General features: G+C 47.4%; 45 protein-coding genes and 1 tRNA gene. 26 read left to right on the forward strand and 20 right to left on the reverse strand.

Translation table 11 applies throughout. The annotated features are described in order from the left end of the window. The 6 genes from KDD36_03435 to KDD36_03460 all read left to right on the forward strand — a co-directional run. The coding region (locus KDD36_03435) for a hypothetical protein (protein MCB0395678.1) at positions 1-218 on the forward strand (218 nt) is incomplete at its 5' end. A gap of 86 nt (positions 219-304) precedes the next feature. Beyond that, on the forward strand, positions 305-1,309 hold the full coding sequence (bioB, locus tag KDD36_03440; GenBank protein ID MCB0395679.1) for a biotin synthase BioB: 1,005 nt from the start codon (positions 305-307) through the stop codon (positions 1,307-1,309). Between the two features lie 24 nt (positions 1,310-1,333). Next, positions 1,334-2,470 carry an aminotransferase class I/II-fold pyridoxal phosphate-dependent enzyme gene (locus KDD36_03445; protein ID MCB0395680.1) on the forward strand — a complete coding sequence of 379 codons (1,137 nt, stop codon included), beginning with the start codon at positions 1,334-1,336 and terminating at the stop codon, positions 2,468-2,470. A gap of 30 nt (positions 2,471-2,500) precedes the next feature. Beyond that, positions 2,501-3,139 (forward strand): dethiobiotin synthase, encoded by a 639-nt coding sequence (gene bioD, locus KDD36_03450; protein MCB0395681.1) that lies wholly within the window; start codon positions 2,501-2,503, stop codon positions 3,137-3,139. Next, positions 3,136-4,431, forward strand: coding sequence for an adenosylmethionine--8-amino-7-oxononanoate transaminase (gene bioA / locus KDD36_03455; protein MCB0395682.1), 1,296 nt, complete (start codon positions 3,136-3,138; stop codon positions 4,429-4,431). Before bioD ends, bioA begins: the two co-directional genes overlap by 4 nt. A gap of 40 nt (positions 4,432-4,471) precedes the next feature. Next, the gene (locus KDD36_03460; protein MCB0395683.1) at positions 4,472-5,224 is read left to right on the forward strand and encodes an SDR family oxidoreductase; all 753 of its coding nucleotides are present in this window, start codon (positions 4,472-4,474) and stop codon (positions 5,222-5,224) included. Here KDD36_03460 and KDD36_03465 read toward each other — a convergent pair. After that, entirely contained in the window at positions 5,218-6,678 is a 1,461-nt protein-coding gene (locus KDD36_03465; GenBank protein MCB0395684.1) for a hypothetical protein, read from the reverse strand. The genes KDD36_03460 and KDD36_03465 overlap by 7 nt on opposite strands. Before the next feature lie 545 nt (positions 6,679-7,223). Between KDD36_03465 and KDD36_03470 the strand changes: the two genes are divergently transcribed. Genes KDD36_03470 through KDD36_03480 form a run of 3 tightly spaced genes read left to right on the forward strand, consistent with a single transcriptional unit; the run spans position 7,224 to position 8,949 of the window. After that, positions 7,224-7,808: a sigma-70 family RNA polymerase sigma factor gene (locus KDD36_03470; protein ID MCB0395685.1), complete on the forward strand. Its 585-nt coding sequence runs from the start codon at positions 7,224-7,226 to the stop codon at positions 7,806-7,808. Continuing rightward, positions 7,792-8,076, forward strand: coding sequence for a hypothetical protein (locus KDD36_03475; protein MCB0395686.1), 285 nt, complete (start codon positions 7,792-7,794; stop codon positions 8,074-8,076). The genes KDD36_03470 and KDD36_03475 overlap by 17 nt, the downstream gene beginning before the upstream one ends. A gap of 60 nt (positions 8,077-8,136) precedes the next feature. Continuing rightward, positions 8,137-8,949, forward strand: a complete 813-nt coding sequence (locus KDD36_03480; protein MCB0395687.1) for an SDR family oxidoreductase — start codon at positions 8,137-8,139, stop codon at positions 8,947-8,949. Between the two features lie 83 nt (positions 8,950-9,032). Here KDD36_03480 and KDD36_03485 read toward each other — a convergent pair whose 3' ends face one another. Continuing rightward, the gene (locus KDD36_03485; GenBank protein MCB0395688.1) at positions 9,033-11,615 is read right to left on the reverse strand and encodes an ATP-dependent Clp protease ATP-binding subunit; all 2,583 of its coding nucleotides are present in this window, start codon (positions 11,613-11,615) and stop codon (positions 9,033-9,035) included. A gap of 272 nt (positions 11,616-11,887) precedes the next feature. On the opposite strand from KDD36_03485, the gene gyrA reads away from it, so the two are divergent. Beyond that, a complete protein-coding gene (gene gyrA / locus KDD36_03490) occupies positions 11,888-14,443 on the forward strand; it encodes a DNA gyrase subunit A (protein MCB0395689.1) in 2,556 nt (851 codons plus the stop codon). 55 nt (positions 14,444-14,498) lie between these two features. Then, entirely contained in the window at positions 14,499-15,632 is a 1,134-nt protein-coding gene (locus tag KDD36_03495; GenBank protein MCB0395690.1) for a tetratricopeptide repeat protein, read from the forward strand. A 77-nt stretch (positions 15,633-15,709) separates the two neighbouring features. Here KDD36_03495 and KDD36_03500 read toward each other — a convergent pair whose 3' ends face one another. Next, the gene (locus KDD36_03500) at positions 15,710-16,876 is read right to left on the reverse strand and encodes a hypothetical protein (GenBank protein MCB0395691.1); all 1,167 of its coding nucleotides are present in this window, start codon (positions 16,874-16,876) and stop codon (positions 15,710-15,712) included. A gap of 11 nt (positions 16,877-16,887) precedes the next feature. Further along, the gene (locus KDD36_03505; GenBank protein ID MCB0395692.1) at positions 16,888-19,740 is read right to left on the reverse strand and encodes an insulinase family protein; all 2,853 of its coding nucleotides are present in this window, start codon (positions 19,738-19,740) and stop codon (positions 16,888-16,890) included. A 237-nt stretch (positions 19,741-19,977) separates the two neighbouring features. On the opposite strand from KDD36_03505, the gene KDD36_03510 reads away from it, so the two are divergent. Then, complete coding sequence (locus tag KDD36_03510) at positions 19,978-20,664, forward strand: FKBP-type peptidyl-prolyl cis-trans isomerase (GenBank protein ID MCB0395693.1); 687 nt, start codon at positions 19,978-19,980, stop codon at positions 20,662-20,664. Positions 20,665-21,203: 539 nt separating this feature from the next. Here KDD36_03510 and KDD36_03515 read toward each other — a convergent pair. Continuing rightward, the gene (locus tag KDD36_03515; protein MCB0395694.1) at positions 21,204-22,049 is read right to left on the reverse strand and encodes a hypothetical protein; all 846 of its coding nucleotides are present in this window, start codon (positions 22,047-22,049) and stop codon (positions 21,204-21,206) included. Positions 22,050-22,447: 398 nt separating this feature from the next. On the opposite strand from KDD36_03515, the gene KDD36_03520 reads away from it, so the two are divergent. Then, positions 22,448-22,879, forward strand: coding sequence for a hypothetical protein (locus KDD36_03520; protein MCB0395695.1), 432 nt, complete (start codon positions 22,448-22,450; stop codon positions 22,877-22,879). Between the two features lie 324 nt (positions 22,880-23,203). Beyond that, complete coding sequence (locus tag KDD36_03525; GenBank protein MCB0395696.1) at positions 23,204-24,244, forward strand: DUF2911 domain-containing protein; 1,041 nt, start codon at positions 23,204-23,206, stop codon at positions 24,242-24,244. Positions 24,245-24,317: 73 nt separating this feature from the next. On the opposite strand, the gene KDD36_03530 is transcribed toward KDD36_03525, so the two are convergent. From KDD36_03530 to KDD36_03540, 3 genes are read right to left on the reverse strand one after another with little or no spacing between them, the layout of a single operon-like run. Further along, a complete protein-coding gene (locus KDD36_03530) occupies positions 24,318-25,229 on the reverse strand; it encodes a TIGR01777 family oxidoreductase (protein ID MCB0395697.1) in 912 nt (303 codons plus the stop codon). Beyond that, positions 25,226-25,654, reverse strand: a complete 429-nt coding sequence (locus KDD36_03535; protein MCB0395698.1) for a hypothetical protein — start codon at positions 25,652-25,654, stop codon at positions 25,226-25,228. Before KDD36_03535 ends, KDD36_03530 begins: the two co-directional genes overlap by 4 nt. After that, on the reverse strand, positions 25,651-26,037 hold the full coding sequence (locus KDD36_03540; GenBank protein ID MCB0395699.1) for a hypothetical protein: 387 nt from the start codon (positions 26,035-26,037) through the stop codon (positions 25,651-25,653). Before KDD36_03540 ends, KDD36_03535 begins: the two co-directional genes overlap by 4 nt. 255 nt (positions 26,038-26,292) lie before the next feature. Here KDD36_03540 and KDD36_03545 point away from each other — a divergent pair, with 255 nt between their 5' ends. The 7 genes from KDD36_03545 to KDD36_03575 all read left to right on the forward strand — a co-directional run bounded on the left by KDD36_03545 (position 26,293) and on the right by KDD36_03575 (position 36,218). Continuing rightward, positions 26,293-27,501, forward strand: coding sequence for an MFS transporter (locus KDD36_03545; protein ID MCB0395700.1), 1,209 nt, complete (start codon positions 26,293-26,295; stop codon positions 27,499-27,501). Between the two features lie 143 nt (positions 27,502-27,644). Continuing rightward, a complete protein-coding gene (locus KDD36_03550; protein MCB0395701.1) occupies positions 27,645-29,288 on the forward strand; it encodes a T9SS type A sorting domain-containing protein in 1,644 nt (547 codons plus the stop codon). A 24-nt stretch (positions 29,289-29,312) separates the two neighbouring features. Continuing rightward, positions 29,313-29,882: a pentapeptide repeat-containing protein gene (locus KDD36_03555; GenBank protein MCB0395702.1), complete on the forward strand. Its 570-nt coding sequence runs from the start codon at positions 29,313-29,315 to the stop codon at positions 29,880-29,882. Positions 29,883-30,027: 145 nt separating this feature from the next. Then, the gene (locus KDD36_03560; protein MCB0395703.1) at positions 30,028-30,981 is read left to right on the forward strand and encodes a calcium/sodium antiporter; all 954 of its coding nucleotides are present in this window, start codon (positions 30,028-30,030) and stop codon (positions 30,979-30,981) included. 135 nt (positions 30,982-31,116) lie between these two features. Continuing rightward, the gene (locus tag KDD36_03565) at positions 31,117-32,118 is read left to right on the forward strand and encodes a hypothetical protein (protein ID MCB0395704.1); all 1,002 of its coding nucleotides are present in this window, start codon (positions 31,117-31,119) and stop codon (positions 32,116-32,118) included. Further along, entirely contained in the window at positions 32,119-34,038 is a 1,920-nt protein-coding gene (locus KDD36_03570) for a hypothetical protein (protein MCB0395705.1), read from the forward strand. After that, positions 34,038-36,218 (forward strand): tetratricopeptide repeat protein, encoded by a 2,181-nt coding sequence (locus tag KDD36_03575; protein ID MCB0395706.1) that lies wholly within the window; start codon positions 34,038-34,040, stop codon positions 36,216-36,218. The genes KDD36_03570 and KDD36_03575 overlap by 1 nt, the downstream gene beginning before the upstream one ends. A 70-nt stretch (positions 36,219-36,288) precedes the next feature. Here the strand turns inward: KDD36_03575 and KDD36_03580 are convergent, their stop codons facing one another. Together KDD36_03580 and KDD36_03585 are read right to left on the reverse strand one after the other, a co-directional pair. Next, positions 36,289-38,538 carry a T9SS type A sorting domain-containing protein gene (locus KDD36_03580; protein ID MCB0395707.1) on the reverse strand — a complete coding sequence of 750 codons (2,250 nt, stop codon included), beginning with the start codon at positions 38,536-38,538 and terminating at the stop codon, positions 36,289-36,291. A 96-nt stretch (positions 38,539-38,634) separates the two neighbouring features. Continuing rightward, positions 38,635-39,024, reverse strand: coding sequence for a hypothetical protein (locus tag KDD36_03585; GenBank protein ID MCB0395708.1), 390 nt, complete (start codon positions 39,022-39,024; stop codon positions 38,635-38,637). A gap of 364 nt (positions 39,025-39,388) precedes the next feature. Here KDD36_03585 and KDD36_03590 point away from each other — a divergent pair, with 364 nt between their 5' ends. Further along, positions 39,389-40,528 (forward strand): MFS transporter, encoded by a 1,140-nt coding sequence (locus KDD36_03590; GenBank protein MCB0395709.1) that lies wholly within the window; start codon positions 39,389-39,391, stop codon positions 40,526-40,528. Positions 40,529-40,556: 28 nt separating this feature from the next. On the opposite strand, the gene KDD36_03595 is transcribed toward KDD36_03590, so the two are convergent. From KDD36_03595 to KDD36_03640, 10 genes are all read right to left on the reverse strand, one after another. Beyond that, on the reverse strand, positions 40,557-41,069 hold the full coding sequence (locus KDD36_03595; protein ID MCB0395710.1) for a hypothetical protein: 513 nt from the start codon (positions 41,067-41,069) through the stop codon (positions 40,557-40,559). A gap of 7 nt (positions 41,070-41,076) precedes the next feature. Beyond that, a complete protein-coding gene (locus tag KDD36_03600; GenBank protein ID MCB0395711.1) occupies positions 41,077-42,021 on the reverse strand; it encodes a TIGR01212 family radical SAM protein in 945 nt (314 codons plus the stop codon). Between the two features lie 48 nt (positions 42,022-42,069). Further along, complete coding sequence (locus KDD36_03605) at positions 42,070-42,903, reverse strand: S8 family serine peptidase (GenBank protein ID MCB0395712.1); 834 nt, start codon at positions 42,901-42,903, stop codon at positions 42,070-42,072. A 140-nt stretch (positions 42,904-43,043) separates the two neighbouring features. Beyond that, on the reverse strand, positions 43,044-44,618 hold the full coding sequence (locus KDD36_03610; protein ID MCB0395713.1) for a PDZ domain-containing protein: 1,575 nt from the start codon (positions 44,616-44,618) through the stop codon (positions 43,044-43,046). A 74-nt stretch (positions 44,619-44,692) separates the two neighbouring features. Then, positions 44,693-45,439: a hypothetical protein gene (locus tag KDD36_03615; protein MCB0395714.1), complete on the reverse strand. Its 747-nt coding sequence runs from the start codon at positions 45,437-45,439 to the stop codon at positions 44,693-44,695. 56 nt (positions 45,440-45,495) lie between these two features. Further along, the gene (locus KDD36_03620; GenBank protein ID MCB0395715.1) at positions 45,496-47,940 is read right to left on the reverse strand and encodes a TonB-dependent receptor; all 2,445 of its coding nucleotides are present in this window, start codon (positions 47,938-47,940) and stop codon (positions 45,496-45,498) included. A 257-nt stretch (positions 47,941-48,197) separates the two neighbouring features. Further along, positions 48,198-49,898 carry a T9SS type A sorting domain-containing protein gene (locus tag KDD36_03625; protein MCB0395716.1) on the reverse strand — a complete coding sequence of 567 codons (1,701 nt, stop codon included), beginning with the start codon at positions 49,896-49,898 and terminating at the stop codon, positions 48,198-48,200. Positions 49,899-49,931: 33 nt separating this feature from the next. Continuing rightward, a complete protein-coding gene (locus tag KDD36_03630; GenBank protein ID MCB0395717.1) occupies positions 49,932-50,861 on the reverse strand; it encodes a hypothetical protein in 930 nt (309 codons plus the stop codon). Between the two features lie 300 nt (positions 50,862-51,161). Further along, positions 51,162-51,234, reverse strand: a tRNA-Pro gene (locus tag KDD36_03635). Between the two features lie 84 nt (positions 51,235-51,318). Continuing rightward, positions 51,319-51,651 (reverse strand): helix-turn-helix transcriptional regulator, encoded by a 333-nt coding sequence (locus KDD36_03640; protein MCB0395718.1) that lies wholly within the window; start codon positions 51,649-51,651, stop codon positions 51,319-51,321. Positions 51,652-51,749: 98 nt separating this feature from the next. Here KDD36_03640 and KDD36_03645 point away from each other — a divergent pair, with 98 nt between their 5' ends. The 4 genes from KDD36_03645 to KDD36_03660 all read left to right on the forward strand — a co-directional run. Continuing rightward, positions 51,750-52,616: a sigma-70 family RNA polymerase sigma factor gene (locus tag KDD36_03645; protein ID MCB0395719.1), complete on the forward strand. Its 867-nt coding sequence runs from the start codon at positions 51,750-51,752 to the stop codon at positions 52,614-52,616. 33 nt (positions 52,617-52,649) lie between these two features. Beyond that, positions 52,650-53,114, forward strand: coding sequence for a low molecular weight phosphotyrosine protein phosphatase (locus tag KDD36_03650; protein MCB0395720.1), 465 nt, complete (start codon positions 52,650-52,652; stop codon positions 53,112-53,114). 133 nt (positions 53,115-53,247) lie between these two features. Continuing rightward, a complete protein-coding gene (locus KDD36_03655) occupies positions 53,248-53,814 on the forward strand; it encodes an SAM-dependent methyltransferase (GenBank protein ID MCB0395721.1) in 567 nt (188 codons plus the stop codon). 54 nt (positions 53,815-53,868) lie between these two features. Next, on the forward strand, positions 53,869-55,906 hold a 2,038-nt coding region (locus tag KDD36_03660; GenBank protein MCB0395722.1), incomplete at its 3' end, for a transglycosylase domain-containing protein.

A 55,906-nucleotide genomic window follows, 5' to 3' on the forward strand; every position in this document is an offset into this window, starting at 1 on the left:
CCATGGTGGTGATGAAGCTCAATGACGAATTCCAGGTGCTGGCAGCACTTGGCCTGAGTGCAGAATCCCAGAACCTGATAGGTGGGTCGGTGGATCAGGTCATTCTGGATACTTCCGTGCAGGAATCCAATGCGAATAGAAAAAAGATCAAGGAGCTTTATTTTAATGTGTCGAGGCCGATGACGGAACTGAGGGAGAATCTGCAGAAAAAGGGGTAATCCTGAATGGGTGAAATTTCCTGTCGGTTTACGCCCTTCAGGTTTCGTTGAAATAGCTATCTTTACAGGCGAATCTGAAGCGAGATATGCAAGAAATAAAACATAACTGGAGCCGCGAGGAAATCAAGGCCATCTACGAAAAACCTTTCATGGATCTGATCTATGAAGCGGCATCTGTCCACCGTCAATACCATGATCCTTCCGAGGTACAGGTGAGTTCCCTGTTAAGTGTTAAAACCGGAGGTTGTCCTGAGGATTGTGCTTATTGTCCCCAAGCCGCCCGTTACAATACGGGACTGGAAGCACATAAATTACTCTCTGTAGATAGGGTAGTGGAATTCGCCGGCAATGCGAAATCCAATGGCGCATCACGTGTTTGTCTGGGTGCTGCCTGGCGCGAGGTGAGGGATAACCGGGATTTTGACCATGTTTTGGAAATGGTTCGGCAAATCACCGATATGGAAATGGAAGTGTGCTGTACGATGGGTATGATCACCCAGGAGCAGGCCGACAGACTTGCTGATGCCGGCTTGTACGCATACAACCATAATGTTGATACTTCCGGTGAACACTATGAAAGTATAATCACCACCAGAAAATATGAAGACCGCCTGGAGACCTTGGGCAATGTTAGAAAAGCTAAGCTTTCCGTGTGCTCGGGTGGAATCATCGGCATGGGTGAAAGCATTGATGACAGAGTGGGTATGATCCACACCCTGGCTTGTTTAGACCCTCATCCGGACTCTGTACCTATCAATGCATTGGTTCCTGTTGATGGTACACCCATGGAAGGACGCCCCCTGGTTCCGATTTGGGATATGGTTCGCATGATCGCTACCGCCAGAATTGTGATGCCCGCTTCCGTGGTCAGGTTGTCCGCCGGTCGCACGCAAATGAGTCAGGAAGGTCAGGCGCTCTGTTTCATGGCAGGCGCCAATTCGATCTTTGCCGGAGATAAGTTGTTAACCACACCGAACCCCGCGTTCAATGAGGACATGCAATTGTTCAACGATCTGAACCTGAAGCCCCGTAAAGCTTTTACCCAACCAAAATCACCCGTTACGGCAGACCGGGATGAGGTGTCTGCCTGATCCAACAGGAACTTATAATTTGTTATGTCCGCAGTACCGTCGTCGATCCTGAGAAAATTAAAGGAAAGGGAGGACGTGCATGCATACCGTACATTACGGGCTCCCGTTCCCGGGTGCGCCGACTTCTCATCCAACGATTACCTGGGAATCAATCACCATCACCTTTTGAGAGCATCACCTGATCTGCCTTCCGGGTCTACAGGTTCACGCTTGCTAACCGGCCATTCCAGACTGGCAGAAGGGCTGGAAGAACAGATTGCTGCCTTTCATGGCAATGAGGCTGCGCTTCTGTTCAATGCCGGATACATGGCCAACCTGGCTTTGCTTTCAACCTGTCCGCAACGGAATGATACTGTAATCTATGACGAGAAATGCCATGCTTCGATCAGGGATGGCATCCGGTTGGGTGTTGCAAAGGCTCATGCTTTCAGGCACCAGGATATGGATCACCTGGCCGATCGGTTAAGGAAGGCCACCGGTCAGGCATATGTTGTGGTCGAGTCCATTTATTCCATGGATGGAGATCTGGCGCCGTTGAAGGAATTGGTATCCATATGCGATTCATATCAGGCTTGTCTTATTGTAGATGAGGCGCACGCCTGTGGTCTGAAAGGGGAGAAAGGGGAGGGCAGGGTGCATGCTGAAGGGTTGTCCGGCCAGGTGTTTGCTGTGATATATACTTACGGCAAAGCATTTGGCTGTTCAGGTGCATCCATCGTTACATCAAAAGTGGTTCGTGAGTATCTGATTAACTTTGCCAGGCCCTTTATTTATACTACCGCTATGCCTCCGGTAAATCTGGACCTGATCCGCCAGTCATATGACCATGTGGCAGGCATGCGGGCAGAGCGATCGCATGTGGAAAAGCTGAGCAGAAATCTGTATCAAGCCTTGTCTGATTTGAATGCAGGTATGGTACTGGGTGGAGAAGGGCCACTGGTTTCACTGATTGTGGAGGGAACGTCATTGGTTCGTGCGTTGTCATCGGGATTGATGGACAGGCAAATTGATGCCCGGGCCATGATGCATCCTACGGTTGCGAAGGGAGAGGAACGGATCAGGTTCTGTTTGCATGCATTTAATACAGAAGAGGAGTTAAGCGAATTGGTTTTGGCTGTAAAATCCGTCAGGGAATCGTTATTTTCGGAAACCAAAGCTTAGAACTCTCTTTTCCGATAAAATGAAGTAACAATGAAAAAAGTTTTTTTGACAGGTATCGGTACGGACATCGGAAAGACCCTGGTGTCTGCTGTTTTGGTTGAAGCCTGGCAAGCAGATTACTGGAAGCCTGTCCAAACGGGAGATCTGGCAAATACCGACTCTAAAAAGGTAGGCGCCCTCATCAGTAATAACAGGAGTAAGATTCACCCGGAAGGGATTATGCTCAGGAATGGTATCTCGCCTCATGCTGCTGCACCGATGGATGGTGTGGAGATTAGAATAAAGAATATCAAAATCCCCCGTACGGATAATCTCCTGGTGATTGAAAGCGCCGGGGGTGTTATGGTACCTCTGAACGAGGATGAATTAATGGTGGATCTGATCCAGAAGCTGGATTGTCCTGTGATCCTGGTGTCTATGAATTATCTGGGAAGCATCAATCACACGCTACTGACCGTAGAGTTTCTGAAAAGTAAAAAGATTCCAATTCTGGGCGTCATTTTCAATGATGATACCAACTACCCGGCCTGCGAGGAAATTATCCTGTCCTATACCGGTTTGCCATGTCTTGGACGCATTCCCGGCTTGAAGGTGATTAATCAACAGGCGGTGACCGAACAGGCGGCTCAGTTCACGGGGCTGCGGGATAAATTGTTCGAACACGTATGAGTACAGACAGGGATGTAAAGTACATCTGGCACCCGTACACACAGGCGAAAAATGCCGCGCCGAATGTTCATATTGTAAAGGCGGAAGGCGCCTGGATTGAGGCTGCGGATGGTACCCGCTACCTGGATGCAGGGGCTTCTTGGTGGACCAACATTCACGGCCACAGCCATCCCTATATTGCTTCAAGGTTGGCAAAGCAAGCGGCAACGCTCGAGCATGTGATATTTGCCGGATTTACACATGATGGTGCCATGGAACTTTCCGAGCGCCTGCTCCAACGTTTGCCGGACAATCAGCAAAAGATATTTTTCTCCGATAACGGTTCTACGGCAGTGGAGGTTGCCTTGAAGATGTCTATACAATACTGGCACAATCAGGGAAAGCACAAGAAAAAGTTCATTGCGCTGAGAGGAGCCTACCACGGTGATACCTTCGGTGCCATGGCCGTTAGCGCCAGAGGTGCCTTTACCCGACCCTTTGCAGATCTGTTTTTCGATACCATTTTCATAGATGTGCCACTTCCCGGAAAAGAGGAGGAGGTGCTGCAGAAACTCCGGCATCAGTGTGATATAAATGCGGATGATATCGCTGCATTTATTTTCGAGCCATTGATCATGGGCACCGCAGGTATGGTCATGTATGAATCTGGTGTGTTGGATGAAATGATCGCCATGTGCAGGGAGCATGATATTCTGACTATAGCGGATGAGGTGATGACCGGTTTTGGTCGCACCGGGACTTTCTTCGCCTGCGATCAACTTCTGGAAAAACCGAATATGGTATGCCTTTCCAAAGGCCTTACCGGAGGTGTGATGGCCATGGGCGTAACAAGCGCGACGCAGGAAATTTATGATGTGTTTTATTCGGATGATCGGATGAAGACCTTCTTTCATGGTCACTCGTTTACCGCCAACCCGATGACGTGTGCTGCGGCATTGGCCAGTCTGGATATTTTCGAGAATGAGAAAAGCATGGAGCATGTTGAGCGCATTTCGCTTAACCATGCGACCTTCAGAAGTAAGATACGTCACCATCCCCTGGTGAAAGATTGCAGGCACAAAGGAGTGATCCTGGTCATTGAGGTTGATACCGGTCTTGAATCCGGCTATTTTGATAATATCAGAGACCGGTTGTACGAATACTTTATGGGAGAAGGGATTCTTATGAGACCGCTCGGAAATATCCTGTACATCCTCCCGCCGTATTGTATTTCTGATTTTGAACTCGGTCTGATATATCAATCGGTCGAGGCATGCCTGGACAAGATGTCGGTTCAGATTGCAAATACGTAGACAGTCGTTAGTAGTAAGTAGATAGTAGTTAGAGGTGAATATAGATCTGAGTGGTAAAAATATTCTTCTTACCGGCGCGAGCAGGGGGATAGGGGAGGCCCTTGCCCGGAGCCTGGCCGGTGCCGGTGCACGGGTTTCCGTTCATTATTCAAAAAGTGCGGAGAAGGCGGAAAGACTTGCCGATGAGTTGGGCAATGGTGCCCGGGCATTCTCCGCAGAACTTTCCAATCCCATTGAGACCATCAAGTTGTTTGAAAATGTGGTAAAGGAATTTGGTTCCGTGGATGTCCTGATAAACAATGCCGGTGTTGCTATTCATTCTCCGGTGGACAACTCCGACGAAGATTGGCTCGCCGACTGGCACAGCACCATGAATGTAAATCTCACGGCTATGGCGTTATTGTGCAGAAAAACGCTGGGTCATTTTGAAGAACGTGGTGGTGGCCGGATCATCAATATTGCATCCAGGGCTTCATTTCGGGGAGACACGCCGGAGTACCTGGCATATGCAGCTTCCAAGGGTGGAGTGATTCCCTTTACCCGGTCAATTGCCAGGTATTATGGTAAAAAAGGGGTGAAGGCATTTGTGGTTGCGCCGGGATTTGTCCGGACGGATATGGCGCAGGACTTTATGGATGAATATGGTGAGGATTTCGCTTTGAATGATATCGCACTTCCCAATCTGACAACGCCCTCGGACATTGCTCCGTTGGTCACCTTTCTTGCCAGCGGTCTCGCGGATCATGCGACCGGAGGAACGTTTGATGTGAACGCCGGAAGCTACGTTCACTGATTGCCCGTCTCGGTTTTTGTTTTGATCCATTCCCGGATGCCACTGACTCTGACCATGATCTTATCTGAGCTGTTGCTGTAAGCGATATTCTCAATATCCATTGTGAACTCTGTCAAAAGCCGCTCGGGTATTTCAGGGAAATTCTTCCCTTTGAGCACCTTCTTAAAAAAACGCAACGTCGCTTCCTCCAGTGGATAAAGTTTTCCTTTTTTGCGAAACATGGTCTCAGCAGAAGACAAGGTGGATGTTAATAAGGCGTGATCTCCTGACTCGTAGTGCAGTAATATGGTGAGGTACTTGATGTGAAGTGTTCCGTCAAAGCGGGTTCTCAGTACCTTATCGTTTAGAAAGAAATGGCAATACGCCTGGGCTTCGCGGTACTTTCCCATTGAAAAATATATAGCACTGATGTGTCTGTAGATAAGTGATTGAATGGAAGAAGGCAGGAATTTGCGGGCACCTTCTACCTGGCGCGCCATGCTTTCCACCTCTGCAAGTAATTGTTCATTCTTTTCCCTGAAATTCCAGGACAACCCTGTTAATACCATGATTCTGCCTTGTCTGATCCACTCCATGTTCTCACTTCGTGCTTCAATGGTCTGGATCTTTTCAAGTGTTTCATTGATCGTTTGATAGGCGTCAACCGCTGGAGCAACAAGTCCCATGTGGTATAGCGCCTTGATGTACAAGGCCTGGTTTTCGTAAATCCAGCCCGGGTGGGTATGTTCAAAAAGGGCGACGGTTTTTTGGATGTACGCTCTGGCTTTTGGTATATCAGGGTCTACATAGCCATGGATACCATACCATATGTAGTTGTAATATATAAGTGCTTCGGTAGACAAGGCATTGGACGGATCTGCCAGCAATGGATGTTGGGATACCGCTGTCGTTTCCCGTTCCGTACCTGCAAATATTCCCCAGTGAGATACAACATGGGCCAGTTTGAAATAGAGGCTTTTATACTGACTGAGGTTTTCCAGTACTTCGAAGCTACGAACCTTTAACTTTAACAATTCCTGAATGCGGGCTTCGCTTTCACCTTCCTCCACCTGGATATCAACCAGCGCCTCATCCCACTTGGCGATGGCAATCAGAAATTCGTGTTTCTCATATTGCGACGCGAGCTTTTGGGATTTCTTCAGGATCTTTCCCGCTTCATCATACATGCCTTTCATGGCCAGTACCTCTACCTGGTCCAGCAGGTCCCTTATTTGTAAGCTGGCGGATGATTTCTTGTGAAAAGAGGCCAGGGACCTTAGTAACTGTTCGTACAGAGTGTGCCGTAATGTTGGCAGTTGCCGGAGAAAAACCTGGCTGGAAACATCCCTGGATAGAGGAGTTCTGCGATCTGTTCCACGCTTGTCTATGAGATCGAAAAGGAGAATGTAATTGCCCTTGCCTTTTTGATTGTGTTGTGCATTAAGCTTGAAGTACCGTTTTTCACTTTGTGTCATTGACTGTACCAGCCTTACGAGTGGGGAATGTTGTGACTTTCGGTGGATAGCCATTTCATTTATGTGGTTGATAATTAATATTTTCTTTTGTAAGTTTGTACCGAGCGTAGAGTGTGATTCCTGCTTTGATGTGTGGATTGAGAACTGCAGCGATTGCTCAGGATGTATTCCGCAATGAACCTAAGTGGTATCGCTTTACCCTTGACGCTAAAATATTAATCAGGCACATCTCATTCCGGTTATTTACCTGTTTTAACCGGTTGGGGGACCATAACGGAAATGTTTTTGTTATCGTGGATGTTGATGGCACGCCACCATATGGATTTCTCTGAAGCAACTCTACCACCGCACCTACCTCTTCAGGGCCATATGCCGGCAACCTACACTCTACCCATCACCGATGCACAGGGATGCCAAGCCCTGGCATCGGCCACGGTGACAAAATAATTTGCCCGGAGTATCCCACATCTTTTGATGCCTGTTGTGCACTGTGTTCCTTTTTACCATGTTTGTATTATGATGGAGGAAACTCAGTCTGCACGCCTTTGAATAAGCACCACAAATCCAGGGAAGAAATTCTGAAGGAACACGCCGAGATCCAGGCTGCGCAAAAGGATCCCAAACGGTTCGGTGTGCTGTATGATCGTTACTTCAAGGTGATCTTTGTGTTTGTTTTCAGAAGAATGGCCGATGCTGATGCCAGCGGAGATGTAACAGCCAACGTTTTTATGAAGGCCATGATCGGTTTGAAAAAGTTCAAGGCAACCAGGGTTCCGTTTTCTGCCTGGTTGTTCAGGATTGCCATCAGTGAGATTGCGCAGTACTACCGAAAGAGCAAAAAGGGCCAGCACGTTGTTTTGGATGAGACCATTGCCATGCAGATGCTGAATGAGGTGGATGAGAATGCCGACAATGAAGAAGTCCGGGTGGCCTTGCTAGATGCGTTGTCCCGCCTGGATAGAATGGATTCGGACATTGTTGAGATGCGTTTCTTTGAGGGTTTATCTTTTAAGGAAATCGGTGAAGTATTAGGAGTGAAAGAGGCCGCCGCTAAAATCAGAACTTACCGGATTCTCGAGAAAGTTAAAAAAACCATTACTTTGAAAAGGAATCATGGATCAGCCGGGTAAGAAATATACCATAGGGAAGGACCGGCAGGAAATGTCGGAGCAGGATATGCTGAAGTATAAGGACTTCGGGAAGCTGACGCATAATTACCAACGCTTCCACCGGAACTTTCATCGTAAGCCTTTGTATAAGAATCCACGATACTTTATTCTACTGGTGATCGCCCTTCTTTTGCTATGGATCATGTCGGAATGGTCCGAAAAGACAAAGGAGCAGCCGGTGAAACCCGGGGTTGAAAGTCCGGAGGTGCCTGCAAACGCAAATGAATGACGCCTGTATCCCAGATTCAAATATTTCCATTAGGTTTGTCCTTTCTAAAAATTGACACAAATGGGACATTCATTGTTACAGGGAAAAAGAGGAATTATATTCGGCGCACTGGATGCCAATTCCATCGCCTGGAAGGTGGCGGAGAAGGTTTATGACGAAGGTGGCCGGTTCACATTGACCAATGCGCCCGTTGCATTGCGTATGGGTGCGATCAGCGAGCTGTCGGAGAAATGCGAAGCCAAACTCATTCCCGCCGACGCCACCAATCTTGAAGACCTTGAGAAACTGTATACCGAATCCATGGATGCGTTGGGAGGTAAGATCGATTTTGTGTTGCACTCCATTGGCATGTCACCGAACGTGCGAAAAGGAAAGCCATACACCGATCTTAACTATGACTTCTTTCTGAAGACCCTTGATATTTCGGCTTTGTCATTTCACAAGGTTATGCAGGTGGCTCGCAAGCTGGATGCACTGAACGAAGAGGCATCTGTGCTGGCTTTGTCATACATTGCAGCACAACGGGTATTTCCGGATTACAATGACATGGCCGAAGCCAAAGCCGTGCTGGAGTCTATCGCACGTAGCTTCGGTTATCATTATGGCAAGGAGAAGAAGATCCGGGTGAATACGATTTCACAAAGTCCCACCATGACCACAGCCGGTTCAGGAATATCAGGATTCAATGCATTTTTCAATTATGCACAGAGCATGTCTCCGCTGGGCAATGCGTCAGCGGACGATTGCGCCAACCTTTGTGTAGTGATGTTCTCTGACCTGACCCGTATGGTGACCATGCAGAATATTTATCATGATGGCGGCTTCTCTAATGTGGGAGTGAGCAAGCAGGTCATGGATATTTTTGATAAGTAATATTGGTTGACAATTTCTGACGGCCTAATATCTGACCGTCTATATGTCTATAAAAAAAAGGGAGCGAAATCGCTCCCTTTTTTTTACTTGGTGTTTTCACCTGATTCATTCTCGGCTTCCGGTTCTTCAGACTTGCCTTTTGTTTTCTTCTTGGCAGGTGCTTTTCCTTTCACGGCTTTCACCACGATCTCGTCTTTGTCCTTGTCGTATGAGATCTGGACCTTATCACCCTCTTCCAGTTTTGCCTGGATGATTTCCTCTGCCAACGGATCTTCCAGGTACTTCTGGATGGCACGCTTCAGGGGACGGGCGCCGAACTGAAGATCAAAACCTTTCTCGGCAATGTAATCCTTGGCTTCCGGGGTCAGTTCAATCTGGTATCCGATCTTTTCAATACGGTCGAATACCTTTTGAAGTTCCACGTCAATGATCTTGTGTATATCCTCTCTGCTCAGACTGTTAAAGAGAACTATGTCATCAATCCGGTTCAGGAACTCAGGTGCGAATGTCTTTTTAAGCGCATTCTCAATCACACCTTTTTCGTGTTCGTTGGCACCTTTTTGTTTTGCGTCCGTGCTGAAGCCGACACCTTGTCCGAAATCCTTCAACTGACGTGATCCAATATTGGATGTCATGATGATGATGGTATTCTTAAAATCCACCTTACGTCCGAGGCTATCGGTCAGCTGACCATCATCAAGCACCTGCAGAAGAAGGTTGAATACATCCGGATGGGCTTTCTCGATCTCATCAAGCAGCACAACACTGTAAGGTTTGCGTCTTACCTTTTCAGTAAGCTGTCCGCCTTCTTCATAACCCACATATCCGGGAGGGGCTCCTACGAGTCGGGATACAGCAAACTTCTCCATGTATTCGCTCATGTCAATGCGGATGAGTGCATCATCACTGTCGAACAGGTTCTTGGAAAGTTCTTTGGCCAACTGTGTTTTACCAACACCGGTAGGTCCCAGGAAAATAAAGGTACCGATCGGTTTGTTCGGATCTTTAAGTCCGGCGCGATTACGCTGTATGGCTTTCACCACCTTTTTGATCGGGTCTTCCTGTCCGATGACTTTGCCTTCCAGGTCAGCGCCCAGGCTCAGCAGCTTGGTGCTTTCGTTTTGCGCGATCCGCTGAACGGGAACACCGGTCATCATTGCAACAACCTCAGCTACGTTCTCTTCTGCAACTGTTTCGCGATGAGAGCGCGTTTCCTCTTCCCACTTCTTCTTGGCGGTATCGAGTTGTTCGTGCAGTTGTCTCTCCGTGTCACGCAGCTTGGCTGCTTCCTCGTACTTCTGGCTGCGCACCACGCGGCTCTTTTCTTCCTTGATCTCTTCGATCTTCTTTTCGATCTCGATCACCGCCTTGGGTACGTTGATGTTGGTGATGTGAACACGTGAACCGGCTTCATCAAGTGCATCAATTGCCTTATCCGGCAGGTGACGGTCAGTGATGTAGCGGGCGGTTAGTTCCACACATGCTTTAATGGCATCATCCGTATAGGTCACATTATGATGATCCTCGTATTTTTCCTTGATGTTGTTCAGGATCTCTACGGTCTCTTCCGGAGTGGTGGGATCAACCAGCACCTTTTGGAAGCGACGGTCCAGGGCGCCATCCTTTTCGATATACTGGCGGTACTCATCAAGGGTGGTGGCGCCGATGCACTGGATCTCTCCGCGCGCAAGTGCGGGCTTGAACATATTGGATGCATCCAGGGAGCCTGAAGCACCTCCGGCACCGATGATGGTGTGAATTTCATCAATGAAGAGGATCACATCCGGAGATTTCTCCAGTTCATTCATGACGGCTTTCATGCGCTCCTCGAATTGTCCGCGGTATTTGGTGCCTGCCACAAGGGAGGCGAGATCAAGGGTCACGATCCTTTTATTGAAAAGTACCCGTGACACTTTACGTTGGATAATGCGAAGGGCCAGGCCTTCGGCGATGGCTGATTTACCTACACCGGGTTCACCGATGAGGATCGGGTTGTTCTTTTTGCGACGGCTGAGGATCTGTGAAACACGTTCGATCTCTTTTTCACGACCTACGATCGGGTCCAGACGCCCTTCTTCCGCAGCAGCGGTAAGGTCACGTCCGAAGTTATCCAATACGGGGGTTCGTGATTTCGTGTCTCCTGATTTCTTGCCGCTTGGACCGGCATCGAAATCATTGTCCTGATCGTCATCATCGTCAGTGGGGTTGCCGGGAAACTCGGCGCGTGGGTCAGATAGTAACAATTCTAATTCGTCTTTAACGGTTTCATAATCCACATCAAACTGATGAAGGATCTGTGTGGCGACATTATCTGTATCCTTCAGTATGGAAAGCAGCAGGTGTTCGGTTCCGATCATGCTGCTTTTAAAAAGTTTCGCTTCGAGATAGGTGATCTTCAGGGCCCTTTCCGCCTGTTTGACCAGTGGGATGTTTCCGGAGGGAACCACTTTTTTGCTGCTTCCCTTGATGGTGTTTTCAATGGCCTTTCTTAATTCGATGGGATCTACATCCAGGGAGCGCAGGATCTTCATTGCCATACCCTCACCTTCGCGTATGATACCCAACAAAAGGTGCTCGGCACCGATGTAATCATGCCCTAACCGCAGGGCTTCTTCCCGGCTGTAGGTGATCACATCTTTGACCCTTGGTGAGAATTTGGCTTCCATGACGCTATATTTCGCTATTGGTTACAGTCTTTTTTTCTTTAACGCCCACCCGTAATAAACTGTTACAGGATGTGCGTGACCGATACCGATTCGCTGGTATCCAAAAATAAGGCTGGCAGTGCGTTTTGCCCTGTTTTCCAGGCCTATAATTATCAACAAAAATTTGTTAGTAATTTGTTAGGATTTTTTACCTGCCCAGGCAGCTGCTTTTCCTTATCTTCACGCTAATTACAACAAATTTCGTGCTAAATAACAAATAATGTCAAAATAACATGGAAGGAGACGGAGAAAAAATTGTTCGGATCAATATAGAGGAGGAAATGAAGACCGCCTACATAGATTATTCTATGTCGGTCATTGTGGCACGTGCCCTCCCGGATGTCAGGGATGGATTGAAGCCCGTGCATCGGAGAATTCTTTTCGGAATGCAGGAACTGGGCGTGCTTTCCAATCGCCCTTATAAGAAGTCTGCCAGGATCGTCGGGGAAGTCCTCGGTAAGTATCACCCGCACGGGGATACTGCCGTGTATGACTCGATGGTGCGGATGGCTCAGACCTGGTCGTTGCGTTACCCGCTGGTTGACGGTCAGGGTAACTTCGGTTCCGTCGATGGCGACAGCCCGGCAGCCATGAGGTATACCGAGGCACGTCTTCGCAAGATCGCCGAAGAAATGCTGAGTGACCTGGATAAGAACACGGTTGATTTTCAACTGAACTTTGATGACTCGCTGGAAGAGCCGACCGTACTGCCCACCCGGATACCCAGCTTGCTGGTCAACGGTGCATCCGGTATTGCCGTGGGTATGGCTACGAACATGCCGCCTCACAACCTCACAGAGGTGATCAATGCCACCGTAGCTTATATCGACAATCGTGAGATCACCGTGGAAGGGATGATGGAGCATATCAAGGCGCCTGACTTCCCGACGGGAGGGATCATCTACGGTTATGAAGGAGTGAAAGAAGCATTCGAGACCGGCCGCGGTCGTGTTGTAATGCGTGGAAAGACGGAGTTCGAATCCATGGATAACGGCAAGGAACGCATCATCGTGACAGAGATTCCTTACCAGGTGAATAAAGCGGAGATGATACGCAAGACCGCCGAACTGGTCAACGAGAAGAAAATAGATGGTATTACCGATATAAGAGATGAATCCGACCGCAATGGTATGCGGGTGGTTTATGAACTGCGCAGGGATGTGATCCCCAACGTGGTTCTTAATAAACTCTTTAAGTATACAGCACTTCAAACCTCCTTCGGGGTGAACAATATCGCGCTGGTGAAAGGCCGTCCGGTGATGCTCAATCTGAAAGATATGATCGTGCATTTTGTGGATCACCGCCATGAGGTGGTGATTCGCAGAACACAATATGAACTGGATCAGGCGGAGAAAAGGGCACACATCCTCGAAGGATTGCTGATCGCCATTGATCACCTGGATGAGGTGATCGCGTTGATCCGTGGATCGCATACACCGGAAGAAGCCCGTGAAGGGTTGATGTCCAGGTTCCAGTTGTCAGAAATTCAGGCACGCGCGATCCTGGATATGCGTCTCCAAAAACTGACCGGTCTTGAAAGAGAGAAGGTGAAGGAAGAGCATGCGGAACTGATGAAGATGATCGCACACTATAAGGAAGTGCTGGCCAACGAAGATCTCCGGATGGGTATTATCAAGGAAGAACTGATTGAAGTCAGGGATAAGTATGGCGACAAACGTCGGACACAGATCGAATACGCCGGCGGCGACATGCGCATTGAGGACATGATCGCTGATGAGGCGGTCGTGATCACCATCTCACACCTGGGTTATGTAAAACGTACTCCGCTCACCGAATACCGTGTACAAAACAGGGGAGGTGTCGGGTCGCGTGGAAGTAATACCCGCGATGAAGACTTTTTGGAGCATATGTTTGTGGCAACAAACCACAATTACCTGTTGTTCTTTACCGAACAGGGTAAATGTTACTGGTTGCGTGCCTACGAGATACCTGAAGGCAACAAGGCTTCCAAAGGCCGGGCCATTCAGAATCTCATCAATATTGCACAGGACGATAAGGTGAAGGCATACATTAATGTGAAGGATCTGAAGGATGAAGAGTACATCGCGAATAATTATATCGTGATGTGTACCAAGCAGGGTGTGATCAAGAAAACCACCCTGGAAGCGTATTCCCGTCCGCGTCAGAATGGGATCAATGCCATTACTGTCCGGGATGGAGATCAGTTGCTGGAAGCCAGACTTACCAATGGTACCAGTGAAATTCTGATCGCCGTTCGCAGCGGACGAGCCATTCGTTTCAACGAATCCACCGTTCGTCCTATGGGCAGAAATGCATCCGGTGTGAGAGGTATCAAGCTCGATGGAAAGAAAGACGAAGTGATCGGTATGGTATGTGTCGAAAATCCAACGGATACGATCCTCGTTGTTTCAGAAAAAGGCTATGGAAAACGTTCACCGATAGAAGACTACCGGATCACCAACCGGGGTGGTAAAGGTGTGAAAACCCTTAACATTACGGATAAGACCGGTGACCTTATCGCCATTAAGAACGTGACCGAGGAGCACGACCTAATGGTAATCACCAAAAAAGGTATCGTGATCCGCTCCAGTGTAACTTCACTTCGTGTGATGGGCCGGGCCACCCAGGGCGTGCGTATCATAACCCTTCGGGATGATGAAATCGCAGCCGTAGCCCGTGTTGAAGCGCTTGAAGAAGAGGACATGCTTGAAGATGGTGTTACAGAAACAACGGTGGAAGGGTCTGCGGAAGATCAACAATCTCCAGATGCGCCGGAGCCGGACAATAATGAAGAAGAAAATGAATAGTGACAAAGGGGAGGGGTAGCCCTCCTCTTTGCTTTAATCCCCCAAACTCCAAACTATGAAGTACATTTTGATGTTCACACTGGCTATGGTGGTAACATTGTCAGGTAATGCTCAGATGGGCAAGGTTTATACGGCATACGGCCACTTGCAGGAACAACAACTGGATAAAGCCAAAGCGGCCATCGATGAAGCAACAACCCATGAAAAAAGCAAGGATCATCCGAAGACCTGGCTCTACCGCGGACAAATATATGCCCTGATACAAGCGCATCGCTCAACCGAAGGTCAGTTTAAAGATTTGGATGACCAGGCACTGGAGAAGGCCTATGCATCCTTCTTACGTTGCAAGGAGCTGGACCAAAAAGGCTCCTTTGAAAAAGACATTGCCAAAGGGCTGGATGATTGCAGACGTGGTTATTTCACCGAAGCGGCAGCAGCACTGAATGGCGGTGATTACCCCAAAGCGCATGAGCTTTTCAAGAAAACAGTAGAAGTATCCGATCTGATTGAGTTCAGTGATACCAACTCATATTTTTACGGCGGCCAGTCTGCATATCTGGCAGAAGATTATAAGGGTGCCATTGCACTGCTTACCCGTGCCTGTGATCTGAAGATGAAACAGGGTGAGTGCTGGAACCTGCTGGCTTCAGCTCACTGGTTTAACGGAGATACCCTGGGCTGGAAGAATACGGTGGAAAAGGGAGCGGAGCTTTATCCCGAATATGGTGGACTCATCACTCAGCTGGCCAGTTACTACGTGATCAATCAGAAGTATCCTGAAGCCAAGGAAGTTTTACATAAGGCCATTGAAAAATTCCCTGACAATGAGGAGCTATGCTACAATCTGGGTGTGGTTTACGATAACCTGGAAGAAGTGGATAATGCCAAGACCTACTATGAAAAGGCGATCGCGATGAAACCGGATTACTTCGATGCGATCTATAACCTGGGCGCCATGTATTATAATTATGGTGTACGTATTCAGAATGGCGCCAACGATATCAAGGATGTGAAGGCATACAACAAGGAAAAGGCAAAAGCGGATGAGACTTTCAAGAGTGCGCTGGTGTATTTTGAACAAGCTTATGCACTTGACCCGAACGACCGGAATGTGCTTGTGTCGCTACAGCAAATCTATACCCGGCTTGGGAAGAAAGATAAACTGGCGGAGATTGAACAACGCCTGTGATTTTAACAGGAAGGTCATGAAGCAAAAAAAGACGTGCAGCACTTGCACGTCTTTTTTGTTTTGTAGGAAGTCTGTTGTTATTTGTTCTGTAGTTCTTCCAGTTTTGCTTTGACCGCGTTGTATTTGTCATCCTCTTTGGTGCGGATATAAACCTTCTTCAGCAGGTCAAGTACTTCGGTGTTTTCCGGCTGCATGCCCTGAACCCTTTCAAAGCTACCGGCGGCTTCCTTGAATTTTGCATCGGCCTTGGCTTTGGCAGCTTCATACTTTTTCAAGTCTTTGATTGCATTCGCTGTTTCAATCAATGTGCCGGCTGCGTTATACTGTGCAATACCAAGATCAATCCAGTAGTCGGCGTTGCCGGGATCCAGTTCGGCGGCTTTCTTCAGATCCGCTTCCGCTTCCGCTGCTTTGTCGTCTTTCTTTTCCAGTAACTTTCCTCTCAGGTAAAGCAGATTGGCGGCTTCAGGATCGTTGGCGAGTTCTTCATTGAGCTTGGAAATGAGATCATCGGTCCGGTCCATTTTTACATACAGATGCACCTGTTGTGTAATGAGATTCTTGTCTGACTCGAAAAGCGCACGACCTTTTTCTACGTACTTCAATGCTTCCTCCAGGTTATTTTCCTTGTAGAACAGGTTGCTCATGTCAAGGTAAATGGATGGATCGTTGTAATTCATATCCATCAATTTCTGAAGATACTCCTTGGCCTTGGCGTTGTTATCTGCACGCATGGCGGCGCTATAGCAGTTGACATAAATGTTCTTGTCGGAAAGATTTGATCTGGCCAGCGACTTCTGATTGTCATAAGGAACGATCTTCAGAATGGATAGCCAGAGGGCCTCTGCTTCATCGCTCTTGCCTTCATTCAATTTGTCGATGGCTTTGTTGTTGATCAGGCCGGCGGAGGAGATCAGCATTTGTCTCATTTCCTTGGTGTATAGTTCCTTATCGTCCACATCAATGCAATGCATCGTGGCTTCGGCAGCTTTCTCAATGGCATTTGGATCCAGGTCACTTTTCTTCTGATGGATATCATAATAGACCTTGGCGCGGTAATACCACATCTTGACATGGTTTGATGTGCTTTCATTGGCAGCCGCGTCATCAATGGCCTTCTTCGCCTCGGCATAACGTTCGCTCCGTAGCATATTGTTGGCGGTTTGCACGTTGTTCATCTGTGCAAATCCACTTCCCGTAATAGCCGTGGTTAATACGATTGATAGGAGATTCTTTCTAAGCATTACTTGATAATTTAAAGTTTGATTTCCTTGACCTTTCCGTAGCCCAGCGCTTCCAGGTCCTTCTTGATGCGATTTTTGTTTCCAACAATTACGATGACCATGTGATCAACCGGCAGGTGTTCTTTTGCCAGCTTGTTTATCTCATCTTTGGTCATTCCCTTCAAAATCTGTGCCTGTTGTGATGTGTAGTCCGCCGGAAGTTTGTATTCCAGGATGTTGGAAAGAAACCTGGCTTTCTGGTAAAGCGTCTCGTAGCGTCGTGCATCGCTTTGCAGCAGGGAGTTCTTGGTGAACTCCAGCTCCTCATCCGTGATGCCACTTTCACGGTATTTCTTGAACTCTTTCATGAATTCAACCACGGATTCATCGGTCACATCTGTTTTTACACTTGCACCAGCCATAAATACACCTGGTTCCTTTCCGGCCTGGAAGTTTGAGCGGGCTCCGTAGGTGTACCCTTTGTCTTCGCGGAGATTCAGGTTTACCCTGGAGTTGAATGCGCCGCCCAGTGCAAAGTTCATGATGGTCTTTTTGTAGTGTTCGCCCAGGGCATCGTAAGGGTCGATCGGGTAGCCAATGGAAATCTGTGAGGCAGTGGCGTAATCTTTATGCAACACATATATTTCCGTGCCTTCCGGCAGCTGGGGTTTCTGAACTTGCGGGATCTGCACCTCTTTTCTTTCCCATTTCTTCAGGAATTCCAGTTTGGGGAGTACATCTTTCTGGGGGAGATCGCTAACCACCACAAGACGTGCAACCGATGGCGAGTAGTACAGATTATAGTATTCTCTGACATCGTCCAGGGAAATCTTGTCCACGTCATCATAGGTGCCGGTAAAGAAACGTCCCAGCGGCGAATCATCGCCATACAGCACTTTCATAAATGCTTTTTGGCTCAGGGTTGACATATTCGACTTCTGGTTTCTGATTGATTCCAGGGCCTGTTTTTTGGAGCGTTTGAAGTCATCTTCCTTGAAGCCGGGTTGGAATAACTTTTCATCCAGTAATTTCAGGGTTGCATCCAGGTTTTTGGTTGGTGTTTCCACGAAAATGCTTGTGCCGTCCTCGCTGCTGCTGAAGTTGATGGATGCGCCGAGCTTATCCAGTTCTGCGCTGATCTGCTCTGTGGTATGTACAGCGGTGCCTTCGTTCAGGATACTGGCGGTAAGCATGGCTGTTCCATCGCGGAATTTTTTTCCGTCCTCCAGCAGGTGACCGCCATCCATATTAATAAGGATGGCCGTTTTTGGCATTTCGGTAAACTGTGTGCCGATCACGCGGAGGCCATTGATGAGATCCTCGTTATAAAATGAAGGAACGGTGACCGGTTTGGCCGCGCCAGAGGCCGGACGTTTGCTCCGGTCGAAGTTGTCTTTTGGTGGATTGTAGCTCAGGTCCTTGTATTGGTCTTCTTCCTTGTGTTCAACGTTGGCGTAAGGGTTTACGCTTTTGCTTTTGGTTTCATCCTTTTCAACAGCGGGTGGGGCAGGAGCCACATTCACGAAAGTTGCCTGACGGCCCTTGATGTATTTGTTGAACACGCGGATGAGGTCTTCGCGGGTGACCTTTTCGTAGCGCTCAATCTCTTTATTAAGATTAAAAGGACGGTCGCCGAGCAACATTTGCCATTGGGTCAGGTTTGATGCTTTGGAGGAAACCGATCCCATCACGTCAACCAGTCCGGACACGGTGTTTGCCTTTACACGGGACAGGGCATCGTCTGTGATCTCCGCTTCAAACTCATTGATACATTCGCGGATCAGACTTTCAATTTCGTTGAAGGTCAGGTTGGGGTAGGCCACGACCTGGATGGCAAACTCACTGGCCAGCTCACCGCTGAAGTTACCAACGACAGCCTGAATGGCTTTCTCGCTCTTTACGAATTTACGGTAAACGATAGAGTTGTTGCCGCCTCCCATGATCTGGGAGAGGAGATCCATCGCAGGTTCATCCTTATGATAGTTCTTGGGGCCGGGAAACGCCATGATGGTGAAGGGCAGGTAGACATCGTCCTGGATATTGGCGTATTTGTCCACCGGCAGGATCACCGGATCGGTCTTCATGGGGTAAACGTCCGGACCTTTGGGAATAGGGCCGAAATATTTGGCCACCATGGTCTTGACTTCTTCCGGGTCGACGTCCCCTGCCACGGTGAGGATGGCATTGTTGGGGCCGTACCAGCGCATGAAGAAATTCCTGAGGTCGTTGACATCCGCACGGTCCAGGTCATCCACATAGCCGATGGTAGGCCAGGAGTAAGGGTGTGCGTAAGGGTAGAGGTTCTGACACAATACCTCGTACACCATGCCATAAGGTTGGTTTTCCTGGTTTTGTGATTTTTCGTTTTTAACGGTAGCCCGTTGGTTCTCGAATTTTTTCTGGGTTACGGAATCCAGCAGAAAGCCCATCCGGTCTGCCTCCAGCCATAACATGGTTTCGAGTTGATTGGAAGGTACGGTCTCGAAATAGTTGGTGCGGTCGCGGTTAGTGGTGCCGTTCATGGTGCCGCCGCTTTCGGAAACGATCTTGAAATGTTGCTCATCGCCTACATTTCGGGAACCCTGGAACATCATGTGCTCAAAGAAGTGTGCGAATCCTGATTTACCAAGGCTTTCGCGATTTGAACCGACGTGGTAGGTGACCTCGACGTGCACCAAAGGGTCGGAGTGGTCTTCATGGATGATCAGGGTGAGTCCGTTCGGGTAACGCCATTTCTCATAGCCAATGACGAATGAAGATGGATTGGCTGCGGCCTTTTCGATCAGTTGCGGACCTGAAGCGGCATCCTGCGCTTGTATGTGGATGGGGGCAATGATGGCTGTTAGCAACAGCAGCGCCGGCATCCATTTGTTAGGGTGTAGCATAATAATGAAAGGTGTTGCGGGTGATTATGTTGTGTACATCAACGGTTGAGTACTGCCGGCTGCAAATATAGGAATCCTGTATTATTAAGGAAGATTTTCACAATTATTAACAGCAGTGTGGGCTTGCATGTGGTAGGGATGCGCTCGGAAATTCCATTCAAAACATTAGCTTTGCCGTCTACCTAAAAAAACAAAAGGAGAATGAAAAATCTATTATATGTTGGCGGATTGGCTGTGATGGCGCTGTCGGCATGCAACAATGGCAAAGAAGCGGAAGTTGCGATTGACCTGAACCAGGAAGCGGATAAAGTCAGTTACAGCATTGGTGTAAACATCGGAAAGAGTTTGCAAATGCAGAAAGCTGATGAATTGAAACCTGAGATCATTGCAGCAGCGATGAAGGATGTCTTTGCCGAGGCGGAACTGAAAGTTTCAGAGGATGATGCCAAGCAGGCACTGCAGACTTATTTCGGAGCCAAGGAACAAGCGATGAGGGCTGAGCAGGAAAAGGAAATGCAGGTTGCCGGCCAACCGGCGCTGGAGAAAGGACGTGAGTTCCTTGAAGCAAACAAACAGGAAGAAGGTGTTGTGGTTACCGAAAGCGGACTGCAATATAAGGTCCTGAAAAAAGGCAGTGGTGCAAAGCCAACCGCCAGTGATATGGTAAAGGTGCATTACACCGGCACGTTGCTTAACGGCAATGTGTTCGATAGCTCCGTAGAGCGTGGTGAACCAGCTATCTTTGCGGTAAACCAGGTGATTCCCGGGTGGACTGAGGCGTTGCAACTGATGCCCGTTGGTTCAAAATGGAAGGTGTTCATTCCCGGTGACCTGGCTTATGGTCTGCATTCACCAACCCCTAAGATCGGTCCCAATGAAACACTGATCTTTGAGGTTGAGCTGATCGAGATCATGAGTAAGTAAAAACTGAAATATATAGGTAGACTTGATAACGTCTACCTGAGATTTAAACCAGCGTTCGAAAGGGCGCTGGTTTTGTTTTAACGGTTTACGGTTTACGGTTTTAGGTTTAAAGTTTAAGGTTGACGTACCGTATGGTATTTGTTGTCCTGGGGTTGCAGTTTCTAGTTTCTGGTTTCTAGTTTCTGGTTTCTGGTTGGCGTCACATATCACCAAGTCATACATCACCAAGTCACACATCACCAAGTCACACATCACCAAGTCACACATCACCAAATCGTACATAAAAAACTGTGAATCTGGTTTATATGATTTCTGTAGCAATAAACACTTTAACAACAATCGGGCATTGGAAAGCCGGATTTATGCCCTTGGTCAGTGGGGAAAAGGCGAATGCTTACGAGAAATGGAGGAAGGGAGATGTATTGAGATTATGTGTAGCTACGGAGAATCAGGAGATGACTGTAAACACTGGGGAGTTTGGTTAAAATTAAAACTTAACATAATATTAATTATGGGACATTTATGTAGTGAGGCTAATGCTACCTGCCAAAGTTACCCCAAGATCTGGTGGTCCACTTCTTTCTCTTTCGGCTTTGAACGACATGGCCCTTTTTGTCGTATCGGTTAATGGTAATCATCCTGCAATATTTAATAGGGTAATTCTCCTTTAGTAGCGCAATGTTGTAAATCTTTTCTTTTTTCAATCGATTTTGAGAATCATAGTGCCTCCAAGTTCCGTCTTTCATTACGCTATCACTAAAACTCCAATTCTTTAAAGTATCCTTTCCATTGTTAACAACAACTGTAAAGTCAAAAGCGCTATAGTTGCCAACAGTTTTAAGCCGGCCGTTGCGTTTATAGAATTTCACATCTCCACAGAATCCGGAATAGTAGCCTTTGAAACCCTCATATCTTAAATGTCCTTGCTTGTTATATATCACTAAATAACGGTATTGATGATCCATAATTTGTCTTTCCATACCATTATTTGATCCCCAATAACTATACCCTTTGTTAAATAATATGCGTTTGCATTTCCTCCAGGATATTCTTAATTGGCTGGCTTTAACAATTGTGGTGTCTGGGATTTGCTCTTGACTTCCGCAATACACATTTTTCTCAATTAACTGCGCGCAAGCAGGTTTGGATAAGAGAAGTAATATTGCGATTGGCCTGATCCACATGGTTGTTTTATAACGCATTTTGAAAAATAAGATACAGATATAGTTTGAGGGTTGTGTCTTGTGGCTCCTCCCTGTATAGAACACACTTGTTACTTTTGCAATTTCACAACCCCATCCCCATGATCCTCGAACTCTCCATACTCCAGGTAAAAGACGACCAGGAAGAATAACTGGTTGGTAGTTTGTGGTTTGTAGTTGCATTGCCCGCCATAGCTTTAACGAAGGAGGGGGAGCCTTTCTTGAAATCTTATGAATCTGAAGTTTTCAGGGACAGGGTGGTTTAAGGTTTAAGGTCTAAGGTTGACGTACCGTATGCTGATCGCTAGGACGGAGAACCACAAACAAGAAACTATAAACCACAAACTACAAACTACAAACCCGTTTGACCGTCCGCAAAACTACCTAACCCTTGCCCTTAAACGCTTTGCGGGTTACAATGTGTTAATTTTCATACATTTACGTGTAGATATGCAACCTTTTCGTTATATTGGTCGTCTATATAGTGTAGTTTGCCGATAAAATAAAGCGGTACAGAATACAAACAGGTGCCTCCGATTAACTCTCCAATTGGCAGGAGAGGTCCGTGAAATTACTTACTTATGGCTAAACGTTTGACGGCGGTCCGTGAGGAAACCGCAACACTGATACGTACAGACATCCATCAGATGGAACTCACTGAGGAAGGTATCCTATATATAACCGCCAGCAATCCCGAACTGGACCACATTGATGTGTCCAGACAGCTCGTGGATGAAATGGCTTGGGGGTTCGCGAAGCTTGCCAACGGTATACCACGCCCAATGCTCTTTGATCTGGACTCAAGATATGTGTCTATTAACAAGGATGTAAGGGAGTACATCGCATCCCATCCATTGATCAACAGGGTGAAAAAGGCGGAGGCGATTGTCACCTCTTCACTTGCATCACGACTCATCGTGAATACCTACCTCACCATCAATACCCCACCACGTCCCGCCCGCATGTTCAAGGATGTGGAGTCTGCCAAAAAATGGCTGAGAAAATTCCTTTGATCATTCCCTTCCCGTAGTTTCCCATCTTCATTCTTCATTCTTAATTTTTCTCTGTGTAACTCTGCAAGGTCTCTGCGGTTCTCTGTGATAAGCAAAAAATATTAACACAGAGTATACGCAAAGAAGGCACAAAGAATACAGAGCAATCCACAAAAGAAATTTCTCTGATCATTCCCTTCCCGTAGTTTCCCATCTTCATTCTTAATTCTTCATTCTTAATTTTAATTCTTAAAGATGCATCGAAGATGCAACCCGATCATGCTTCATTCGTCTTTTGCATGATTAACTTTGCATCACTTAATTCACTAACATCAACCCAACCCCATGAAAAACTCAGTAGCTTTATGGCTATGTGGAGCGGCATTGTGTTTCTCATCCGCTTTACATGCCCAACAAAATCTAACCCAGCCGCGCGCCAGTCAGGCAGCATCTGTGAGTCAACGCATAGGTCTGCTGGACGTAACGGTAAACTATAGCAGTCCCGGTGTAAACAAGCGCACCATCTGGGGCAGTCTTGTCCCGTACGATCAGGTATGGCGTTGTGGTGCCAATGAGAACACCACCGTTACTTTCAGTCGTGATGCCATGGTGGAAGGAAAATTCATTGCAGCCGGGACCTACGGCTTGCACATGATCCCCGGCAAGGAACAATGGATGGTGATCTTCTCTACCGACAAAGATGCGTGGGGAAGCTTTGCTTACAACAAGAACAATGATCTGTTCAGGGTATCCGTAACGCCGGTAGAAACCACCTTTCACGAGTGGCTAACCTATGAATTTCCGGATCGCCAGGCGGACCATGCGACCCTTTCATTGAAATGGGAAAAACTGGAAGTGCCCATCCGGATCTCGATCAACCTGAAAGAGCAGGTACTGGAAAACATGAAGACAGAGTTGACCGGGCTTGCCCAGTTCTCATGGCAGGGCTGGAATCAGATTGCCAACTACTGTGCGGCCAACAATATTCATCTCCATGAGGCACTTGGCTGGGTGGATCGTTCGATCAACCAGAACAAAAATTATAATAACCTGATGACAAAGTCATTGGTGTTAAGACAAATGGGCAGAATAGATGAAGCCAAACAGCTGGCCAAGGAAGCCATGCCACTGGGAACCGAGCAGCAGGTGAACACTTACGGTTATCAATTGATGGGATTGGGACAGGTGGATGAGGCGCTTAGCGTTTTTCAGGACAACGTGAAGAAGAACCCAAAGTCATGGAATGTGTATGATAGTCTGGCAGAGGCCTATGGTAACAAGGGCGACAAAGCCAACGCAATCAAGAACTACAAAAAAGCATTGGAGATGGCACCGGAGAATCAGAAGGCGCGGATACAGGGGATTCTGGATGATCTGCAGAAATAGTTAACACTAGTCGTGTTGAGAAAAGGGAATCCATTGGGGTTCCCTTTTTTCTTTTTGTAACGATGCGATGGTATTATTTGAGCAGGTCCCTGCAAGCATTTTGAATATTGGAATACTCGAATTGAAAACCAAGTTCCGTGATCCGCCGGGGAATCACCCATCTGCTTTTTACGATCAGTTCCATCTCGGTTCTGGCCAACCATGTGCCTATGGCCAGCATCCACGTGTAGGCAGGAAGTCCAAATGGGACGCTGCAGACAGCGCGCAGATGCCGCATGAAATCTTCGTTGTTGATGGGTCCGGGAGATGAAGTGTTGAATATCCCCTGGGCTTCCGGATTGTTGTGAAGAAAACGGATTATACGGCAAAGGTCTCGTTCATGGATCCAGCTGCACATTTGGTTACCTTTCCCCATCGTACCTCCGAGTCCGAAACGTGCCAGTTTCACGAAAGCCTGCAGTGCCCCTCCCTGCTTCCCCAGTACAAAGGCAGTGCGTAAAATAATCTTCCGGGTTTGTGGAAGATGGATGTCGGAAAAGGTCTTTTCCCAGGCCTGGCATACGTCCACTGAAAATCCATCACCGATCTCTCCCGATATTTCATCCATTGGTTTGTCTTCCGCATGGCGATATATGGTGGCTGAGGTCATCTGTACCCATACGGCCGGCGGGTGGCTACATGCTGCCACTGCCTCCCCCAGTAGTCGTGTGGGGATCAGGCGGGACTGGAAAATTTCCTTTTTGTTTTTCTCATTATACCGGCAGTCCACAGAACGTCCGCAAAGATTGATGAGCATGTCGGCGCCTTCAAGTGCCTTTTCCCAGTTCCCCCTGGTATGCGCGTTCCATGTTACCCCATTGATGTGTGCTGACGGTGGGGTGCCGCGGCGTGAGAGTATGGTTACCTGTATGCCGTCATTGGCAAATTGTCTGGCCAGGGATTGGCCTATGAAGCCTGATCCTCCGGCAATCACTACCCGTTTCATGATTTTGCTGTTTCAGTGTTTTTGCTTTCTGTCAGGAAGCCCATTTGGGCAGCGCGGATGCGGTTGTCTTTGGCTTTTTTCTTGCCGCGGAAAAACAGGAAGAGATTAAAGAACAACATCAGTCCGAGGTAAATGGAGAACCCGCCGATCTTTGAACTGAGTGCTTCCATGACCTCCTGTTTTGAGATATCAGGGTTGCCGTAATCATAGATTTCCATGATCAGAAGGGCGAAGCCAAGGTTTAATAAATAAAATCCGACTTCCAGCAGGCGGTTGGTCGACTGGGCGATTTCTTCGCGTCCGTTGAATATGTCCATCAGAAATATCTTTCCATTCTTAAAAAGGGTTTTGGATACCACCAATGTGAGCAGCAATACAATGGGCAAGTAGATCATGTAGCCGTAGAAGATGAGTTCGTTTTTCATGACGTTTGATTTTTGGTTTGTGTATGGTTTGAGAAGCCTGATTTCTTATTCCGTCTTGCACTGATCCAGGCAATGACCAGCAGGTTTTGATAATGTAGCAGGGATAATATCATTAGGATGGTGCCGAGTTTGTGCGCGATGACTTCCACCAGGTTTTGCCAGGAGGTCACTTCTTCCCATCCGGTCAGTGTGATTGTTGCATAGCCCAGATTCAAAAGGTAGTAGCCGGTCAGAAGTAGTTTGTTGACGGCCTGTGCGGTACCAGGATCGTCAGGGAACATGTCTGTAATATAGGTCGCTCCGTTCCGGAAGAACAGCCACCCTACCCTTACGGTAATGAGATAGGTAAAGGGTAAATAGATGATATAAGCGATCATATTCATGGATCAAATATATAAAAGTTTCAATAAATATTGAAAAATAAATAAATTTAGTTCTGTTGAAAAGGCATGGATCAATTTCCTACATTTGCACCATGCAATACAATCCGGTACATAACAGGACTGAAATTTCACAGCTATGGGCGACCAAGCAATGTGTGAAGTATGTCCTGAATCCGGGTGAACCATTATGAAACTGATAACTGAATTTCGATCATAGATAAGCCCGGACCATTTGGATCCGGGCTTTTTTTTGTCATGGTAGCAAAAGCTTATCATATGTATATTTCCTCCTTCCGCGGCCTTCGCCGGGAGGTGTGGTTCCTTGCGCTGGTGACCCTTATCAATCGTGCGGGTACCATGGTTGTGCCATTCTTGTCCCTATATCTGACGGAGGACCTGGGTTACTCCCTGGATGCTGCCGGATGGGTGCTGACTGCCTTTGGCTGTGGCTCCACCCTGGGTGCATGGATCGGAGGCAAACTTACAGACCGCTGGGGCTTCTACCCGGTGATCCTGTGGAGCTTTTTGTTGTCGGGGGTATTGTTTATCCTCTTGCAGTTCATGGATAGCATCGCACTGCTTTCCGCAGGCGTGTTTGTGCTCATGAGTGTAGCAGACACCTCCCGCCCTGCCCTCTTCGTGGCATTGAATGCATACAGTAAACCGGAAAACAAAACGCGGAACGTGACGCTGATCCGTTTGGCGATCAACCTGGGTTTTTCTATGGGGCCCGCCATGGGTGGATTGATCATTACAACCATCGGTTATTCCGGACTTTTCTGGATTGACGGATTGACATGTCTTGGCGCCGGCTTGCTCTTTCTTGCCGTTCTGGATAAACGTAAGACAAAATCCGTGAGCCACGTGACGGAGATGACCGAAATTTCACCGTATCGCGACCGGACGTTCCTGTTGTTCATAGGTGCATCGTTCCTGGTCAGCTTTGCCTTCCTTCAGTATTTCTCGACCATCCCGCTGTACTACCGGGAAGCACATCATATGTCTGAAGATAACATCGGTTTGCTGCTTGCCATGAACGGGATAGTAATCTTTCTTCTGGAAATGCCGCTGGTGAAATTTTTCGATAGCCCTGGATTTTCCTCTATTCGGATTCTGGTGGTAAGCACCCTGATGATTGGTGCCAGCTTTTTTGTTCTGAATATGAGCAGCGCATCTCACGTGCTGATCACCGGCATGATGTTGATGACTTTCGGTGAAATGCTCAATTTCCCGTTTATGAACCGCTGGGCTATGGACCGTGCTGCCCGCGGACGTTCCGGGGAATACATGGCCTTGTTCACCATGACCTTCGGTCTGGGGCATATCTTCTGCCATAATGCAGGTATGCATCTGATTGATAGGTACGGATTTGATGTGACATGGTATATCATGACCGGTGCGTTGATCTTCGCTGCCTTTTTGTTTGTGGTTTTGAAATGGAGGCTGAAGAATGAAGAAGAGTGAAGAATGAAGGTCTGACGGGTTATCGGTAAACAGAAGAAAGCCCCGTAGGGGTGACATCTTCGTAGAATGAATGACAGGCAAAGTTTCATGCCTTTAAATCCCCTGCGATTTTATATCTTGTTGTAAACCTCAAACGCCGGTTTATGAATAAGAAATTATTGCTCCCGATCTCCTTCGTTGCCGTTTGTTTTGGATTTTCTTGTGAAGCCCTGGCGACCACTTACCATGTTGGTCCCGGGCAGACCTACACCAATATTTCCGACGTGCCGCTGGAATCGCTGGCGGCAGGGGATTCAGTGCTCATCCACTACCGCGCGCAACCTTATGCCGAGAAATTTGTGATCGGCGCAACAGGAACTTCTGCTAACCCCGTCGTGATCATGGGCATCCCTTCCGGAAATCTGAAACCGGTGATCACAGGTGAAAATGCCACCACGCGCTTACAGCTTGATTACTGGTCGGAAGGGCGCGGGGTGATCAAGGTGGGCGGAACAAGCACGCCTAATGACAACGCGGCTTATGTTGAGATCCGTGACCTGGAGATCAGAACGGCGAGGACCGGCTTTTCCTTTACGGATGATGGAGGAAACAGCGCATCCTATTCAAGCAATGCCGCAGCCGTCTTTATTGAAAACGGTGACCACATCACCATTAGTCATTGCGATGTGCACGACTGCGGCAATGGGATTTTCGCCGCCTGGCAATCTTCTGATGTGTTGATTGAGTATTGCTATATCTACGACAATGGCATTGAGAACAGCATTTATGAACACAATACCTACACGGAATCACAACACATCACCTATCAATTTAACCGTTTCGGAAGATTACGTACCAATTGTCCGGGCAATAATCTGAAGGACCGGTCTGCCGGAACCGTTATCCGATACAACTGGATCGAAGGTGGCAACCGTCAACTCGACCTGGTGGAATCCGATCATGACGATCTGATTAACATGCCGGAATATCATGAGACCTTTGTCTATAACAATGTCCTGCTGGAGTATGACGGTGAGGGCAATAGTCAGATCCTCCATTATGGCGGAGACAACGGAACAACTTCGCAGTACCGCAAGGGCATGCTCTACTTCTATCATAACACAATCGTCTCTACGCGCAATGGAAATACGACCCTGATGCGTTTATCTACCGATGAAGAGAAAGCTGATGTCCGGAACAACGTTATCTATGCCGACAACGGTGGCTCATCCCTGGCAATGGTGGATGATGACGGGTATATGGAGTTACGTAACAACTGGATCAATACGGGATGGAAAGTGAGCCATTCGAACGTATCGGCTTTCGTGACGGATGTTTCAGGAAACCTCACCGGTTCTGATCCGATGTTTGTGAATATGGGGGCGGATGATTACACCCCGGCACCCGGCTCGCCTCTGATAAATAATGCAGGACCTCTTGCGGCAGCCGTTTCTTCCTACCCTCCCCTGTTTGCATTTGAAACGTCGGTCCCCACGTACATCAGTCGCTCAGGTGACCTGACCGAGATCGGGGCCTATCTTTTTGAACCGGCGGTTGGACTGCCTCCTGAGATGACGAACAAATCATTACTCTACCCTAACCCTGCAACTATGGCCATTATGTTGGTTCCGGCATCACCGGGTAGTACGGTCTGGAAACTGTTTGATGTATATGGTCAAGAGGTCAGGGAGATCAGCGTGAATGGTCCCGCCCGGATTGAACGCGGCAACCTGCCTGCCGGTATGTACATGCTCGTTCCGGTCGATTCCCGGAGCTCATCTTTATGTATTGTGTTTGTTGATCCTTAACTTCGGCAGCTCATTCATTTACCCATGGGCTTGACCGAAGATCAGGTATTCGACAGGAAAGATTTTTCCGATGAAGCATTGCCAAAGGGCGATTACGAGTTGTGCAGGTTTGAGCAATGCACGTTCGGGAATGCCGACCTTTCCGATTACCGCTTTATTGAATGCACCTTCACCGACTGTGACCTGAGTGGTGTCATTCTTAAGGGTACTGCATTGCAGGATGTGACCTTTCAGAAGTGTAAGCTGATGGGAGTGCATTTTGAAGACGCCAAGCCTTTTCTCCTGCAACTCTCTTTCTCGGATTGCATACTTGATCTGTCTTCTTTTTTCCGGCTCAAGCTGAAGGGAACGCGGTTTTCTTCATGCAGACTACACGAGGTAGATTTCGTGGAGACCGAACTTTCAGGTGCCGTTTTCGAGGCATGTGACCTGTCGGGAGCCGTATTCGAAAACACTTTACTGGAGAAGGCCGACTTCCGCACAGCCATTAACTATTCCATTGATCCGGAACAGAACTACATCAGTCAGGCTCGTTTCGCATTGCCGGAGGTGGTCGGATTGCTGGGCAGGTATGACATTGATATTACCCAATAACTTTAAGAGGTCATCGCGTTTCAGCAGGGTCTTGCCATGATCAGGTGCGTTGGATGTAAAAGCCAGGAAAAATCTTTTTCCCTTTCGGTTCACGGATCGTTTTTTCTTCTCAATTTTACGGAAGTATCTTATTTCTTGTGTTTCTATGTGGTCAGATATCCTTCTCCTCATTGTAGGGTTGGTTGCCCTGGTTAAAAGTGCCGATATGTTGGTGGCAGGTGCATCGGCCATCGCCAAGAATAATAATGTATCGGATATTACCGTCGGACTGACCATTGTAGCCTTCGGAACGTCTGCACCGGAACTGGTAGTGAATGTACTGGCAGCTTATCAAGATCATCAGGGGATAGTTTTCGGGAATGTCATAGGCAGTAACAACTTCAATCTCTTTGTTATTTTAGGTGTTACGGCGCTTATCGCACCGGTAGCCGTGAAATCAAGAACGGTATGGCTGGAAATACCGATATCATTTGCAGCGACGGTGTTACTGCTAATACTTGTCAACGGTTTCCTTGGGGCAGGTATATTGACATTGAGTAAACTTGACGGTTTTGTGCTAATGACAGGCTTTGCAGGGTTCATGATTTATGTCAGCCGACAGCTTAAGGCTGATACCGTTTCAACGGAAGACTCCCAAAGAAAATCGTCGTCGCTCAAATCCTGGAGATTCGTTGTTCTCGGTTTGTTCGGTCTTGTTCTTGGAGGTAAGCTTCTGGTGGATCATGCAGTGGCAATTGCCCGGGATATGGGGGTAAGTGAGCAAATGATCGGATTGACCATTGTTGCCGCCGGCACCTCTCTTCCTGAGCTTGCTACTTCCGTCATGGCGGCGGTTAGGGGAAAGAATGATATTGCGATTGGGAATGTAATCGGATCAAATATCTTCAATATACTGTTTGTGTTGGCCGTCAGCGCAATCATAAGGTCATTGGATTACAATGCGCAATTGAACCGGGATCTGGTGTTATTATTGATAGGGACAGTCATTTTATTCGCAGCCATGTTCATTGGAAGGAAAATGAGGTTGGATCGTTGGCAAGGGATGATATTGTTAATGATATATTCGGGTTACCTGTATTTCAGTATTAGAAATGCATGAGCTTCAATCCTTGATTCCTTCAATAATCACCATTGTCTTATTATGTCTTAATTGATCCTGTGATTTTTTCGCTGGCTATCCGTGTGTTTATGGCTAAGTTTGTGATGCGTACGGAGCGTGATGAATACTTACAGGATGAATATGCTTAATGCGGCACTGATATGGGTGTCACTGCTGATGGCTTATGTCATTCCATTTCATCTTTTCCTATACGCGTTTGCCATTCTCGGACCGCTTCATTATGTAACGGAGCTGAACTGGTTGGAGCAAAAGCAATTCTTTGTCAAAGGGAACACCTGGAAATGGGCCTTTGGTGCTCTGGCTTTCGGATTTTCTCTGCCATATATGCTGCAGATCCCTCTTTGGAATGATGTTGTGGTGGCGATGGGTTGGCCGGTTCAACAGATGTATGGCTGGATCAACGGATGTGTGTGGATGGCCCTGATCCTTGCTGCGACGCTGGTCTTCCTGAAAGATGCGATTGCACGAATTCTGGTATTGCTTGCAGGTATAAGCAGTGCATTCCTTTTGCGTGATGTGTTCGCCTATAATCTCTGGATAGGTTTATTTCTGCCCACGATCATTCATGTGTATTTGTTTACCTATATATTTATGATCTACGGCCATCTGAAAGAACCCACCTCCACCGGAATTGCATGCCTGGTGAGCATGCTCCTGGTGCCATTGTTCATTGTGGCTTTGCCTGTCTTTCCTGAGATGACCCCCCTGAGTGAATACGTGAAGGCGACCTTCACCGGCAACGATTTTCACGTGCTTAATGTCATGCTGGGCAGGTCCATCGGAAGTTCGGACGGAAAAGGTTTTTACTTCTATGCGCCCAACGATTATAAGATGCAGGTGTTTGTGGCATTCGCCTACATTTACCATTACCTGAACTGGTTCTCAAAGACCACCGTGATCGGCTGGCACAAGAACCTCACCACAAAAAGAACCATTGCGATCATCCTGCTTTGGGTGGTATCCGCCGGATTGTTTATGTATGATTACAGGACGGGAATGCTTTGTGTTCTTTTACTCACCACGCTTCACGTGTTTTTTGAATTCCCGTTGAATCTTATTTCGATCAAGGAGGTGGTCCGGCTTACCCTGATCAAACCAAAACCAAAAGCAGGTTAAATGAATAAGCATCAATGGATGGGATTGGTGGCATGCCTGGTTCTTTATGTCATCGGGATCTTCTTTCCGCAACAGGCCTGGGGAATTCACTTCCTGTCGTTTACCGGCACATTGCCCGTTTTTGTAACCGGCATTTATATCCTCCTGGTTTGGTTGATGCCGGTAAAGACCCTTTCCTGGCGTGAACCTGGGGTTAAATCGTGGGTTGTTCCGGCAACGGTAAGTCTCGTTATGATGGCATTGATCATGGCATTTCCCATTGTGGAGGATTTTTACGGTGATGCATATAAATTCAAGAGCTATGTGGGGGTGCGGATCACGGAGATCCCGGATATGGCCAAAGATGCCATGTTTCGCCTCAATGCTTCACCGTGGGATGGCGAGAAAACCATTTTGTCAGGCACCACCTACCTGGCCTATGCCACCGGGTGGACATACGGTCGGGTATTTCTGATGCTTGATGTCCTGTGTGCCGTGATCTGTGTCCTGATATTTGGCATGTTCGTTTTGCATTTTCTCAAAGGTCATCCTTTGAAATGGCCGGTGTTCATTGCCGTGATGACCCTGCCGATGTGGTGGATATTTTTTGGTCATATGGAGATTTATGCACCGGTGATGCTTGTGCACACCGCCTTCCTGCTTTTGTTGGTTGTGGCATTTACAAAATGCAGCCGCCGGTATTGGGGGGTATCCGTGGTATTTTATGTCCTGGCGGTAAAAATGCATGGCACAGCTCTACTGTATGCTCCGGCCTTGCTGGTCACCGGTCTCTATGTGTTCGGCAAGATCCGTGCGCAGCAATTGTCATGGAAGATGCTGGGGCGCTGGGTGGTGGTTCCGCAAATCCTGGGCGGACTGATCCTGTACTTTTTCGTATTCGGTGATCACCGTGATGAACGCCGGATACAACATGTGTCGGAAGCCTTCGAACGCCTATTCCTGCCATTGTTCTCCCCTCCTCCTCCGCTTGATCACTACAACCTTTTCAGTGGTTATCACATACTGGATTTTATGAATGCTGCATTTCTATGGTCGCCGTTTGCATGGGTGCTGATGGCTTCGCTTTGGAAATGCCGGGTGAGGGTAAGGAATCTTAAAGGCATTGTTCCGCTTATGGCTGTGACATTCCTGGTGACCGCCGGATTTTATTTTATGATCAACCCGTTGCTGTCGATGCCGATGGATGCGGATTTGTTTTCACTCCCGTCCTCAGTTCTGGTCGTGCTGATGATTTGTGTGATTAAAGAATGCCCTGTGCCGGGAAGCGTCGTGTTCTGGAAAAGAGTATCCCTCTCCCTGGTTCCGCTGATGTTCGGGGTGATCTGGGTGAATTCAAACAGGCAAATGCTTTCGGCCAGACTGGAAGTGCTGGCTCGCTATAATTTTGTCAGCTACTATGAATGGACGGCAAAGATACTCGGACATGCCTTTGCACTGGAGCCGGATTACGAACGGAAAAAGGAGCGTTGGGTGAATGCCATTGATTCTTTCCGGCCTCAGGTAGATTCCGGCTACAGCAATGAGTACGCACGACTGCTTACCCTGTATGCACGTTACCTGATCAGGGATAAGAAAATGTATGATGAAGGTATTGCCTACCTGCAGGAGGCGTGGACCCATGACCATGAAGACCTGGATAACCTCATGTATACCATGGAGGCATGGTTTCTGAAAAACCGCTTTGACAAGGCCTATGAATATGCGTTGTTGCTAAAAGAATACGGTCATCCAAACAAACCAAAAAGTTACAAGATCGCATTACACTGCGCGATTGGTGCGGGTATGTATGCCGAGGCACAGGCGCTGAGTAAAGAATACATCGAGCAATGGGATGACAGTGAACAGGTGCGTGAGGTATACCGGCGACTCAAGGAAAATGATTCCCCCGAAACATTGATGGCGCTATTTGCCGGTTCCTGATGGAGGTGAAGTTTGATATCTCGCCATGGAAGTGGCTTGGGGCCGTCCTGGTTATTACCGTTGTTGTTACTTTGCCAACGCTGCTCAACGGATGGGTAAACTGGGATGACCATATTTACATCGAGCACAATGCCATCATCACCGCACTGGACTGGGCACATGTGAAGGCGATGTTCTCAACCCTTCAGGTGAACGGGTCTTATAATCCGCTGGTCATGCTTAGCTGGGCCGCAGACTATGCTTTTTGTGGTCTTGATCCGACAGGATATCATCTCACGAACCTTTTCATTCACCTGATCAATACCGCACTGGTGTTTTTCTTTGCATGCCGGGTGTTGCCTTCGGTGTCAATGGCGGCCCTGGTAGCTCTTCTCTTCGGCATTCATCCGATGAACATGGAGGCGGTGGCCTGGGTTTCCGCCCGCAAAGAATTGCTTTATGCCACTTTCTTTATCGCTTCCTTGATCACTTATAAAAAACACCTGGAAGACAAGTCCACGAAAACCTATCTACTGACTCTGCTGTTTTTCGTGTTGTCCTTGCTTTCAAAAGGAACAGCCATCACCCTCCTTCCTGTTCTGATCATCATGGATTTGGTTTGGGGAAATTCAATGACTGGTAAGGTCTGGTTGAAGAAGCTCCCATTTCTCTTCCTGGCCATAGCGTTTATATACCTTTCGGTGATTGCGCAACAGGAAGCCCGAGCGTTGAAGGGATTGGGGAAATACCCTTATGAACATACTGTGTTTCTCTCGGCCTTCAGTTACTTGATCTACCTTTTCAAAGTGTTGATTCCGGTGCATTTATCCGCCTATCATCCACCCCCCTTCAAGATTGGTTTGGAAACACCTCCCTGGCATGTGTATGCGGCCTTGCCACTTCTAATAGGTTTTTGCTTTGTTGTTTATCACTGGGGTAGAAAAAACAGGTTGTTGCTTTTCGGTGCGATGTTTTTTGCGGTCACATTCTTTCCCGTCTCACAGATCGTCCCCTTCGGCATGAGTTATTTGGCTGAGCGTTTTGCGTACGTACCCTATGTTGGTTTGTTTATTGTGATGGCCGTATTGTTAGCACCGTATCTTTCACTGAAAGCGGTTCGGTTAGGTGTTGGTGTGATACTTCTGGTATTTGCCGTGTGTTCATTTGCCCGAACCACAGTCTGGCATGATGGCGAAACTATGTGGACGGACGTGACAAAGAAGTATCCTGACGATCATTACGGTTTTGGGAATTTGGGTAGCTACCGGTTTGAGAATGGCCAACTGAAACAGGCCATCGATGCATTTACGGAATGTCTGGAAAGAGACTCGCTATTTGTGGAAGCACGGAATAACCGGGGTATGGTGTACCAGGAGTTAAGGGATGTTGATATGGCCATGAGGGATTATGAAGCCTGTATTCGTATGGCCCCTGAATTCTCAAATGCATATACCAACCGGGCCATTTTGTTTATCAAGACCGGCCATCTTCAAAAGGCACTGGATGATCTTACGGCCTCGATCAAACTTGACCCGTTATCTGATATCACGTTTTACAATCGTGCATTGACCTACGAAAAAATGAAGAATGATTCTGCGGCCCTGGCGGACTATTCATCGGCCATAAAGTTGAACCCGGAGCGCCCTGAGTACCTTGAAAAGCGTGGTTTGCTGTATGTAAGGCATGGAAATAACAATGCTGCGCTTGCAGATCTGAGCCACTGTCTCTCGCTGGCACCTGGCCGGCTGGAAGCGTTGTATGGCAGAGGGTCTGTCTATTTTGAGATGAAACAATACGACCTGGCCATTGATGATTACGATGCGATCCTGTTGCGGGATTCTTCTTATGTAAAAGCTTATGTCAATCGCGGACTGGTTTTTCTGAACACCGGTGAGTATTCTTCAGCATTACGGGATTTCGATAAAGCCATTCAGCTGGACTCAATGTTTCATGTCAGTTACTATGACCGGGCGGTTACGTATATCCAGATAGGGAATGATGAGAAGGCCTTGCAGGATCTGACCAAAACACTTGAACTGTACCCTGATTATTTCCCGGCATACCACGACCGGGCGAAGTTGTACATGCGCAAGGGAAGAAGGAAGGATGCACTCTCCGATATTGACAGGGCCCTTCAACTTATGCCGCAGGAAAGTTCCCTTCTGGAAATGCGTGCCACGCTTTCGGGCACTCCCGGATAACCTTACACCGCTAAAAAAAGAAGCCCGCAACAATATGCTGCGGGCTTCTTTTGGAAAGACCTTGATGATGTTACCTGGTAAGTACCATCTTCTTGGTGTCTATTTGTTTTCCATCAATGAACATGGTGTAGTAATATGTTCCCGGTGCGAATGATTTCTCGTCCAGGGTCACGGAACCATGTCCGCGTGAGGTCACTGCAATTCGCTTCACAAGAGAACCGTTGGTGGCATAAATCTCGAGGTAAGCATCCTTGACATCCTGTTTCAGGTAGTAAGTGATCTGAGTGGATTTGGACCATGGGTTTGGCAGATTCTGCATCATGTTTCCGCCGTCGCTATTGATATTCCCGTTGTCGATCGGGTCGATGGCCGTTGGTCCGCAGCAATCGGTAACGCGTGCTTCCAGCGTATCGATCCGGTCTTCAAGATCACTGATCTTTTGGTAAAGATCCGTAAGCAGCGAAGCCAGGTCGACGGAAGCGGATGATCCGCCTTCGATATCAATTTGAAGGGTGGTGCCACTTAATGAAGCTCCCGTTAAATTCTGATCATCGGTGCCTGTGCCATCCTGAAGGGAGGATACGTCAATGGTATTTCCACCTTCAATCGTGAGGCTGGTGCCTGACAAAATAAGGGTCTGGTCGTCCGTTCCCGTTCCATCCTGCAATACCGAAAGATCTACGCTGTTTCCATCTTCAATGGAGAGACTGGTGCCGCTTAGTGAGATGGTCTGGTCGTCTGAACCGGTACCGTCTGCCAGGGTCGAAAGGTCAACGGTGTTACCATTGTCGATGGATAGGTTATTACCGGATAAGGTCAGGTTCTGGTTGTCGGTGTTATCCAGGTAGCCCGAAAGATCAATGGTGTTGCCATCTTCAATGCTCAGCATATTGGACGACAATGTCAGGTTTTGATCATCGGTGCCTGTTCCATCTTGCAGAGAAGAAAGATCAACAGAGTTTCCATCTTCAATAGACAGTGTAGTGCCACTCAAAGAAAGATCCTGGTCGTCAGTGCCGGTTCCATCTTGTAAGCCAGCCAGGTCAACTGAAGCAGACGTGCCACCTTCGATGTCGATCTGGAGCGTTGTTCCGGAGAGTGACGCACCGGTGAGGTTTTGATCATCGGTGCCTGTTCCGTCCTGTAGTGGAGAAAGGTCAACGGAATTCCCATCTTCAATGGAGAGCGTGGTACCGCTCAATGACAGGTCCTGATCGTCGGTACCTGTTCCATCCTGTAATGCAGAGAGGTCTACAGTGTTGCCGTCTTCGATGGATAGGTTTGTTCCGGAAAGCGATAAACTCTGATCATCCGTATTGTCGAGGTAAGGTGTGAGGTCCAGTGAGTCACCGCTGACAGATAATACAAGCGTATCATTGCTAAGGGTCAGATTTTGTTGCCCACCTGCGATCCACTTGCTGCCTTCCCATCCATAGATCGTGTTATCATCTTTGTCATAAACGATCATACCTTGTTCTGTGGAAGAAAGGCCGCTTCCGAACGTGGTACGTTGTGAGGTGGTCATGCGTGAAAGCATGAAACCTTTGTTGGATTCGGCGAGGTCCAGGGATGCATTGAGATTCGGAGAAAGTGTACCGATTCCCACGCTCATTCTTCTTGCGGATGACGTATCTCCAATCACAAAGGAGTTGGACTGTGCAACTACGGCATTGGCGCCGAACGCTGCGGCATAGCTGATCGTATCCGGTATCAGACTACCATCACCAATGGCAATACAGTGCGGAGATCCTACGTCGATGTTATCGCCTATTGCGATGGAGTAATCGCCATTTGGTTTGATGTATCCCGAGTAGCCGATGCCAATGGCATTGGTTCCTCTGACGTCCGTGGTGCTTCCGATGGCGATGCCATAGTTTGCATTTACGTATGTGCTATAGCCAAGCAAAATACAGTCGTTGCCATTGATTTCCGAATAGGCTCCGATGAAAGTGTTACGTGAGCGTGTGTTGTTCAGAAAATCAGCAAAGGCGCCCATACCAACGTTGTCTTCTCCCTCCCTGTTGGCATATCCCGCGTAAAAACCCACGTAGGTATTTCTATTTGCGTTGGAATTGGAATTGGTGCGGTTGTTATCCCACCCGGCGTAGGAACCGATGAATGTATTGTAACTGGCATATTCTGTGGCGGCTCCGGATGCGGCGCCTACCATCGTGTTTCCGATGCCGACACTGTTATCGATGCCGGCGGAGTCACCAATGCATGTGTTGTGGTGACCTGTGGTGTTATCCCAGCCCGCTTCATTTCCGAAGAAAGCATTTCTGTAACCGGTAGTATTGCTGCGACCGGCCTGGTTTCCCACAAAAGTATTGTCATTGGCGGTTGTGTTGTTGTACCCGGCATCTTCTCCGATGAATACATTGTCACCGCCCGAGGTATTATAATAACCTGAGGTTTCTCAGATGAATGTGTTGTCGGCACCGGTTGTGACCCTGTATCCCGCTTCACTCCCTACGAATGTATTATCTGTTCCGGTAGCGGCATATCCCGCGAATTTTCCAATATATACATTGTCTGTGCCTGTTGTGTTGCTGAACCCAGCTCTGTATCCAAGTGTACTGTTGTCAGAACCACTGGTGTTGCTGTATCCGGCCCCGAAGCCCACGTGGGTATTGTAAGAGCCAGATGTGACGGAATATCCGGCGCTATCCCCGATAAAGGTGTCGTAGTCGCCGGATGTAATATTGACGCCGGCGCCGTCACCCAGCTGCGTGTTGCCGGTCTGGGCATGCACCAGGCCAATGGCCAGCATGGCCGGTAGAATTAGTAAGAGTCGTTTTTTTCTCATCGCTTACCGATTTTAGTGAAATGTTATGCCATGGAAGTCCACAGCGTTTGATTCTAAAAAAACCGGAGGATTTTGAAAGAAGTGGAGGTATGGTGATGATGGTTACGACCATAAAGATAATTTCTCAATTGGGTTTACCAAGCAGATATTTGATGATCTTTGTGTGAAAAATTTATCGATAACGCTGAAAGCAGGTTGTAGCATGGATTTGCATGTAAATGGCTGGTGTTGAGGCTGTCGGTGTTTTTACTTAATGTGTTAGTCAGTGCGGAATTCAGATAAGTCCTCAGCCGTATTCTCCAGGTATGAAGTTTTTGTTATAGCTATCCTGGCTTTTCTTCAATTCACCGTTGTGTTGGATTTTATGGTCCTGGCGCCTTTGGGTTATATTCTTCTTGAAGAAATGAATATTACCGCAACCCAGTTTGCCTGGGTTGTGTCTGCATATGCTTTGAGTGCAGGGGTGTCCGGATTCTTATCTGCCGGTTTTGCGGATAAATTTGACAGGAAGAAGATGCTCCTTTTCTTTTATGTGGGATTTATTGTGGGTACACTCTTCTGCGGGATTGCAACATCCTACATTTACCTGTTGCTGGCCAGGATTGTAACCGGCATTTTTGGAGGTGTACTGGCTTCTATTTCTTTCGCGATCATTACGGATTTATTTGAATTGCGGGTGCGTGGCAGGGTCATGGGTTTCGTTCAGATGGCCTTTGCTGCAAGCCAGGTGTTTGGTTTACCCATTGGTCTGGAATTGGCACGAAGGTTTAATTGGCATATGCCGTTTCTGATGATTGCCGGGTTAGCCGTACCGGTGTGGGTTCTGGTGTTTGTTCGGATGAAACCCGTGGATGCACATTTGAAACTCAGGGACAGGAAAACCGGATTGGCGAATATTCTATCCATCATCAAGGTCCGTGCACATCTCAGGGCATTCCTCACCACCACATTGCTTGCAGTGGGAGGATATATGTTGATGCCATTCAGCACCCCTTTCCTTGTAAAAAATGTTCATATTGAGGATAAGGATTTGTTTTGGCTATACACTGTAACGGGTATCGCATCCATGATTGCGGGTCCATTGATTGGCCGGTTGAGTGACCGTGCAGGTAAGTTCAAGGTGTTTGTGGTGGGTTCTGTGCTTACCATGATATTGGTCGGCATTTATACCAACCTACCCGTAACACCATTGCGCTGGGTGATGTTGGTGAATGCTATTCTGTTCATGGGCATCACGGCAAGGATTATTTCAGCTTCAGCTTTGTTAACCGCAGTTCCTGAACCGGCCAGTCGCGGAGGCTTCATGGCGGTGAATTCTTCGGTACAACAAATATCCGGTGGTATTGCTTCGATCATATCCGGAATGATCGTTTATCAGGCGGATGCAGGCCGGATAATGAATTACAATGTTGTAGGGCTGGTTGTGATTGGCACAATGATCATTTGTGTGTTTCTTATGTGGAATATCAACCGGTACGTTTTTTCAAAAAAGGAGAATGCCTAAGCGGTTGAATGATCCTGGTGAGTCAGTCTTACATTTTCTTGTACAATCCATCGAAGACCGTGGTCCAGGTAACTCCACCATCTTCGGTCTTTTGCCAGTGCTGGCGCACGCTGCCATCGGAATTGGGTGTCCAGGTGATGCGGTTGTAGTTTTCTTCATTGCCGGTTGCTTCCTTGTCGTCCAGCGTCATACTTCCGTCTTTCCATTCACCTGACAGGAGCAGATTTCCACCCTGGTTGTCCACCCAGGTTTGGCGCCACCTTTTCGTTTCCGTATCATAAAAATTGTAGCTGGTTCCGGTGAAAGTACCTTTGGCGCTGACCCAATGTTCAACCCTGACACAGCTGTCCTGGACTACCTCTATGCGGTTTGTTCCCACCAGTTGTCCCTGTGGATTGTATACATTCCACTCTCCTACCCAGAAATCGAACTGTGAATGCGCTTCCGTGCAGCAAACGCATGGTGGCGTTGATTGTGCCGCGGAATTAGTCACGATCGTAATAAGAAAAAAGAACATCAGGAATTGTTGCGGTTTGTTCATCGGGCGACTATGAAGTTTGAAGAATGTTTTGATGCAGGCGCCCTTGGCACGTGTCGCGTTCCTCCAGCTTCTTTTCAATGATGGATACCATTTCGTAGTTCCGGACACCTCCCCACTGCGGCGCAATGAGCAGGTCCGGTGGTGCCTGAGCGATAAAACGCTCTACGATGATGTCGGGTCTCAGTCTTTCCAGAAAGGAAACGACCATGTCTGCATAGGACTCAGGCGTGAAGTGAATAATGAAGTCAGGATTGTCCGCAAATTGCTTGGCCATAATGGTTCGCCTGATGATCTGCAGATGATGTAGCTTGACGCTTTGGATGGGGAGTTCATTCAGTCTGTCGGCATGAGCGATAAGATCTTCAATACTTTCTCCAGGCAACCCCAGGATCATATGCGCACCCAGATGTATACCCCGGTTTGCGGCGCGTGCATATGCCTGGCGTGTTTCATCAAAAGTGTGACAGCGGTTGATGATTTCCAACGTTCGGTCCAGCGTGCTTTCTACACCAAATTCAAGGGAGGTGAAACGATGCCTGGCACTTTCCTCAAGAAAATCCAGAACGCGATCTGATACACAGTCAGGACGTGTGCCTACGACCAGGCCCACGATATCAGGGTGGTCGATGGCCTGCTGGTAGTAATTGATCACCGTTTCATCATCGGAATATGAATTGGTATACGCCTGGAAATAGGCCAGGTATTTCATCTTGCTGTACTTCCTTGCAAAAAATGCAATGCCCTCGTGCAGCTGTGTGCTTATCGATTTGTCAGGTCCGCAATAAGATGGATTGAAGGAATCATTGTTGCAATAGGTGCAACCGCCATAGCCCTTGGTTCCATCCCGGTTTGGGCATGTAAATCCGGTATCGAGGGAGACCTTTTGGACTTTGAATGGAAATGTCTTTGCCCAAAAAGCGGAAGGTTGCTGATATCGGATGGTGCGAGCCATGCCGCAAGTTCCGATTATTATTTCAAAGCTGCAATGAAACCGGCGGGATCAGGCACTCACAGCGAAGGAGTCAAGCCGGTCGTGTTTGAAGCAGCTATAAGTAAAACGGTTCAGCGTATACTTTTCACTCTGGCTCTTCAGGTATTGACGGAAGCCTTTGTAATTGCCTTCCGGATACGCGGATTTGTACATGACTGCAAGACCTGCAATCATAGCACTTCCAATTCCAGGACCGGAACGAACCCCTACCCTGCCCTTTTTCTCCGGGAGACAGCCTTTCATTTCTATGGACGGAACACAAATGTCGATGGCGGGACTCAATACTGAATCAGAAGTGATCACATTCTGATCATCAACGGTGCCTACCGCAATCACCTCCGGGTAAAGGGCAGGGAAGCAACCATCCGGATGCCATTCGTCTGTTCTTCCCAGAGATGATACGATGATGACGCCCTTTTGGGCAATTTTTTGGGTAAGAAGCCGGATGTCTTCATCTTCCAGCCGGGAGCCGAAAGGCAGACAAATTACGTCAGAGCGTTCTGCTGCCCAGGACAGAGCTGTTGTCAGTAGTTCGGGGAGAGGCTCAAATGTTGAAAGTTGGGTAATCTTGCCGATATGCACTTTGATTTCCGGAGAAACACCCTTGCATTGCAGGATTCCGCTGCCGGCAATAACACCAGCACAAAAAGTACCATGCCCGTCCAGGTCCTCTGCAGGTTCGCCGGGATCATAGAAATTTTTGATGTCACCAACGGACGCTTCAATGTCGGGGTGGTGGGCATCAATACCTGTATCCAGTAGGGTCACCGATATGGAAGGTGCGGTTGCTTTTTTGGTCCAACGGCTAAGGCCATGGATGTCTATCCATTGTTCAAGTTGCATGATCTGTCGTTTGTGGAAAAGATCCGCAGACTTGCGGTCCTCGCCTCCGTTTTATGAACGCTAAATTACAAAATTCATCAAGGCGGGAAAATAAAAAAGGCAGACCCGGGAGTCTGCCTTTTTTGATGCGGATCTGAGGCTTACTGCTTCACGATCTTTTTGGTAAATGCTTTGCCGTTCTGCTCAATTGACAGGAAATAAAATCCGTTGGGTTCACCACTGATGTCGATGACCTGTGAATAATCTCCTTTGAAGTTATTCAGGGTTTCATCATAAACCCTCCGTCCGTTGGCGTCAAAAACACGAACGGTGGTTGTGCCGGATTTGGCCAATGCGAACCGGAGCTCAAATCTTCCGTTTGCCGGATTTGGGTTCAGGGCAACGGATTCCAGTTTAAGTTCACTTTTCTCACCAAGATCGAGGACACCTTCAAGTTTATCTTCATCTGCCTTTGAAACATCTTCAATTCGGATGGTAATGCGGGTGCCCTGATTTTGATGATGTTCTTTCATTTCATCGGAATCGAAATTCCAACGCATGTTGCCCATTCGTTTTTTAAGGCTTTCCCTTTTTGCCAGGCTCCCCTGGGCACTCTTCTGTTTTCCGTCCCGGTTATAGGTGATGTTTACTTTATCGCCTGCTTTCATGGGCTTGAATAACTCAAGCAGGTCTCCTATATCCTGTATGGTTGTGCCATTTACTTTTGTGATGACATCGCCGGTTTTAAGTCCCATGTTGTCTGCAGGTGACCCTTCCGATACGTGTTGGATTCGCAAGCCTTTCTGACCATCTTCAGGAAACGGGCTTCCGGAAACACCAAGGAAAGGTAGATCTTCATCAAGATGGTATTCCAGGGTTGTTCCCAGTCCTTGCATGTTCTTTTCGAGCATATGACCGAACTCTTCCCAGTCTTTGCCATTGAAGAACGCCTCCATCTGGTGGCCGAAGCTATCCCAGTCCATGGTATTGATCTTTTCTTCCATGTTTTTTTCAAAGGCATCCCAGTCGACAGATTCGAGGTGTTTCCCCATGGCTTCCAGGTGTGGAAAGGAAAAGTTGAATGAATTCTCAGCTTTACCAAGTTGTACGGTCTTCTCAAGTAATTCACCATTTCGTTTCAGCTGTAATTGAACTGAGGTTTCCGGTTTTTTACTTCCGATCATTTCCATGACTTCCGCCGGTGTGTTTACGGGGCCCTTATCAATGGATAACAGAATATCGCCATCTTTCAGGCCTGCTTTATCGGCCGGTGATCCTTCTATAATATGACTTAGCTCAACTCCTTCCTTGCCGCTCTCTCCCTGTAACATGGCGCCCAGATAGGCTCTGGAGGCGGCCAGACTGTCATGGCAACCGATCCAGCGCCCCATTCCTTTGGGGAAGCAAAACTGGAAATCATGGTCTTCGCTCCAGTCGTCTTCGTCCTGGGACCTGATACGTATGTCCATGAAACCTTTGCCATCCTTCATCTTCAGGTCATCAAATATGCCCATTTCTTTGAGGACATCTTCAGCATGCTCCCCTTCTTTCAGGGTGACCTCCTTCACAGTCTCGTGGGTTTTACCGTTTTCTGTAGTGGTGATGGTGATTTTTACTTTTCTGTCACCTCCGTCGTCGGTGGTGATGGATTGTGCTATCGTATACCATCCGGCTACCGATAAAGTCAGAACCACGATGGGCAGCACTACATATTTAATGATTGAATTACGTTGCATAACACTCCTGATTTATTACGAGATAAAATTAGCAAGCGAAAGCGACAGAAAAGTCCAAAAAGTGTTAACAGATGTTAAGGTGCAGACTCCCATTGGTAGGTGATCATAGCGCCGAATTGAAGAAGGAAGGCGTGCACATTCATTTCACGTCGTTCCTGAACAATCGGCTCCGAAGAATATATGTTTGAATGGAATAATGGTGTGAGTGGTGAGGAGAACTCAAAAAGGGGCATCAATTGAACCTGTTCAGAAAGTTGGAACCGAAAACCGGTTGAGAATACAATGTTGATCTGTTGTGAGAATTCATCGGTGGCAACAGAGGAATTGCTGCCAAACGCCCTTTTGATCTCACCGTTTGCAGGATTGGTGATTACCAGATCTGCCTTGTAGGCATAACCGAACGAGGCATCGAGTCCTATCCCGAAATGATAGTATGATCGTTCTACCTGAATTCTGAGTGCTAATCCGGTAAATGTAAGGAGACCATATTCCTGATTTTCCAAAAAGGATGTGGGGCTTATGGTGTCCAGTGTGAAGGCATTGAATCGTGTGTGCCATCTTTGAAAAGAACAACGCAGGATAACTTCCGGACTGAGATATCGCGCCATGCCCAGACCCCATTTCAGGCCGTGTCCTTCTCCGTGACTGGATATGTAATGATGGAGCCCGGCGGGAGATGACAAGGAGGTTTTAACATAGGTGATGGGAAGCTCAGCTCTCCAGGTGCGCGGGAATGTTTCCGCTCCATTTTGCGCATGGGCAGAAAAACAGGTTAGGAATAAAAATGAAACGAGTACAAAAAAAAACTTTCCTCTGAACATGGCGTGCATAGATTCAGAGGAAAGATAATATTTTGATGTTATATGTTAATGTTCGCTTAGTTCATGTCAGGTGCAGAGAAATCATCACTGGCATCCTTGACTCTTGATTTTCTTCTTCCCTTTGCATTCGTCTTTCCGAAATTGTAAGAGAAGGAAAGCCAGGCTTGTCTGGATTCCCAGCGACGATCTACCGAGAAATCATAGTTGGTGAGGTTTTTTGATTCAAAGGCGAACAGTCCTGTTTTGAAAATATCGCTCACCCTGAAGGACAAGGTGCCTTTTTTCTTTAAGATGGATTTGCGAACCGAAAGATCCACCGTGTATCTGGGAAGAAGAATGCCTTGTATAACAACCATACGGCTGCGGTAGTTTCCGTTGACCTGTGCCATCCAGCCTTTTGGCAGGGTCATGTTGGAAGACAATTGTGCACTCCATCCCCTGTTGGTCGTTTCCAGGTTGTCAGTCAAAGCCGGGTCTTCCAACTGGTTCTGCCATCTGTTTAAGGTCAGGGTATTTCTCATCCATTTTTTGGGAGAGTAGGTCAGGATAAGTTCACCGCCATATAGCTGACCATGGGCCAGGTTGTCAAAGCTCACAACGGAGACTCCTTCATCGGATAAGCTTAACACCCGTCGTTTCATGTCGTTGATGAAGCGGTAGTAGGCTGTGGCATTTATGTTGAATTTGTCCCAGAATCTGAGGTAATTGAGTTCGGTCACATGAATAAACTCAGGCTTTAGAAATGGATTTCCAAGCATGGTGGTGTAGGGATCGGACGAACTCGGGAATGGATTGACCTCATGTACCTCAGGCCTGTTGATGCGGCGGCTGTAGCTCAGTGTGAGTTCGTTCATTTCCTTGATCTTGTATGATACATGAGCTGACGGGAACAATGAGGTGTAGTCAAGACTGAAAACATCATCGGTGGTGATGAGATGTGCATCAAGAATGGTCTTTTCTGCGCGAAGTCCCACCTGGTATCCCAACTTCTTTCTTTGAATACCAATAATTCCGTATGCTGCGTAAACCTGCTGCAGGTAGGTAAACTGGTTGTTTAAGCCTGAATCAGCTGTATATTCTGTTGAATTTCCCACGTGGGTCTCGGAGTAGAATGTCTGGTCCACATTTGTTCCTGTGTAGTGTATACCGGTTTCCAGTTTTACAGAATCAGTGAGTGGGTAAACAAAATCATTCCGGATGTAAAGCAGGCTGTTGTTTTTGTAATTGTTCACCCGTTGGTAGAGGTCTTCCAGCGAGCTGTTGACGTCTTCCGGAGTAAATATCTCACGGTTGTACTCTTTGGTTGGGTTGTCACTTTGGCTGAAGTCAATGTCCAGGTCAAACGTTTCTCCTTCTTTCTTAAACTTCTTTTGCCACCCGGTATTGATCTTGTAGTTGTTGCCCATGGTGCTGTTGTCTGCCAACCGGTTTGATGAGAAAGACGGTTGTCCACCTTCATAAAATTGGTTGTTGAAGTCACGATTTCCACTTTGGTCACTGAGTTGTGTATTGGCGGAAATGTAAAGGGTGTTGAAGTCGTTGGCGAAGAAATCTATGCCGCCCTGAACCCAGTGGTTGTTCCAGGCATGGCCGCCCTGATCGTAACTTTCTTGTCTGTAAAGGGTATCTTCCAGAACAAAACTCCTCAGGATATTTCCGCCATACCAGGCCTTGCCCCGCGAGTAGTTGTAGTTTAAGGAGTAGTTGAATTTATCTTTTCGATAGTTGATGCCGAATCCACTACCCACCTTGTATTTTTTACCATATCCTGCATTCAGGCTTACATTTCCATTCATCCCTGATGAACCTTTCTTTTTCAGAATAACATTCAGAATGCCGGACATGCCTTCAGGGTCATACTTGGCGGATGGATTGGTAACAATTTCCACCCGTTCGATGGCATTGGCCGGAAGTTGTTTTAGAAATTGGGAAGCAGGAATGGTGATGGGCCTTCCGTCAACAAGAATTCTTACATTGTTGTCTCCTCGTAAGGAGATGTTTTCATCGGCATCCACATCTACTGATGGAACTTCCTTCATGAGGTCCAGACCGGTACCGCCCTGGCTGGCCATGCTTTGTTCGGCATTGAATACTTTTTTGTCGATTTTGTTTTCAACCAGGGACCTTTGCGCGGATACTTCCACTTCCTGCAGATCCGTGCTGCTGGTTTTTAGTGAGATAACAGGGACGCTCACCTGCCAGGCTCCGGGGCCTGGCTTGATCGATGGTATGTCCTGTTGGTCGTAACCTATAAAGCCAACCCTCAGAAAATAGGATCCTTCGGTTACCTTAGATAAACTATATTCTCCTTTGCTATCGGTTACCGTTCCGGTAACCAATGTTGAATCGGATTTCTGGTGAAGGGACACCGTAGCAAATTCAATCGGTTGATGACTTTGTGCGTCCTCTACTTTTCCTGTGATTGTTCCTTTTCCCGCTTCTTCATAATTGGAGGCCAGCGACATCAGGGGAGAAAAAAATACAGCGAAAATGGCTTTCATGGATGATGGTTTTTATATATCGGCAAAGTTAGATCAGGGTGGTGTGAAATTTTGTTAACCGCTGTTAATGTTTCGTTTTGGTGAATGGGTTGTCTAGGAGACGACAAACAAAATGGATCGTTGCACTGGGATTTGTTAATTAACCGCTTCTTGCTTTATAATAAAAACGCCGGAGTCTCTTCGTGTGAAGATTCTCCGGCGTTTTTGATGTGCCCGGTTATGGCAAATCCCTCCGGATTCACCAGGTATTATTTGTTTCAGTGCAGTACCACCAGTTTTTGGGTGGAGATATACTGATTGTCAAAATCGATCTGTAAAGAATACACGCCCTTGCTCAATTGGCTCAGGTCGATTGAACCTTTTGCGTTATCAATAGAAAACGTTTTGATCAACTGGCCTGTTCCTGTTGAATATACTTTCAGGGTGACGTGTTTGGCGCTTTGATTCTTGTTCTCAAAGTAAAGGACATTGTTTGCAGGATTCGGATAGATCAGGAATTCCCCTTCTCTTACCAGGTTTGTGACGCCAACAGTGTTGCATGTATCTACATCTACTTTGGTCCTTGGGCCGGTACAACCCGGTTCCTGAACTTCCCAATCGTAAAAGAAATAGTAATAACCCTGATCGGTATAGTTGTTTCCGGTCAGAGAGATCAGACCACCTATGTCATATGGGTAGCTTGCACCTGCAGTGTTCCGGTACAGGTCAACCAAAGTGCCGGTTATCTTCATATAGTATCCGGTTCCGGCTGCTACCGGAAAGTCTAATGTTACCCTTTGGGTGCCATTGGTCAGATTGACATCTTTTGTCTGCAGTACATTTCCTCCATCTCCATCCAGTAATTCAAAGGTGCGGGTTCCGGCTCCGTTGGCATCCACATATACCGATTTGATTACAACATCCTTGGTTGCGTCAAAGAAAATACCACGGATGTCATTGTCCGGGAAATAGCCACCGGTACCAACGGCAGCTGGGTTTAATGGTCCGCCGGAGACAACAGCGCCTGCCGATGATTCTTCCACATAATAAGTGGTAGGGCCGGTAATGGTTGGCGAGTATGTGTTTCCGGTATGCAAAAGACTTCCTCCTGTTGCAGCGTCGTACCAGTTAAAGGTTCCCGAGCCACCTGATGCTGTCAGGACGAGGCTTCCTGAGCCACAATCGTCGGCAACCGTTGGTGGGGCCAGAACAGTTACTGTAATGGTCTCAGTTGAAGTATCCGATCCGTTCTGATTGGTCACGGTGAGCTTAACGGTATACTGTCCTGACTGTGTATAGGTATGAATTGCGGTAGCGTTTGTGGAAGTGCCACCATCACCAAATTCCCATAACACATTATCCACCGTATTCTTTACATTCGCTTCAAACGTAACGGTGTTGCAATCCGGTGTGGAGGTTACGGAAAGAATTTCCGGCGGATTGTTGTTGTTTCCAGGAGGGAAAGATCCGGACATTTCATAGTAACCCAGCGAACCATAATCGGAATATCCATTTGTGCTGGGGCTCCCTGCTCCTACGCCATCAATTTCGATGTAATAGGTTCCAGCCTGGACGGAGGTCGATATGCTGGCATTGAGACCACTTGGGTCTGATTTGGTCACTTCCGTGCCGTTCTCATCCAATAGTCTGGCCTGAATGTCAAGGTTGGGAGCACTGTAGTGCACGCCGGTCATTCCACTTTGGAAACTGATGTTGACATTACCACCTGCTGTGGTGAACTCAAAATAGTCTTTATCGGTGGGTTGTTCGATGATGCCGTTGTATTTTGTGGGGTCTATGGTTCCGGTGGCCTCGTCGATAAGTGTTGCACTTGAAGTTGCATTGCCATGGTCATCCGTACGGTATCCGACATCATTCTGACTGTTGGTGACGATGCCCAGGTCATTTTCAAAATTGTTGGCGCCGCTGTATTCACCTTTACTGAAATGAACGATGGCATTGTAGTAACCGTTGCCCATAATAACAGAGTAGCTGCCGTGACCTTCCCAATATTAGCCATCACCGCCGCCGCCATCATGACGCAGGTTAAATGAGTGTCCACATTCGTGTGAACCTACTTCGGCGCCAGACTTTTGTCCGGTAAGGAATGCAAGTGCAGGTGTATTGTTATCACCATCATTGAAGGCATTGTAAAAACATGTGCCGCCACCTCCTGAACCGGCAGGTTGTGTAGATGTCCACACGCACATGATTCGTCTGTAGCGGTTAGCTGCGTCATATACTGCCCTGTCTGTGGTGACATTAATATTGAATGGTCTGTAGTCTTCAGCGATAAGCGTCCAGATTTCTTTGATCTGGGCATCAGATATGCCAAGAGATTGAGCATTCCAGGCCTGCCCGTTGGCGAACTGTCCTCCTGAGCCAATGGATTCACCATCAAAGTCAAGATAGATCACGCCTCTTGCGCCGGGGTTACTGCTATACTTTGGTTGTACGGCAGATACCGGTGAGCCTTTATATTTTATGGCTGCAGCTGCTAATTCCTCAGGAGTCGGCTCGACATAAGGTGCGTCAATGCACATGAAGTCGCGGATGTTAGCCTTCTTTATAAAGACCTCACCTATTTCACTGCTGTATATTTTATATGCTTCCCGTGCATCATAAAAAATGATATGCCCTTCCAGTTTTGCATTGGTACCCGCATAAAAAAATGTTCCTGATTTATTTCCTTCCAGAATCTCTCCTACAACGCGGTATTTGTTTGGTGCGTTGCTGTCGAAGTTAATCTTTAACGTATACGCCTTTTCACCTATCTGAATCGAACTTACAGTATTTTTCTTGCCAGCGGTGGAATAGGTGCTGGTGAATTCCCCTATGCTTCCCATCTTAATTTCTGTTTCCTGCTGTGCATAAGTTGAGTGAAACAGAATACTGAAAAGCAATAAAAGCCCTGCCTGTCTTAATTGTCGAACTGCTACCATCGTCTTTAATTGTTAGGGTGCGTCATTTAATGCCTTGAAATGCCTTATCGGATAGGCGTTTCAGGCAAAATAACATGATGAAAAAATAATACTAAGGATAATTAATGATGATGGCTCGATACTAATATGAGCAATCTATGGGAATGTAGACAAACAAGCTTAACATCTAATTGGGTGAAATATTAACCTTATTAAAATGTTAAATCACTTGTTGTTAGCTGTTTAGTCAGATATTTGAAGGGTTAATTTTATGACCCCAACTGTGCGACAACACGGAATTCGTCTCACCAACTCATATTGTCGGGGTGACTGGACTCGAACCAGCGACCCCCACGTCCCGAACGTGGTGCGCTACCAACTGCGCTACACCCCGAATACTTTGTGCTAACCGTATAGCTTGATACGGATTGGCTGCCAAAATTAATTAAAAATTGAAGTGAAATTAAGTATGCTTTGGTCAGGCATTGCCAATTTGACCTGCCTTAATGACCTGTCTCGGATCGTCTTCGGAGATCAGGTCCCTGATATGGCAGTCCAGTAAGGCAGCCAGTATGAACAGGTCCACCAAATGAGGCTGGCATTTATTGGCACACCATCCATTCAGGGTGTTGCAGGTTTTGCTCATGCGCCTGGCAACCCAGGCCTGACTTACGCCTTTTTGGTCAAGTACCTCTTTAATCCTGTTAATCTGAAACTGCTTCAAATGTGATCTGACGTGATCAAGATTTACGCTATCCATAGTGCTGTTGTTGATGCGGTACAACATGTTGGGCATGTCATGTGTTATCATTCCGATGCCCTTGTTTCAAAGATAACAATAAAACTTGTACAAATATGTTTTGTATATGGTATGGTTATTGCAATATAATTTGAGGAGAGTCAAAAATTATGAGACAGTTAAAAATCACCAAACAGATCACCGATCGAAGTAGTACGTCGGTTGATCGTTACTTGCAGGATATTAGCAAGTATAACCTGATCACTTCCGAGGAAGAAACCGATCTCGCCAAACGAATCAGGCAGGGCGATCATGTGGCACTGGAACATCTTGTTCAGGCCAACCTTCGCTTTGTGGTTTCCGTGGCGAAACAGTATCAGCATATGGGAATGACCCTGGCCGATCTGATCAATCAAGGCAACATCGGGTTGGTAAAAGCAGCCGAACGCTTTGATGAGACAAAAGGCTTCAAGTTTATTTCCTACGCAGTGTGGTGGATCAGACAATCCATTCTTCAGGCATTGGCCGAACAATCACGAATCATACGGTTGCCTTTAAACCAGATCGGCTCGTTAAACAGGATCAATAAAGAGTTTTCTAACCTGGAGCAGGAATTCGAGCGGGAACCTACCAGCTTCGAACTGGCTGAGCGTCTTGAGATCGAGGGAAGTAAGGTGGAGGAGACGCTAAGGGCAGCGCAGAATCATTCATCCATCGATGCCCCGATTAATGACGAGGAGAACAGCACATTGGCCAGTTTGCTGGAAAACAAAGATGCGCCTTACGCTGATGATCATCTGATGAGTGAATCGCTGAACAGTGAGATAGATCGGGCTTTGAGCACGCTTTCTCCTACAGAGAAAGAAGTGATCAAGTTATTCTTCGGAATCGGATTGAACCATGGCCTTACCCTTGAGGAGATAGGTAACCGGCTTGAATTGACGCGTGAACGAATTCGTCAGATCAAGGAACGGGCGCTGAAACGACTTAGGGAAAAAAGTCGGAGCCGCATACTGAGGAACTTTCTGGGAGAATAATCTTCACTTAAAGGTAATCCTTACTTTTGCACCATGTCGAGTACAAGGATTTTAATGGTGTGTCTCGGAAATATTTGCCGGTCGCCATTGGCAGAAGGTATTCTGAAACATAAAGTAGCTTCGGTGAATCTTGATGTTCTGGTGGATTCTGCCGGAACTTCCGGATGGCATGAAGGTGAACATCCTGACCAAAGAGCCGTTCAGGTGGCACGACTAAATGGGGTGGATATCTCTGGGCTACGTGCTAGGCCATTCTCCACATCTGATTTTGATCGTTTCGATCATATTTTTGTGATGGATGCTCAAAACTATCGGGACGTTCTGCTTCAGGCAACCGATGACTCCCAGAAAAGGAAGGTTGCCATGATCCTTAATAAATCATATCCCGGAGAAGATATGTCAGTTCCGGACCCTTATTATGGTGGGGACGATGGATTTAAACATGTCTTTAACCTCCTTGATGATGCCTGTGAAAAAATCATTGAATCACTCCGCTGACCCCTGTTTGTTTCTTATCCCCTCTTCTCTTTCTGAACAGCCACGATATGATTGGATGGCACCCGGGATTATTGAGGCTATATCCTTTTGTCATCTATACTTTGTTGAACACATTAAGACGGCCCGGCGATTGTTGGCAAAGTCAGGATATGCATCTAAAATAGATCAGTCGGTTTTTATTGAGATGCACAGAGGCGTCGATACCTCCCAGGCAATTGAGGCATTGCAATCGTTATCCGCCGGGCAATGTGCCGGAATCATTTCCGATGCCGGACTGCCTTGCGTAGCTGATCCGGGATCCGTTGTTGTTGAGTTGGCGCAACAAATGGGAATCCGGGTGGTGCCTCTTCCCGGCCCTTCTTCTATCATGATGGCTTTGATGGCCTCCGGAATGAATGGTCAACAGTTTGCCTTCCACGGCTATTTGTCCAGAGAAACACATGACAGACGTAAGTCGTTACAGAAGTTACAGATGGAGGTCGCTAAAACTGGGATTACCCAAATCTTCATGGAAACCCCTTACCGGAATGAGGCTATGTTGAAAGACATATTGTCCGTTTGTCAGTCTGAGATCAGATTGTGTATTGCGATGGATATTTCCGGACCTTATGAGTATATCCGTTCCCAATCTATTGCGGAATGGAAAAAGCATCTCCCCAAATTTTATAAGAACCCGGCCATATTTGTAATGGGCAGGTAGTCTGATTTCAGCACGTAAACAGGGAATGCACTATCTTCGCTAACCGTGAAACAGTTGAATGTAAAAGCTCTGAAGAAGGTTGTAATGCGTGTTGTTCACGTTCGTTCGTGGCCCCGTAGGGTAAAATGGCTGGCTATCGCAACGGCAGGTTTTATTGTGCTTGGTGCCTTAGTCTTCATGCTCTTTATCGCCGCCTTACTGAATGGTCGGTTTGGTCCGTTGCCTGATGCGGAAGAGTTAGCTGATATCCGGAATTATGTGGGATCGGAAGTTTACTCCAGGGACAGTGTGTTACTGGGAACCTACTTTGTTGAAAACCGCACAAACGTAAAACGGTCGGAGATTCCCGATGTCGTGATCAATGCCCTCGTCTCAACAGAAGATGCACGATTCTTCGAGCACCACGGAGTTGATAAAAGAAGTATGCTCCGGGTGCTGTTCAAGTCTTTATTAGGTGGGGATCAACGCTCCGGCGGAGGGAGTACGATAAGTCAGCAACTGGCTAAAAATCTCTATCCCCGGAAGTCCTTTGGCAAATTGTCCATGCCTGTGAACAAAGCTCGTGAGGCTATCATAGCCATGCGCCTGGAGGATACCTACTCAAAGGATGAGATACTTGTCCTCTATCTGAACACGGTCCCTTTTGGTGAAGATGTTTATGGTATAGAAGCCGCTGCCCGGCGATTCTTTAACAAGAAGCCCATGGAATTGCAGGTTGAAGAAGCGGCGGTTCTGATTGGGTTGTTGAAGGCACCCACACAGTACAACCCGAGAGTGAATCCAAAAAACAGTTTGTTCAGACGCAATGTTGTTTTAGGTCAAATGAACAAATACGGATATCTGGATCGCGAGAGCGCAGACTCCATCACATCCCTTCCCCTTACCTTGAATTATGGCTTTGCCAGTCATAGCGACGGTCCTGCCCCTTACTTTCGCGAGTACCTGCGCCTTTGGATGCTGGAATGGTGTAAGGAACACAAAAAACCGAATGGTGAAAACTACAACCTCTATACGGACGGTCTGAAGATATATACCACCATTCATTCAGATATTCAGCGGTACGCAGAAAAGGCAGTTGCAAAACATATGCGTTCACTCCAAAATACGTTTTACAAGCACTGGGGTAAGACCCCACCCTGGCGTGGTAAGCCACACGTTATGGAGATGGCGATGAAGCGATCACAACGTTATCAGAGATTGAAAAAGCAGGATAAATCAAAAACTGAGATCAAGGCATCATTTAATGATACCGTTCACAGCGACTTCTTCTCCTGGGATGGGGATACGCTACTTGCCATGACGGCATGGGACTCATTGGCTTACTACCAGAAAATTCTTCAGGCCGGTTTTATCGCCTCTGATGTAAATAATGGGGAGCTACTTGCATGGGTAGGTGGTATAAGGCATCGGTATTTTAAATATGATCACGTTACGGCCAAGAGACAGGCAGGCTCAACCTTTAAGCCCCTGGTGTATGCCGCTGCCCTGGAAAAAGGATTCGCGCCCTGTGACTATGTTTCCAACAGACAAAAAACGTATAAGGAGTACGAAGACTGGCAACCGGAGAATGCGGAAGAAGAGTATGGCGGCAAATATTCATTGTACGGTGGACTGGCTCATTCTGTCAATACGGTTTCCGTGCAACTCCTCATGGAGACGGGTATTCCGGCGGTGATCAGTCTGGCCAGAAAAATGGGCGTTTCATCCGAATTGAAAGAGGTTCCATCGCTTGCGCTTGGCATTTCAGATGTTTCTTTGTTGGAGATGGTACAAGCCTATTCGGTTTTTGCAAACGGTGGACTCTATCGACCATCGTCTTTCCTGCTCGCGGTGACCAAAGAAGACGGTACTTTGATACAGGACTTTACCAAAGAAAGAAAGAAAGCAAAGAGGGTCGTTTCCACGGCAACCGCTAATACGATGAACTTTATGCTGCAAAAAGTGGTGGAAGAAGGAACGGCACACCGGCTTCGCACCACCTATGGACTTCGTGGAGATATGGCCGGGAAAACGGGGACCACACAATCCCATGCAGATGGATGGTATATTGGTCTTATGCCAGGTATTGCAGCCGGGGCATGGGTAGGCGCTG

The organism is Flavobacteriales bacterium (assembly GCA_020435415.1).
Classification (GTDB): Bacteria; Bacteroidota; Bacteroidia; order JACJYZ01; family JACJYZ01; genus JACJYZ01.

What these genes read in the sequence shown, in the direction of transcription:
- bioB (MCB0395679.1), top strand. Translation starts at nt 305, where the DNA reads ATGCAAGAAATAAAACATAACTGGAGCCGCGAGGAAATCAAGGCCATC.
- KDD36_03445 (MCB0395680.1), top strand. Translation starts at nt 1,334, where the DNA reads ATGTCCGCAGTACCGTCGTCGATCCTGAGAAAATTAAAGGAAAGGGAG.
- bioD (MCB0395681.1), top strand. Translation starts at nt 2,501, where the DNA reads ATGAAAAAAGTTTTTTTGACAGGTATCGGTACGGACATCGGAAAGACC.
- bioA (MCB0395682.1), top strand. Translation starts at nt 3,136, where the DNA reads ATGAGTACAGACAGGGATGTAAAGTACATCTGGCACCCGTACACACAG.
- KDD36_03465 (MCB0395684.1), bottom strand. Translation starts at nt 6,678, where the DNA reads ATGACACAAAGTGAAAAACGGTACTTCAAGCTTAATGCACAACACAAT.
- KDD36_03475 (MCB0395686.1), top strand. Translation starts at nt 7,792, where the DNA reads ATGGATCAGCCGGGTAAGAAATATACCATAGGGAAGGACCGGCAGGAA.
- KDD36_03480 (MCB0395687.1), top strand. Translation starts at nt 8,137, where the DNA reads ATGGGACATTCATTGTTACAGGGAAAAAGAGGAATTATATTCGGCGCA.
- KDD36_03485 (MCB0395688.1), bottom strand. Translation starts at nt 11,615, where the DNA reads ATGGAAGCCAAATTCTCACCAAGGGTCAAAGATGTGATCACCTACAGC.
- gyrA (MCB0395689.1), top strand. Translation starts at nt 11,888, where the DNA reads ATGGAAGGAGACGGAGAAAAAATTGTTCGGATCAATATAGAGGAGGAA.
- KDD36_03495 (MCB0395690.1), top strand. Translation starts at nt 14,499, where the DNA reads ATGAAGTACATTTTGATGTTCACACTGGCTATGGTGGTAACATTGTCA.
- KDD36_03500 (MCB0395691.1), bottom strand. Translation starts at nt 16,876, where the DNA reads ATGCTTAGAAAGAATCTCCTATCAATCGTATTAACCACGGCTATTACG.
- KDD36_03505 (MCB0395692.1), bottom strand. Translation starts at nt 19,740, where the DNA reads ATGCTACACCCTAACAAATGGATGCCGGCGCTGCTGTTGCTAACAGCC.
- KDD36_03510 (MCB0395693.1), top strand. Translation starts at nt 19,978, where the DNA reads ATGGCGCTGTCGGCATGCAACAATGGCAAAGAAGCGGAAGTTGCGATT.
- KDD36_03515 (MCB0395694.1), bottom strand. Translation starts at nt 22,049, where the DNA reads ATGCAACTACAAACCACAAACTACCAACCAGTTATTCTTCCTGGTCGT.
- KDD36_03520 (MCB0395695.1), top strand. Translation starts at nt 22,448, where the DNA reads ATGGCTAAACGTTTGACGGCGGTCCGTGAGGAAACCGCAACACTGATA.
- KDD36_03525 (MCB0395696.1), top strand. Translation starts at nt 23,204, where the DNA reads ATGAAAAACTCAGTAGCTTTATGGCTATGTGGAGCGGCATTGTGTTTC.
- KDD36_03530 (MCB0395697.1), bottom strand. Translation starts at nt 25,229, where the DNA reads ATGAAACGGGTAGTGATTGCCGGAGGATCAGGCTTCATAGGCCAATCC.
- KDD36_03535 (MCB0395698.1), bottom strand. Translation starts at nt 25,654, where the DNA reads ATGAAAAACGAACTCATCTTCTACGGCTACATGATCTACTTGCCCATT.
- KDD36_03540 (MCB0395699.1), bottom strand. Translation starts at nt 26,037, where the DNA reads ATGAATATGATCGCTTATATCATCTATTTACCCTTTACCTATCTCATT.
- KDD36_03545 (MCB0395700.1), top strand. Translation starts at nt 26,293, where the DNA reads ATGGTAGCAAAAGCTTATCATATGTATATTTCCTCCTTCCGCGGCCTT.
- KDD36_03550 (MCB0395701.1), top strand. Translation starts at nt 27,645, where the DNA reads ATGAATAAGAAATTATTGCTCCCGATCTCCTTCGTTGCCGTTTGTTTT.
- KDD36_03555 (MCB0395702.1), top strand. Translation starts at nt 29,313, where the DNA reads ATGGGCTTGACCGAAGATCAGGTATTCGACAGGAAAGATTTTTCCGAT.
- KDD36_03560 (MCB0395703.1), top strand. Translation starts at nt 30,028, where the DNA reads ATGTGGTCAGATATCCTTCTCCTCATTGTAGGGTTGGTTGCCCTGGTT.
- KDD36_03565 (MCB0395704.1), top strand. Translation starts at nt 31,117, where the DNA reads ATGAATATGCTTAATGCGGCACTGATATGGGTGTCACTGCTGATGGCT.
- KDD36_03570 (MCB0395705.1), top strand. Translation starts at nt 32,119, where the DNA reads ATGAATAAGCATCAATGGATGGGATTGGTGGCATGCCTGGTTCTTTAT.
- KDD36_03575 (MCB0395706.1), top strand. Translation starts at nt 34,038, where the DNA reads ATGGAGGTGAAGTTTGATATCTCGCCATGGAAGTGGCTTGGGGCCGTC.
- KDD36_03585 (MCB0395708.1), bottom strand. Translation starts at nt 39,024, where the DNA reads ATGAGAAAAAAACGACTCTTACTAATTCTACCGGCCATGCTGGCCATT.
- KDD36_03590 (MCB0395709.1), top strand. Translation starts at nt 39,389, where the DNA reads ATGGTCCTGGCGCCTTTGGGTTATATTCTTCTTGAAGAAATGAATATT.
- KDD36_03595 (MCB0395710.1), bottom strand. Translation starts at nt 41,069, where the DNA reads ATGAACAAACCGCAACAATTCCTGATGTTCTTTTTTCTTATTACGATC.
- KDD36_03600 (MCB0395711.1), bottom strand. Translation starts at nt 42,021, where the DNA reads ATGGCTCGCACCATCCGATATCAGCAACCTTCCGCTTTTTGGGCAAAG.
- KDD36_03605 (MCB0395712.1), bottom strand. Translation starts at nt 42,903, where the DNA reads ATGCAACTTGAACAATGGATAGACATCCATGGCCTTAGCCGTTGGACC.
- KDD36_03610 (MCB0395713.1), bottom strand. Translation starts at nt 44,618, where the DNA reads ATGCAACGTAATTCAATCATTAAATATGTAGTGCTGCCCATCGTGGTT.
- KDD36_03615 (MCB0395714.1), bottom strand. Translation starts at nt 45,439, where the DNA reads ATGTTCAGAGGAAAGTTTTTTTTTGTACTCGTTTCATTTTTATTCCTA.
- KDD36_03620 (MCB0395715.1), bottom strand. Translation starts at nt 47,940, where the DNA reads ATGAAAGCCATTTTCGCTGTATTTTTTTCTCCCCTGATGTCGCTGGCC.
- KDD36_03625 (MCB0395716.1), bottom strand. Translation starts at nt 49,898, where the DNA reads ATGGGCAACGGTTACTACAATGCCATCGTTCATTTCAGTAAAGGTGAA.
- KDD36_03630 (MCB0395717.1), bottom strand. Translation starts at nt 50,861, where the DNA reads ATGGTAGCAGTTCGACAATTAAGACAGGCAGGGCTTTTATTGCTTTTC.
- KDD36_03640 (MCB0395718.1), bottom strand. Translation starts at nt 51,651, where the DNA reads ATGATAACACATGACATGCCCAACATGTTGTACCGCATCAACAACAGC.
- KDD36_03645 (MCB0395719.1), top strand. Translation starts at nt 51,750, where the DNA reads ATGAGACAGTTAAAAATCACCAAACAGATCACCGATCGAAGTAGTACG.
- KDD36_03650 (MCB0395720.1), top strand. Translation starts at nt 52,650, where the DNA reads ATGTCGAGTACAAGGATTTTAATGGTGTGTCTCGGAAATATTTGCCGG.